Annotated in this window: 53 protein-coding genes and 1 pseudogene (2 of these 54 only partly in view); 30 read left to right on the top strand and 24 right to left on the bottom strand. The window is 64.6% G+C overall.

Translation table 11 applies throughout. The features are described 5' to 3' along the window. Nucleotides 1-514: the beginning of a tRNA 2-thiouridine(34) synthase MnmA gene (gene mnmA / locus FIU28_RS05685; protein WP_143576055.1), read on the bottom strand. The gene continues 689 nt to the left of window position 1, outside the view; 514 of the gene's 1,203 nt are visible here — the first part of the coding sequence; its start codon is at nt 512-514; its stop codon lies beyond the left edge, outside the window. A gap of 327 nt (nt 515-841) precedes the next feature. Between mnmA and FIU28_RS05680 the strand changes: the two genes are divergently transcribed. From FIU28_RS05680 to flbD, 8 genes are all read left to right on the top strand, one after another. After that, nucleotides 842-2,344, top strand: a complete 1,503-nt coding sequence (locus tag FIU28_RS05680; RefSeq protein ID WP_143572044.1) for a flagellar hook-length control protein FliK — start codon at nt 842-844, stop codon at nt 2,342-2,344. A 10-nt stretch (nt 2,345-2,354) separates the two neighbouring features. Beyond that, on the top strand, nt 2,355-3,080 hold the full coding sequence (locus tag FIU28_RS05675) for a flagellar hook assembly protein FlgD (RefSeq protein WP_143572043.1): 726 nt from the start codon (nt 2,355-2,357) through the stop codon (nt 3,078-3,080). A gap of 188 nt (nt 3,081-3,268) precedes the next feature. Then, entirely contained in the window at nt 3,269-3,544 is a 276-nt protein-coding gene (sciP, locus tag FIU28_RS05670) for a CtrA inhibitor SciP (RefSeq protein ID WP_002714638.1), read from the top strand. A 174-nt stretch (nt 3,545-3,718) separates the two neighbouring features. Further along, nucleotides 3,719-5,335, top strand: a complete 1,617-nt coding sequence (gene fliF, locus FIU28_RS05665) for a flagellar basal-body MS-ring/collar protein FliF (protein ID WP_143572042.1) — start codon at nt 3,719-3,721, stop codon at nt 5,333-5,335. A gap of 6 nt (nt 5,336-5,341) precedes the next feature. Further along, nucleotides 5,342-6,430 (top strand): flagellar motor switch protein FliG, encoded by a 1,089-nt coding sequence (fliG, locus tag FIU28_RS05660; protein WP_143572041.1) that lies wholly within the window; start codon nt 5,342-5,344, stop codon nt 6,428-6,430. Next, nucleotides 6,430-7,056 (top strand): FliH/SctL family protein, encoded by a 627-nt coding sequence (locus FIU28_RS05655; protein WP_143572040.1) that lies wholly within the window; start codon nt 6,430-6,432, stop codon nt 7,054-7,056. The genes fliG and FIU28_RS05655 overlap by 1 nt, the downstream gene beginning before the upstream one ends. 10 nt (nt 7,057-7,066) lie before the next feature. Then, nucleotides 7,067-7,414, top strand: coding sequence for a flagellar motor switch protein FliN (fliN, locus tag FIU28_RS05650; RefSeq protein WP_143572039.1), 348 nt, complete (start codon nt 7,067-7,069; stop codon nt 7,412-7,414). A 54-nt stretch (nt 7,415-7,468) separates the two neighbouring features. Then, entirely contained in the window at nt 7,469-8,848 is a 1,380-nt protein-coding gene (flbD, locus tag FIU28_RS05645) for a sigma-54-dependent transcriptional regulator FlbD (protein WP_143572038.1), read from the top strand. 134 nt (nt 8,849-8,982) lie between these two features. Here flbD and FIU28_RS26300 read toward each other — a convergent pair whose 3' ends face one another. Beyond that, entirely contained in the window at nt 8,983-9,150 is a 168-nt protein-coding gene (locus FIU28_RS26300; RefSeq protein WP_168202808.1) for a hypothetical protein, read from the bottom strand. Nucleotides 9,151-9,328: 178 nt separating this feature from the next. On the opposite strand from FIU28_RS26300, the gene FIU28_RS05640 reads away from it, so the two are divergent. The 6 genes from FIU28_RS05640 to FIU28_RS05615 all read left to right on the top strand — a co-directional run bounded on the left by FIU28_RS05640 (nt 9,329) and on the right by FIU28_RS05615 (nt 13,398). Continuing rightward, the gene (locus tag FIU28_RS05640) at nt 9,329-10,438 is read left to right on the top strand and encodes an ATP-dependent DNA helicase (protein ID WP_143572037.1); all 1,110 of its coding nucleotides are present in this window, start codon (nt 9,329-9,331) and stop codon (nt 10,436-10,438) included. Nucleotides 10,439-10,526: 88 nt separating this feature from the next. Beyond that, complete coding sequence (locus FIU28_RS05635; protein ID WP_143572036.1) at nt 10,527-10,946, top strand: BA14K family protein; 420 nt, start codon at nt 10,527-10,529, stop codon at nt 10,944-10,946. A gap of 209 nt (nt 10,947-11,155) precedes the next feature. Continuing rightward, nucleotides 11,156-11,872: a peptide-methionine (S)-S-oxide reductase MsrA gene (gene msrA, locus FIU28_RS05630; RefSeq protein WP_143572035.1), complete on the top strand. Its 717-nt coding sequence runs from the start codon at nt 11,156-11,158 to the stop codon at nt 11,870-11,872. A gap of 36 nt (nt 11,873-11,908) precedes the next feature. Further along, complete coding sequence (msrB, locus tag FIU28_RS05625; RefSeq protein WP_143572034.1) at nt 11,909-12,322, top strand: peptide-methionine (R)-S-oxide reductase MsrB; 414 nt, start codon at nt 11,909-11,911, stop codon at nt 12,320-12,322. A gap of 156 nt (nt 12,323-12,478) precedes the next feature. Then, the gene (locus FIU28_RS05620; protein WP_143572033.1) at nt 12,479-12,859 is read left to right on the top strand and encodes a hypothetical protein; all 381 of its coding nucleotides are present in this window, start codon (nt 12,479-12,481) and stop codon (nt 12,857-12,859) included. A gap of 248 nt (nt 12,860-13,107) precedes the next feature. Further along, nucleotides 13,108-13,398: a hypothetical protein gene (locus tag FIU28_RS05615; RefSeq protein ID WP_143572032.1), complete on the top strand. Its 291-nt coding sequence runs from the start codon at nt 13,108-13,110 to the stop codon at nt 13,396-13,398. Between the two features lies 1 nt (nt 13,399). On the opposite strand, the gene FIU28_RS05610 is transcribed toward FIU28_RS05615, so the two are convergent. The 3 genes from FIU28_RS05610 to FIU28_RS05600 all read right to left on the bottom strand — a co-directional run bounded on the left by FIU28_RS05610 (nt 13,400) and on the right by FIU28_RS05600 (nt 16,190). Then, nucleotides 13,400-13,918 (bottom strand): DUF4112 domain-containing protein, encoded by a 519-nt coding sequence (locus tag FIU28_RS05610; RefSeq protein ID WP_143572031.1) that lies wholly within the window; start codon nt 13,916-13,918, stop codon nt 13,400-13,402. 54 nt (nt 13,919-13,972) lie between these two features. Next, nucleotides 13,973-15,196 carry a GGDEF domain-containing protein gene (locus FIU28_RS05605; RefSeq protein WP_143572030.1) on the bottom strand — a complete coding sequence of 408 codons (1,224 nt, stop codon included), beginning with the start codon at nt 15,194-15,196 and terminating at the stop codon, nt 13,973-13,975. 175 nt (nt 15,197-15,371) lie between these two features. Further along, nucleotides 15,372-16,190, bottom strand: a complete 819-nt coding sequence (locus FIU28_RS05600) for a lytic murein transglycosylase (RefSeq protein WP_143572029.1) — start codon at nt 16,188-16,190, stop codon at nt 15,372-15,374. 693 nt (nt 16,191-16,883) lie between these two features. On the opposite strand from FIU28_RS05600, the pseudogene FIU28_RS27435 reads away from it, so the two are divergent. After that, nucleotides 16,884-17,009: pseudogene (locus FIU28_RS27435) on the top strand (RlpA-like double-psi beta-barrel domain-containing protein); the annotation flags it as partial. A 1,032-nt stretch (nt 17,010-18,041) separates the two neighbouring features. Here the strand turns inward: FIU28_RS27435 and FIU28_RS05590 are convergent. Continuing rightward, nucleotides 18,042-18,413, bottom strand: a complete 372-nt coding sequence (locus FIU28_RS05590) for a hypothetical protein (protein ID WP_143572027.1) — start codon at nt 18,411-18,413, stop codon at nt 18,042-18,044. Between the two features lie 414 nt (nt 18,414-18,827). On the opposite strand from FIU28_RS05590, the gene FIU28_RS05585 reads away from it, so the two are divergent. Then, nucleotides 18,828-19,100, top strand: a complete 273-nt coding sequence (locus FIU28_RS05585; RefSeq protein WP_143572026.1) for a DUF2798 domain-containing protein — start codon at nt 18,828-18,830, stop codon at nt 19,098-19,100. Nucleotides 19,101-19,282: 182 nt separating this feature from the next. On the opposite strand, the gene FIU28_RS05580 is transcribed toward FIU28_RS05585, so the two are convergent. Then, nucleotides 19,283-20,983, bottom strand: a complete 1,701-nt coding sequence (locus FIU28_RS05580; RefSeq protein ID WP_143572025.1) for a methyl-accepting chemotaxis protein — start codon at nt 20,981-20,983, stop codon at nt 19,283-19,285. 601 nt (nt 20,984-21,584) lie between these two features. Between FIU28_RS05580 and FIU28_RS05575 the strand changes: the two genes are divergently transcribed. After that, nucleotides 21,585-22,058, top strand: coding sequence for a hypothetical protein (locus tag FIU28_RS05575; RefSeq protein ID WP_143572024.1), 474 nt, complete (start codon nt 21,585-21,587; stop codon nt 22,056-22,058). 292 nt (nt 22,059-22,350) lie between these two features. On the opposite strand, the gene FIU28_RS05570 is transcribed toward FIU28_RS05575, so the two are convergent. The 3 genes from FIU28_RS05570 to dnaG form a co-directional block, all read right to left on the bottom strand. After that, complete coding sequence (locus tag FIU28_RS05570; protein WP_143572023.1) at nt 22,351-22,914, bottom strand: type 1 glutamine amidotransferase domain-containing protein; 564 nt, start codon at nt 22,912-22,914, stop codon at nt 22,351-22,353. A 219-nt stretch (nt 22,915-23,133) separates the two neighbouring features. Further along, nucleotides 23,134-25,224 carry an RNA polymerase sigma factor RpoD gene (gene rpoD, locus FIU28_RS05565; protein WP_143572022.1) on the bottom strand — a complete coding sequence of 697 codons (2,091 nt, stop codon included), beginning with the start codon at nt 25,222-25,224 and terminating at the stop codon, nt 23,134-23,136. Nucleotides 25,225-25,457: 233 nt separating this feature from the next. After that, the gene (gene dnaG, locus FIU28_RS05560) at nt 25,458-27,509 is read right to left on the bottom strand and encodes a DNA primase (RefSeq protein ID WP_143572021.1); all 2,052 of its coding nucleotides are present in this window, start codon (nt 27,507-27,509) and stop codon (nt 25,458-25,460) included. Nucleotides 27,510-27,612: 103 nt separating this feature from the next. Here dnaG and FIU28_RS05555 point away from each other — a divergent pair, with 103 nt between their 5' ends. After that, nucleotides 27,613-28,296, top strand: a complete 684-nt coding sequence (locus FIU28_RS05555; protein WP_143572020.1) for an MFS transporter — start codon at nt 27,613-27,615, stop codon at nt 28,294-28,296. Nucleotides 28,297-28,484: 188 nt separating this feature from the next. Here the strand turns inward: FIU28_RS05555 and FIU28_RS05550 are convergent, their stop codons facing one another. The 3 genes from FIU28_RS05550 to FIU28_RS05540 are packed head-to-tail and all read right to left on the bottom strand — an operon-like array spanning nt 28,485 to nt 30,609. Then, nucleotides 28,485-28,886, bottom strand: a complete 402-nt coding sequence (locus tag FIU28_RS05550) for a gamma-glutamylcyclotransferase family protein (RefSeq protein WP_143572019.1) — start codon at nt 28,884-28,886, stop codon at nt 28,485-28,487. A 7-nt stretch (nt 28,887-28,893) separates the two neighbouring features. After that, complete coding sequence (locus FIU28_RS05545) at nt 28,894-29,712, bottom strand: transglutaminase-like domain-containing protein (protein WP_143572018.1); 819 nt, start codon at nt 29,710-29,712, stop codon at nt 28,894-28,896. Between the two features lie 6 nt (nt 29,713-29,718). Beyond that, nucleotides 29,719-30,609 carry a transglutaminase family protein gene (locus tag FIU28_RS05540; RefSeq protein ID WP_143576054.1) on the bottom strand — a complete coding sequence of 297 codons (891 nt, stop codon included), beginning with the start codon at nt 30,607-30,609 and terminating at the stop codon, nt 29,719-29,721. 107 nt (nt 30,610-30,716) lie between these two features. On the opposite strand from FIU28_RS05540, the gene FIU28_RS05535 reads away from it, so the two are divergent. Beyond that, complete coding sequence (locus tag FIU28_RS05535; protein ID WP_143572017.1) at nt 30,717-31,514, top strand: N-formylglutamate amidohydrolase; 798 nt, start codon at nt 30,717-30,719, stop codon at nt 31,512-31,514. A gap of 72 nt (nt 31,515-31,586) precedes the next feature. On the opposite strand, the gene FIU28_RS05530 is transcribed toward FIU28_RS05535, so the two are convergent. After that, on the bottom strand, nt 31,587-32,414 hold the full coding sequence (locus FIU28_RS05530; RefSeq protein ID WP_143572016.1) for a DUF2189 domain-containing protein: 828 nt from the start codon (nt 32,412-32,414) through the stop codon (nt 31,587-31,589). 67 nt (nt 32,415-32,481) lie between these two features. Next, complete coding sequence (locus FIU28_RS05525; RefSeq protein WP_143572015.1) at nt 32,482-34,089, bottom strand: acyl-CoA synthetase; 1,608 nt, start codon at nt 34,087-34,089, stop codon at nt 32,482-32,484. Nucleotides 34,090-34,263: 174 nt separating this feature from the next. On the opposite strand from FIU28_RS05525, the gene FIU28_RS05520 reads away from it, so the two are divergent. Next, nucleotides 34,264-35,112 carry a DUF1499 domain-containing protein gene (locus tag FIU28_RS05520; protein ID WP_143572014.1) on the top strand — a complete coding sequence of 283 codons (849 nt, stop codon included), beginning with the start codon at nt 34,264-34,266 and terminating at the stop codon, nt 35,110-35,112. 143 nt (nt 35,113-35,255) lie between these two features. On the opposite strand, the gene FIU28_RS05515 is transcribed toward FIU28_RS05520, so the two are convergent. From FIU28_RS05515 to FIU28_RS05500, 4 genes are all read right to left on the bottom strand, one after another. Further along, nucleotides 35,256-36,176, bottom strand: coding sequence for an MBL fold metallo-hydrolase (locus FIU28_RS05515; protein ID WP_143572013.1), 921 nt, complete (start codon nt 36,174-36,176; stop codon nt 35,256-35,258). A gap of 195 nt (nt 36,177-36,371) precedes the next feature. After that, nucleotides 36,372-37,586: an acyl-CoA dehydrogenase gene (locus FIU28_RS05510; protein ID WP_143572012.1), complete on the bottom strand. Its 1,215-nt coding sequence runs from the start codon at nt 37,584-37,586 to the stop codon at nt 36,372-36,374. A 95-nt stretch (nt 37,587-37,681) separates the two neighbouring features. Beyond that, the gene (gene ribB, locus FIU28_RS05505; RefSeq protein ID WP_143572011.1) at nt 37,682-38,773 is read right to left on the bottom strand and encodes a 3,4-dihydroxy-2-butanone-4-phosphate synthase; all 1,092 of its coding nucleotides are present in this window, start codon (nt 38,771-38,773) and stop codon (nt 37,682-37,684) included. A gap of 148 nt (nt 38,774-38,921) precedes the next feature. After that, nucleotides 38,922-40,235 carry an MFS transporter gene (locus FIU28_RS05500; RefSeq protein WP_210245515.1) on the bottom strand — a complete coding sequence of 438 codons (1,314 nt, stop codon included), beginning with the start codon at nt 40,233-40,235 and terminating at the stop codon, nt 38,922-38,924. Nucleotides 40,236-40,400: 165 nt separating this feature from the next. On the opposite strand from FIU28_RS05500, the gene cyoA reads away from it, so the two are divergent. The 6 genes from cyoA to FIU28_RS05470 all read left to right on the top strand — a co-directional run bounded on the left by cyoA (nt 40,401) and on the right by FIU28_RS05470 (nt 46,876). Then, complete coding sequence (cyoA, locus tag FIU28_RS05495) at nt 40,401-41,594, top strand: ubiquinol oxidase subunit II (protein WP_143572009.1); 1,194 nt, start codon at nt 40,401-40,403, stop codon at nt 41,592-41,594. A gap of 22 nt (nt 41,595-41,616) precedes the next feature. After that, nucleotides 41,617-43,623, top strand: coding sequence for a cytochrome o ubiquinol oxidase subunit I (gene cyoB / locus FIU28_RS05490; RefSeq protein ID WP_143572008.1), 2,007 nt, complete (start codon nt 41,617-41,619; stop codon nt 43,621-43,623). Between the two features lie 3 nt (nt 43,624-43,626). Next, nucleotides 43,627-44,262: a cytochrome o ubiquinol oxidase subunit III gene (cyoC, locus tag FIU28_RS05485; protein ID WP_143572007.1), complete on the top strand. Its 636-nt coding sequence runs from the start codon at nt 43,627-43,629 to the stop codon at nt 44,260-44,262. Next, nucleotides 44,259-44,654: a cytochrome o ubiquinol oxidase subunit IV gene (cyoD, locus tag FIU28_RS05480; protein WP_143572006.1), complete on the top strand. Its 396-nt coding sequence runs from the start codon at nt 44,259-44,261 to the stop codon at nt 44,652-44,654. The genes cyoC and cyoD overlap by 4 nt, the downstream gene beginning before the upstream one ends. Next, nucleotides 44,651-45,370 carry an SURF1 family protein gene (locus FIU28_RS05475; RefSeq protein WP_143572005.1) on the top strand — a complete coding sequence of 240 codons (720 nt, stop codon included), beginning with the start codon at nt 44,651-44,653 and terminating at the stop codon, nt 45,368-45,370. Before cyoD ends, FIU28_RS05475 begins: the two co-directional genes overlap by 4 nt. A 288-nt stretch (nt 45,371-45,658) precedes the next feature. Then, nucleotides 45,659-46,876 (top strand): YeeE/YedE family protein, encoded by a 1,218-nt coding sequence (locus tag FIU28_RS05470; protein WP_143572004.1) that lies wholly within the window; start codon nt 45,659-45,661, stop codon nt 46,874-46,876. A gap of 195 nt (nt 46,877-47,071) precedes the next feature. Here the strand turns inward: FIU28_RS05470 and FIU28_RS05465 are convergent, their stop codons facing one another. Further along, on the bottom strand, nt 47,072-47,881 hold the full coding sequence (locus FIU28_RS05465) for a MetQ/NlpA family ABC transporter substrate-binding protein (protein ID WP_143572003.1): 810 nt from the start codon (nt 47,879-47,881) through the stop codon (nt 47,072-47,074). Between the two features lie 33 nt (nt 47,882-47,914). Next, nucleotides 47,915-48,838 carry an aliphatic sulfonate ABC transporter substrate-binding protein gene (locus tag FIU28_RS05460; protein ID WP_210245514.1) on the bottom strand — a complete coding sequence of 308 codons (924 nt, stop codon included), beginning with the start codon at nt 48,836-48,838 and terminating at the stop codon, nt 47,915-47,917. 469 nt (nt 48,839-49,307) lie between these two features. On the opposite strand from FIU28_RS05460, the gene FIU28_RS05455 reads away from it, so the two are divergent. From FIU28_RS05455 to FIU28_RS05440, 4 genes are all read left to right on the top strand, one after another. Continuing rightward, entirely contained in the window at nt 49,308-50,222 is a 915-nt protein-coding gene (locus FIU28_RS05455) for a sulfonate ABC transporter substrate-binding protein (RefSeq protein WP_246660881.1), read from the top strand. Nucleotides 50,223-50,650: 428 nt separating this feature from the next. After that, nucleotides 50,651-51,757, top strand: coding sequence for a methionine ABC transporter ATP-binding protein (locus FIU28_RS05450; RefSeq protein ID WP_143572000.1), 1,107 nt, complete (start codon nt 50,651-50,653; stop codon nt 51,755-51,757). Further along, a complete protein-coding gene (locus tag FIU28_RS05445; protein ID WP_143571999.1) occupies nt 51,747-52,412 on the top strand; it encodes a methionine ABC transporter permease in 666 nt (221 codons plus the stop codon). Before FIU28_RS05450 ends, FIU28_RS05445 begins: the two co-directional genes overlap by 11 nt. A 45-nt stretch (nt 52,413-52,457) precedes the next feature. Next, nucleotides 52,458-53,240: a MetQ/NlpA family ABC transporter substrate-binding protein gene (locus FIU28_RS05440; RefSeq protein WP_143571998.1), complete on the top strand. Its 783-nt coding sequence runs from the start codon at nt 52,458-52,460 to the stop codon at nt 53,238-53,240. Between the two features lie 423 nt (nt 53,241-53,663). Here FIU28_RS05440 and FIU28_RS05435 read toward each other — a convergent pair whose 3' ends face one another. From FIU28_RS05435 to gabT, 3 genes are all read right to left on the bottom strand, one after another. Further along, nucleotides 53,664-54,071 carry a hypothetical protein gene (locus FIU28_RS05435; RefSeq protein WP_143571997.1) on the bottom strand — a complete coding sequence of 136 codons (408 nt, stop codon included), beginning with the start codon at nt 54,069-54,071 and terminating at the stop codon, nt 53,664-53,666. Between the two features lie 164 nt (nt 54,072-54,235). Further along, on the bottom strand, nt 54,236-55,525 hold the full coding sequence (locus FIU28_RS05430; protein WP_143571996.1) for an ArgE/DapE family deacylase: 1,290 nt from the start codon (nt 55,523-55,525) through the stop codon (nt 54,236-54,238). A gap of 112 nt (nt 55,526-55,637) precedes the next feature. After that, on the bottom strand, nt 55,638-56,214 hold the 3' end of the coding sequence (gene gabT, locus FIU28_RS05425; RefSeq protein WP_143571995.1) for a 4-aminobutyrate--2-oxoglutarate transaminase. The gene runs 701 nt beyond the window's last position; only the last 577 of its 1,278 coding nucleotides appear in the window; its start codon lies beyond the right edge, outside the window; it ends in the stop codon at nt 55,638-55,640.

Genomic DNA, 56,214 nt, shown 5'->3' with positions numbered 1-56,214 from the left:
CCTGCGTGGTGGCGAACAGGAAGTAGCTCTGGTCGCGATCGGCATCCGCAGCGCAAACCAGCGCGCGCGAGCCATCGTCCAGACGGCGCGAGGCGACGTAATGGCCCGTGGCCAAGGCCTGCGCGCCGAGTTCGCGCGCGGTGGCCAGCAGGTCGCGAAACTTGACGGAGCGGTTGCATTCGATGCACGGCACCGGCGTTTCGCCGATGGCGTAGCTGGCGGCGAAATTGTCGATCACCGACTCGCGGAACTTACTCTCGTAATCCAGCACGTAATGCGGAATGCCGAGGCGTTCGGCGACGTCACGGGCGTCGTGGATATCGCGACCGGCACAGCAGGCGCCCTTGCGGTGGGTGGCGGCGCCATGGTCGTAGAGCTGCAGCGTGATGCCGACGACATCATAGCCCTGCGACTTCAGCAGCGCGGCCGTCACCGAGGAATCGACGCCACCGGACATGGCGACCACGACCCTGGTGTCCTGCGGATGGCCTTCGAGATCCAGACTGTTGCGCATGGGTTCGGTCATCGATGCGACCGGGCTGGCTGCGAGCCGCCGCGATCAGGAAAAGGGGAACGGATCGAGGAACGCGAGCGTGTTCCGGCGATGGCTGGGATGCTGCACTTTAATATAGGCCGACTTCCGCTCAGGCAATCACGCTGGCGGCCCCGCAACGGCAATTCTTGCCGACAGGCAGAAACAAAGTAGCGGAAACGCTCGCTAGCTCTTGGCACCGTTCCTATAACATATTGAAATGTATAGATTTATTTTTTCTGGACCGCGTGGCCCGGTCTTTGCTCAAGGAACACTGGAACTCATCTCGAAAGGCCGGCCGTGGTTAGCGTGACGTCAGATATCGCCTCAAACGTATCGTTTGCGCCTGCGCGATCGAAGTCGGTCCGCGACGACAAGCCGGTCGACGCCGGCAGCTTCAGCGCGATGGTCAACAACAATACCGCTAACAGCGCCAAAGACCGGCCGGATTCCACCCTGCCCGAGGCACCGTCGCCGTCTCGCGACGACCAGCGGCCGGCCAAGGCCGACGACCGCGCGCAGCGCAGGGACTCCCGCGCCGATGCTGCCGCCGCATCGGACGCCCGCAATCAGGACGCCCAGACCAAGGCCGCCAGCGACCGCGCCGACGCCACCGACAACAGCAAGGCCAATAGGCCGGTCCGCAGCGACAGCAAGCCGGACAACGGCAAACTCGAAAAGGATGCGGCCAAGGATACGAAAGACGCCCAGGACGGCAAGGACACGAAGGACGCCGCCCCGACGGACGCCGCCGCGGTTCCTGCCGAATCGGACAAAGCCGTGCCGGTGGCCGCGGTTGCCGTCGTCATGCCTGTGGTTACCGCCTCTGTAGACACTGCCTCGGCACCGGTCGACGCCTCAACCGGCGCAACCGCGCCGCTGGCGATTGCCGCCGCGGTGCTGAAGGCCCAGGCCGCCGCCGCGGAAGCCACGGCTACGACCGGCACCGAAGCTGCCGCAGAGACCGCGACGCCGCCAACCACCGATCCGGATTTTGCCGCCCTGATCGCCGCCGCCACGCCAGCCGCGGCCAAGACCGCCAGCAAGGAAGCCAAGCCGACGACCGAGAGCGACGCCAAGTCCGAAACGACGGGGACCGCGACGGGGATCGCGCCGCAGCCGACGCAGGCCACCGCATCGACTACGAAGGACGTCAAGAACGGTACCGGCGACGTTTCCGCCGATGGCGTCAAGCCGGACTCCGGCAATGCCGCGGCAAAGCACGCCGCGCATGCCGCGCATGAGCGCGCTACGCCAGATACCGTGCAGCCTGCATCGACCGATGCGCCCCAGCCGACCAACATGACGACGCAGCCGCCGCTGCCGACTACGGCCCCCATCGTCGCCACGGCGCCGCAGTTCACGGCCACGCTCGCCGCCAATACGCCGGTGCCGCTGAGCGGCGTCGCCGTCGAAATCGCGCAGTCGGCACAATCCGGCAAGAGCCGCTTCGACATCCGTCTCGACCCGGCCGAACTCGGCCGCATCGATGTCCGCCTCGACGTCGACCGCGACGGCAACGTCACCTCGCATCTGACGGTGGAGAAGCCGGAGACGCTGGCGATGCTGCGTCAGGACGCGCCGCAGCTGCAGCGCGCGCTGGAGCAGGCCGGCATGAAGACCAGCGACGGCGGGCTGCAGTTCAGCCTGCGCGACCAGTCGCAGGGACAGCAGCAGAACAACGGCGACAATTCCGGGCGTCAGTCACAGCGTCTGATCATCAGCGAAGACGACTCCATCCCGGCGGTTTCCGTCGGGCACAACTACGGCCGCATGCTGGGATCCAGCCGCGGCATCGATATCAGTATCTGAGGAGAGAGCCATGGCCGTTGATTCAATATCCAAGCCGGCGCCGGTCGTATCTGGAACAGTCGCCAGTACGTCGACGTCGACCGATACCAGTGCAACGACGACGACGGGCATTGCGGATAATTTCCAGACCTTCCTGAAGCTGCTGACGACGCAGCTGCAAAATCAGAACCCGCTCGATCCGCTGGACACGAACCAGTTCACCCAGCAGCTCGTGCAGTTCGCCGGCGTCGAGCAGCAGCTCAAGTCGAACGACCAGTTGAAGGCGCTGGTCGCAATGCAGAAGAGTGCCGCGGCCACCGAAGCGCTGGTCTATGTCGGCAAGACCGTCGCCGTCGATGGCGCCACCGCCAAGTTCGACACCTCGGCGACATGGAATTTGAACGCCGCCACAGACACGACGACCTCGACGATCAACATCACCAACTCGGCCGGCGCCACGGTCTACAACGGCACTTTCGCGCTGAAGAAGGGCGACTCCAGTTTCGTCTGGGACGGCAAGGGCAATGACGGTACGCAATACCCGGCGGGCTCCTACACGATCAGCGCAACCGGGAAGGATTCGAACGGCCAGACCGTGGCGATCTCGACCGAGGTGCAAGGCGTGGTCGACTCCGTCGATCTGACCGCCAGCCCGGCGCTGTTGTCGATCCAGGGCAACAATTACACGACCGACAAGATCAAGCGCGTGGTGCGCACCGTCGAGAACACGACCCCGGTGACGACGCCCGCGAGCTGATCAGGCTTGAATGACTTCCAGCTCCGCCCGGATCGTCGATCCGGGCGGAGCTCTTTCCGGCCCAAAGCGTCGCCTTCCCGACCCGCTCCAGATCGATTCACATTGAAGTTACAGGCTTAGGCAAATTTTAAGTCGCCGGGCGTAGGTTCTCATAGTGAGTTCAGTGGTTGAGAGTTTGTGAGTACGCCATGACAGAACCCCATCGCCCGAGGGTCAAATACGTCATCGGGCCTGACGGCAGTCCGTTAACAATTGCGGATCTGCCTGCACCCGGGACGAAACGGTGGGTCATCCGCCGCAAGGCCGAAGTGGTTGCCGCCGTCCGCGGGGGCCTGCTTTCCCTCGAGGAAGCCTGCAGCCGCTACACGCTGACAGTCGACGAATTCCTTTCGTGGCAATTCTCGATCGACCAGCACGGTCTCGCGGGCCTGCGGACGACCCGCATCCAGCAATACCGCCAATAAGCGAATCTTCCCGATATTTCCAATTTGACGAAAACCGGCTCCCTCACGGGAAGCCGGTTTTTGCCATTTCGTGCGGTATTTCCGACCTGTTAACCCGCGTTAACCATATCGAAACCATACCGTAGGCAAAATCTGCCCAGTCGGTCCCTCGGGCCGCGGTTCAGGGGCTGGTTCGTGCAGGGTCTGCTAAGTTTCCTCAAGGGGTTGGGCGCCGCGCGCCTGATGGCGATGGTTGCGGTAACGGCCGCGCTGATCGGCTTTTTTGCGTTTGTTATCATGCGGGTAACGATGCCGCAGATGACCACCCTATTCACCGACCTCAGCGTCGAGGACTCCTCGGCAATCATGAAAGACCTGGAGCGCCAGGCGATTCCCTACGAGCTCAAGAACGACGGCGCCGCCATCATGGTGCCGAAGGACAAGGTCACCAAGCTGCGCATGAAGCTGGCCGAAGGCGGCCTGCCCAAGGGCGGCGGCGTCGGCTACGAGATCTTCGACAAGTCGGACGCCCTCGGCACCACGTCTTTCGTCCAGAACATCAATCATTTGCGTGCCCTGGAAGGCGAATTGTCGCGCACCATCCGCGCCATCGACCGCGTCCAGGCTGCCCGCGTCCACCTCGTGCTGCCGGAGCGGCCGCTGTTTTCCCGCGAGACCCCGGAGCCATCGGCCTCGATTGTGGTTCGCGTCCGCGGCCAGCTCGATCCGCAGCAGGTCCGCGCCATCCGTCACGTCGTCGCCTCCGCCGTCAACGGATTGAAGCCGAACCGGGTGTCGATCGTCGACGAGGCCGGCATGTTGCTCGCCGACGGCGCCGAAGGCGATCCGGCCAATGGCGGCAATGGCGACGAACGCCGGATCGGCTTCGAGAAGCGGATGCGCAACCAGGTCGAGGCGATCGTCTCCTCGGTGGTCGGCTCCGGCCGTGCCCGCGTCCAGCTCACCGCCGACTTCGACTACAACAAGGTCACCCAGACCTCGGACAAGTTCGACCCCGAAGGCCGCGTGCTGCGCTCCAGCCAGACCCGCGAAGAATCCGCGGCCACCGCCGCCGCTGACGGTCAGGTCACTGTCGCCAACGAGCTGCCGGGTGCCCAGGGCCAGGGCGGCGCGACGGCGCGGGACCAGAGCAAGAAGTCGGAAGAAACCAACAATTACGAGATTTCCCGCACCACCAAGACCGAAGTCACCGAGGCCGGCCGCGTCAACCGGATCTCGGTCGCGGTGCTGGTCGACGGCGCCTACACCAAAGGCGAAAAGGGCGATCTGATCTATCAGGAGCGCAGCAAGGAAGAGCTCGACCGCATCGGCCAGCTGGTCCGCTCGGCGATCGGCTTCGACCAGAAGCGCGGCGACCAGGTCGAGATCGTCAATCTGAAATTCGCCGAGGCCCCGACGGTGGTGCCGAACGCGGAGCCGACCGGCCTGCTCGGCGCGCTGCAATTCACCAAGGACGATGTGATGTACGTCATCGAGCTGGCCGTGATGATGCTGCTCGGCCTGGTGGTGATGTTCATGGTGATCCGCCCGCTGGTCCGCCGCATCCTCGCCAGCGACCCGGTCGCCGCGCTGACCGGCCCCGGCGGCGCGCATGCCGCGCTGACCGACGGCACCGCAGTCGGCGCCGACGGCCAGGCGCTGATCCCCGCCGGTGGCGCCAGCGCGATCGACATCGCCACCGTGCAGGGCCAAGTCTACGCCCAATCCGTTCACCGCGTCGGCGAACTCGCCGACCGCAATCCCAACGAAACCGTAGCCATTGTCCGTCAATGGCTCACCGAACCGGCGTAATCTGAAATGGCCGTCCCCGCGACCCAGACCGACAATACCAGCGACATCTCCAGCGTCATCGCATCGCTGGCGCAGCGCCAGGGTGGCCGCCCCGCCACCAAGCCGCTGAGCGGCCCCAAGCGCGCGGCGATCCTGATGCTGGCGCTCGGCGAACAATATGGCGGCAAGATCTGGGCATTGCTCGATGACGATGAGGTACGCCAGCTGTCCGGCGTGATGTCGACGCTCGGCACGGTCGAGCCGGAAACGGTCGAAGACCTGATGCTGGAATTCGTTTCGCGAATGTCGGCGTCGGGTGCCCTGATGGGCACCTTCGACGCGACCGAACGGCTGCTGACCCAGTACCTGCCCTCCGAGCGCGTCAACGGCATCATGGAAGAAATCCGCGGCCCCGCCGGCCGCAACATGTGGGAGAAGCTCTCCAACGTGCAGGAAGAAGTGCTCGCCAATTACCTCAAGAACGAATACCCGCAGACCATCGCCGTGGTGCTGTCGAAGCTGAAGCCGGAGCATGCTGCGCGGGTGCTGGCGATCCTGCCCGAAGACCTGGCGCTCGACGTCGTCGGCCGGATGCTGAAGATGGAGACGGTGCAGAAGGAGATCATCGAGCGTGTCGAGTCGACGCTGCGCACCGAGTTCATGTCGAATCTGTCGCAGACCCGCCGCCGCGATGCCCATGAGGTGATGGCAGAAATCTTCAACAATTTCGATCGCCAGACCGAGACCCGTTTCATCACCTCGCTGGAAGAAGACAACCGCGAAGCCGCCGAGCGCATCAAGGCGCTGATGTTCACCTTCGACGACCTCGTCAAGCTCGACGCCGGCTCGGCGCAGACCCTGATGCGCAACATCGACAAGGACAAGCTCGGCATCGCGCTGAAGAGCGCCAACGAGGATGTCCGCAGCTTCTTCATGGGCAACATGTCGTCGCGCGCCGCCAAGATGTTGCTCGACGACATGGCCGCGCTCGGGCCGGTGCGCTTGCGCGACGTCGACGAGGCGCAGGCGCTGCTCGTCAACCTCGCCAAGGACCTCGCTGCCAAGGGCGAGATCGTCCTGACCAAGAACCGTGCCGACGACGAACTGGTGTATTGATGGCAGCTCCGGCAAAATTCCTGTTCGACGTCGATTTCGCCGCGCCCGACAAGGCGCGCGCGCCCGTGGCCACGCCCGCGGAGATCGCGGAGCAGATCGCCAACGCCGAAGCCCACGCCTACCGCGCCGGTTTCGACGCCGCGCAGCGCGAAGCCAAGGCCGCGAGCGACCGCCGCGCCGCGCTGGCGCTTGAGGAAATCGGCGTCGCCATCTCCTCGATCTCGATGCGGTTTTCGGCGATCGAGATGCGGATGGAAACAGAGGCCGTCGAGGTTGCGGTCTCGGTAGCGCGCAAACTGTGCAGCGAGCTGATCGCCACCGAGCCGCTCACTGAGATGATGGCGCTGGTGCACGATTGCTTCAAGCATCTGGTGGCGACGCCGCACATCGTCGTTCGCATCAACGACCAGCTCTATGACGAAGCCCGCGAGCGGATCGAGAAACTGGCCAAGCAGAGCGGTTTCCAGGGCAAGCTGGTGATCCTCGCCGAGCCGGAAATCGAGAGCGGCGACTGCAAAATCGAATGGGCGGACGGCGGCGTGCTGCTGGAACGCGCGGCCATCGAGACCAAGATCAACGAACTCGTGGGGCGCTATATGGCGGCCCGCAACCAGGCACGGCCATGAGGACGAAACGATGAGCAATGACACCCACATGCCGCTTCCCGACCTCAATGCGGCCGAACCGATCGCGATGGGCGACGTCGGCTACAGCGAGGACGAACAGGTCACGCGGATCGCCGCCGACCTCGAAGCGGTATTCGACGTGCCGGTGCAGGTCTCGGCCGTGCTCGGACGTTCCAAGATGGATGTCGGCGAACTTCTCAAGCTCGGACCTGGCACCGTGCTGGAGCTCGACCGCAAGGTCGGCGAGGCCATCGACATCTACGTCAACAACCGGCTGGTTGCGCGCGGCGAAGTGGTGCTTGTCGAAGACAAGCTCGGCGTCACCATGACGGAAATCATCAAGGCAGAACGCTCGTAACGCGAACGACGCAGCGCCCGGACGGGCGCGACCAAGAGATCACAGGAGACCACCATGCGGCTTCTCATCGTCGGCACCCTCAAGGGCCAGCTCACCACCGCCACCAAGATCGCGATGGACAACGGCGCCTCCGTCGTCCACGCCGAGGATCTCGATCAGGCGATGCGGGTCCTGCGCGGCGGCAAGGGCGCCGACCTGCTGCTGGTCGACGTCGCGCTCGACATCCGCGATCTCGTGATGCGGCTTGAAGCCGAGCACATCCACGTGCCGATCGTCGCCTGCGGCATCACCAATGACGCCCGGGCCGCGGTCGCAGCCATCCATGCCGGCGCCAAGGAATACATCCCGCTGCCGCCGGATCCCGAGCTGATCGCCGCCGTGCTGGCGGCGGTCGCCAACGATTCCCGCGACCTGATCTACCGCGACGAGGCGATGGCCAAGGTGGTCAGACTGGCGCAGCAGATCGCCGGCTCCGACGCCTCGGTGATGATCACCGGCGAGTCCGGCACCGGCAAGGAAGTGCTGGCACGCCACGTCCATGCGCGCTCGCACCGCGCCAAGAAGCCGTTCATCAGCATCAACTGCGCGGCGATCCCCGAGCATCTCCTGGAATCCGAACTGTTCGGCCACGAGAAGGGCGCCTTCACCGGCGCCATCGCGCGCCGCATCGGCAAGTTCGAGGAAGCCACCGGCGGCACGCTGCTGCTCGACGAAATCTCCGAGATGGACGTGCGCCTGCAGTCGAAACTGCTGCGCGCGATCCAGGAACGCGTGATCGACCGCGTCGGCGGCACCCGCCCGGTGCCGATCGACATCCGCATCATCGCGACCTCGAACCGCAACCTGTCGGACGCGGTGCGCGAAGGAACCTTCCGCGAGGATCTCTTGTTCCGGCTCAACGTCGTCAATCTCAAGATCCCTCCCTTGCGCGAACGCCCGCTCGACATTCTCGAACTGGCGCAGCACTTCGCCAAGAAATACGCCGACGCCAACGGCGTGCCGGTGCGGCCGATTTCCGCCGAGGCGCGGCGCGTGCTCACCGTCAATCGCTGGCAGGGCAACGTCCGCGAGCTGGAAAACACCATTCACCGCTCGGTGCTCATGGCCAATGGGGACGAGATCGGCGCCGATGCGATCCTGACACCGGACGGCGACCGCCTCGACCTCGCCAAGACGGCGCCGGCGGTGGCGCATGCCACCTTCGCCGCCGAGCAGGTGACGCGGGCGCTGGTCGGCCGCACGGTCGCCGATGTCGAACGCGACCTGATCCTGGAGACGCTGAAGCACTGCCTCGGCAACCGCACGCACGCGGCGAACATCCTCGGCATCTCGATCCGCACGCTACGCAACAAGCTGAATGAATACGCCGACGGCGGCCTGCCGATCACGCCGGCCGGTTCGGGCGACTATCGCGCGATGGTGGCGACGGGTTAACGGAAATCGAAGGCCTCTCAGCCGTCATTGCGAGGAGCGAAGCGACGCGGCAATCCCGAAGGCCACCAAATCGGCAAGAACTGTATTGCTTCGTCGCAAGGGCTCCTCGCAATGACGAGGAGAGGTCGGAGTCCTCACGAATACTTCGGCGCGTCCGGCTTGCGGAAGATCTGGATCGGCTCGCCGGGCACCAATTGCGGCCGGGTGAACATCACATAGGCATATAGCGCGAGGTAGCCGATCGCGATGGCTCCGACCACGTAGATCACAATGGTCCCCGCGCGCTTCAATCTGCTACCCACCGGGATCTCCTGTCCGCGACCGGCGTTTTCGCCGGTGCCTGCGCGCTCTTACCTGCGCCATAAGGCGATTTTGGGCAACCGTCCCCGCCGGGGCGCGCTTGCACCAATCGCGCGAATGGTTAGCTTGCCCCTGTGAGTCGCGGCCGCATCGGGCGGGCCGGGCTTTTCCCGAGACGCCATGCCGACCTTTACCCCGCATCAGGATGCCGCGCTGAAAGCCGTCGATGACTGGCTCAAGGCCAAGCCCGGCAAGAACGGCACGCCGCCGGTGTTCCGGCTGTTCGGCTATGCCGGCACCGGCAAGACCACGCTGGCGCGGCACATCGCCGACAATGTCGACGGCGAGGTAAAATACGCCGCCTTCACCGGCAAGGCCGCGCTGGTGATGCGCAACAAAGGCTGCGACGGCGCCTCGACCATCCATTCGCTGATCTACCGCGCCCGGGAATCCGGCGAGGAGCAGCCGAATTTCGAACTGTGGGACGACGCGCCAGCCTCCAAGGCCAAGCTGATCGTGATCGACGAATGCTCGATGGTCGACGCCGATCTCGGCCGCGACTTGATGTCGTTCGACTGCCCGCTCTTGGTGCTCGGCGATCCCGCGCAGTTGCCGCCGATCCAGGGCGGCGGTTTCTTCACCGACTGCGAACCCGACATCATGCTGACCGAGGTGCATCGCCAGGCCGAGCACGATCCGATCGTGCGGATGTCGATGGACGTGCGCCTCGGCCGCGAGCTCGATATCGGCCGCTACGGCGACAGCGAAGTCGTCTCGCGCAAGGAGCTCGATCCCGAGCGCGTGATGGCCGCCGACCAGGTGCTGGTCGGCCGCAACAACACGAGGCGGTCGTACAATATGCGGGTCCGGCAGAAGCTCGGCATCGAGGACCCGCTCCCGGTCGCCAATGACAAGCTGGTCTGCCTGCGCAACAACCGCAAGAAGGTGCTGTTCAACGGCGGACTGTGGCGCGTCAAGGCGCGCGCGGCGTCAAAATCGGCGATTATCACCATGCGGCTGGCGCCCGACGAGGATTTCGGCGGCAAGGTGACGAAAGTCTCGGTGCGCGCCGACTGTTTCAGCGGCGGCGTCGAGGCACTCACCTGGGACCAGCGCAAGCCCTATGACGAGTTCGACTACGGCTACGTACTGACCGTGCACAAGAGCCAGGGCTCGCAGTGGGACGACGTGGTGCTGTTCGACGAAAGCTTCGCCTTCCAGGAAAGCCGGGCGCGCTGGCTCTATACCGGCATCACGCGGGCGGCCAAGCGCCTCAGCATCGTGGTGTGACATCGAATCTGTCGAAGATATATCCGGACGCTAATTGGAACGTTGCAGCGCGGCATCCGTTGACCCTGATCGAACATCAGGAGAGTTCATGTCCAAATTAAAGACTTTGACATCCGTTGCGCTGATCGGCGCCACTGCGCTGTCTTTTTCGGTCCCGGCGATCTCGGCGCCCATCATGGTGCAGCCACGGCTAATTCAGTCCAGCGCCTCGCTGCCGACTGAAAACGTGCAGTATTACCGTGGCGGCGGCTATGGCCGTGGCTACGGTTACGGCGGCGGTTATCGTGGACGCGGTTATGGTTATGGTCACCGCGGCGGCGGCAACGGCGCGCTGATCGGCGGCCTCGCGGCCGGCGCGATCATCGGCGGCGCAATTGCAGCCGGCGCGGCCCAGCAGAATGCGCAGTCCCAGCAGAATGCCAATTACTGCGCGCAGCGTTACCGATCGTATGACCCGCAGTCGGGCACCTACCTTAACAATGACGGCAATCGTTACCCCTGCCCGTAGTACAAGGCGCAGACGAAACAAGCCGCGGGACGCAAGTCCCGCGGCTTTTGCGTGGGGGGTTAACAACACTCACGAAGTCGTGTCCGCTGGCCTGTAACGCTTCGCGTCGGGCTGCGTACCTTGGAGTATCGGACCAGTCGCGCCGATTGCGAACCACGCGCCACGGTCTAGAATGCCGCTCATCCGGCTCTCACCCAAGAGGACATGCCATGCGCTCCACCCTCAGCCGCTTCACGCTTTGCGCCGCCGCGATCGGCGCGCTGGCTATTTCCGCCGTCTATGTCGCGCCCTCCTTCGCCGCCGAGGAGGCCGTCATCATTCCGGCGCCGGCTATGGACGCCAAGGCGACCACCGGCCTGCAGACCGCGGTGATCGCGGGCGGCTGTTTCTGGGGGGTGCAGGGCGTGTTCCAGCACACCAAGGGCGTCGTCAATGCGGTGTCCGGCTATTCTGGCGGCGCCAAGTCGACCGCGAATTACAGCGCGATCGGCTCTGGCACGACCGGCCATGCGGAAGCCGTCGAGATCAAATACGACCCGCAGAAGATCAGTTACGGCAAGATCCTGCAGATCTACTTCTCCGTGGTGCACGACCCGACGCAGTTGAACCGTCAGGGACCGGACAGCGGCACGCAGTATCGCTCGGAAATATTCACCACCACCGCCGAGCAGAAGCAGGTCGCGGACGCCTATATCACGCAGCTCAATGCCGCAAAGGTCTGGAATAAGCCGATCGTCACCAAGGTGAATGCGTTGCAGGCGTTCTATCCCGCCGAGGCCTATCACCAGGACTACCTGACGCTGCACCCCAATCAGCCCTATATAGCGATCAACGATATTCCCAAGGTCGAGAACCTGAAGAAGATCTTCGCCGAGCACTACAGCGAGAAGCCGACCCTGGTGAGCAGCGTAAAGGTCACGAACTGACCGAGCTCATCCAGTACGGCGCGTGAGGGAGAAACCATGAGCGATACGAAAACGGCCACGGGTAAGATCGAAAAGTCAGAGGCCGAATGGCGCAGCGAACTGACTCCGATGCAATATGCCGTGCTGCGCGAGAAGGCGACCGAACGGCCAGGCACCGGCGAATACGAGCATAGTCACACGCCCGGCACGTTCGTTTGCGCCGGCTGCGGCCAAACGCTGTTCGAGTCCGACGCCAAGTTCGACTCCGGCTGCGGCTGGCCGAGCTTCACGCAGCCGGCCCAGGACGGTTTTGTCGATGAGGTGCGCGACGTCAGTCACGGCATGGTGCGAACCGAGGTGCTGTGCTCGAAATGCAATGGCCACCTCGGCCACGTCTTTCCCGACGGGCCTGGACCGACCGGATTGCGCTATTGCATCAACTCGGCGGCCTTGAAACTACAAGCGAAGTAATTAGCTGGTTCCTACCGAGCTTGTTAACCGCCCTGTGTGACCAAGCCTGTATCAGGGCAGTCGCCGGGGCGTTTTGGCCTCCCGATGAGGGGCTGCCTCAATTAACGACATGCCTCATCCGCATGCATACCGTCCAAAGCACTGAAGGCTACCGTTATGTCGACCCATTCCAACCGCTGGCTGCTGGGCATTGGCCTAGCCGGCCTGCTGCTTGAGACCATCGTCTCCCACCCGGCGCTGGCCACCGACAAGGTGTCACTGTTCAAGGTGATCTCCGCCCGCGACGAGATCGTGATCGGCATGACCGACGATCAAATGTCGAAGCTGGACGCGCGCAATGCCGGCGGCGTGGCCAAGCGGCTGGTATCCGAGGGCACCATGACCGTCTGGCAATATGCGGTGCGCAAGGCCGAAGCCGGTGCGCTGGAGCAGGCGCCGTTGCGCCAGGTCGGGCTGCTGTCCAATGACGCGCTGCGCGTCGAGCCCTTCACCACGCCCTTGAAGATCGTGCCGATCCCGGATTCCAGCGGCCAATAGCCGACAAATCGCGCCGCACGCCGGCGAGGAACCCCGCATCTTCCGCCAGGTACCTGCAAAAACACGATTTATGAACGCTTGGCGGAGCTGGCGCAGCCATTCATCATGCTGCATCGGTGCTGTCGCAATCGGGCAAAACGTGCTTATATCAGGGTCTGTCCAGAAATGATGTTCCGCGGGCCGCCAGCCGGCTGCTGTCGCGAAGGAAGCGTCGTTTCGTTGCGTACAATCATTTGAGGTCCCGGACCATGGCAGCTTTCAGCTACAACACCGCCGCAGAATTGTTCCCCGCCGCGATCCGCAAGAAGAAGCGGGCCGGCTTCGCCTATCGCCGTTTCGACACCGCTGCCGCCGCGGTGCAGTTCGCGATCGAACAACTGCCGGCGGATTCGCTTAACGGCGCCTATTTGCAGGTCGACGAGGCCCGCTTCGACCAGTCCGGCATTCGCACCTTGTATGAGAGCGAAGACTTCCCGCTGGAGCGCCGGGCGCCGGAGCCGGCCGCGGAGGCCGCCACCGACGACGCGGACGCTGCCTAAGCTAAAGCCTCGGCTGCTTGTCCAGCCATTTGCGCAGCATCCGCATGTTGCGGACGTTGGCGCGAAACATGACGTCGAAGGCATCGCCGACAAACGGCACGATGCCGACGACGCCGTCCAGCGCCACATTGCCGAGCATCCGCGACGTGATGTGCCAGGGCGCGCCGAGCGCGCGGGCCTCGCGCACCAGCCACAGCGAAATCGCGGTCGTGATGATGTCGCCGACCACCGGCACCAGGCCGATCAGCCCGTCGATGCCGTAGCGGATGTTGGTGCCCGGCACCACGAAAGCGACATCCAGCAATTTCGCCAGCGCCTCCAGCCGCGCCACGCGCTCCTCGCGCGTGAGTGCCGCAAATGGATTGGCCTGGTGCGTGCTGAAATCGAAGCGAATGCCGGCGGCGTCCGGACGCAGGCTCTCGGGGCCGACCTCGCGGCCGTCCTGATCGATGATCGGGCCGCGCGCCGCATGGGGGCGGGCTGCGGTCGCGGTGCGGGAAAATGTTCGTTCGTTCGCCATACGCGTCACATGGGTAGCAGACGGCGCTTTCGCAAGCGGCATCGCGTCGCGTGCTCAGGCGCGCGTCGGGCGGTTCGGGTGCAGCGCGCCGGCGGTGTCCGGCACCAGCGACGGCGAGGTCAGCGGGCTCAGCGCATGGCGGTTCTTGCCGCCATGCTTGGCGGCGTAGAGGGCCCGATCGGCCGCGGCGATCAGATGTTCGGGGTGGGTGGCAATGGGCGGCTCCCATTGCGCGACGCCGATCGAGGCCGCGATCGGCAATTCGCCGGCGCTGCAGCCTTCGGCATCCAGCCGGCACGCCTCCAGGATCCGCGCAGCGATCGATGCGGCATCGTGCAGCCCGGTGCCCGGCAGCACGACGCAGAATTCGTCGCCGCCGGTGCGCGCCAGGAGATCGCCCGGCCGCAACATGCTCTGCGCCATCGTGGTGAAGTGGCGCAGACAATCGTCGCCGGCGGCGTGGCCATGGCTGTCATTGATCACCTTGAAGCCGTCAAGGTCGATCGCCAGCAACGCGAACGGCACATGGGAGCGCACCGCGCGGGCGCATTCCTCATCGAGCCGCTGCAGCAAATGCCGGCGGTTGGCGGCGCCGGTCAGGTCATCGACCAGGGCTAGCTCGGTCAGTTCGCCGCGCAGCGCATCGATCGCCATCAGCAGCGAGCCGAAATTCCACGCCATCGTCAGAAACACGATCAAGAGCAGCAGTATGGCCTGCAGCGCATTGAAATCGATCAGCGTCAGCGCGCCGCCGATCGACAGCAGTGCTGCGCCCGAGCGCAGCACATGGACGCCGACGAACAACACGCCGATCGTGCCGGCCAGCCTGGCGCCGGGATTGGCGCGGTCGCGCTGTGCCGTCAACATCGCCCGCGTTGCGATCAGCAGCGGCACCGACTGCCCAACCGAATAGATCACGATCCGCACCGCCATGTCGTCGCGCCACAGCGTGAACAGCGCCAGCGCCGCCACCGTCAGCGCGGTGGCCAGGACGGCGAGGCGCCACGACACCCGGCGATGATAGAACCGCAACACGCCATAGGCGTTGATGTAGCTGGAGAAGATCAGGATGCCGCCGCCGAGCAGGACCGGAATCAGCAGATCGACCTCGCCGCGCAGCATCGACACCGCGCTGCCCACCCCCGCGACGGCGGTCGAGGCCGCCCAATAGCGCGCCGGGGTGAATTTCGGATAGGCCCGCGCGACATAGGTCCAGACCAGGCCCAGCGCGACGAAATTGACCAGAAACACCGTCCACATGGTCGGCACGCTCAGCATCGCAACCGCCGATCCGCCCGTCCGCTGCCGTTCTCAGGTGATGAGCTCATGTCAAGGATCCGCCGCGCCGTTCCGCTGTCGCCGGCGGTACGATGCAGCCTGCCGCGTTAATGGAACCTGACCGCGGACCCGTAATTCACCGGCCAGGCGCGAATTTCTGACCGATGGTTACCTTCTAGCCGCGCAGCCGGTCGGCGAAGTAGCCGATCGTCTTCCGGTAGATCGTGGCCCGGTTCCACTCGCGCATCGCCTCGAAATTCGGCGTGCCCTCGCCGTAGGGCTGGCCGCCCTTGAAGCCGGCGGTCTTCAGCAGATTGGCGGTCGAGGCCAGCACGTCGGGCACCGAGTGGCGCAGGTCGACATGGCCGTTGCCGTCGAAATCGACGCCGTATTTGATGTAGGACGACGGCAAAAATTGCGTCTGGCCGAGCTCGCCTGCGAAGGCGCCGACCAGGTCCGACTTCGGCAGATCGCCGCGCTGCAGGATTTTCAGCGCCGCGAGCAGCTCGCCCTGGAACAGTTCGGTGCGGCGGCAATCATGCGCCATGGTGGCAAGCGTGCGGATCACCGGCATCTTGCCGATGTCGCCGCGGCCGAAATCCGACTCCAGCCCCCAGATCGCCACCACGATCTCCGGCGGCACGCCGAACCGCGCCTCGATCCGCGACAGCAAGGAGGCGTGCTTCAGCAGCATCTGCTTGCCGATCGAGATGCGGCCGGCGCCGACGCGGGTCGAGACATATTGCTCGAAGGTCTTGTTGAAGGTGCCGCGCTGGCGGCGATCGAACGACAACACCGCGGGGTCCTGCGTGACGCCGGCGAAGGCGCTCTGGATCACTGCCTGCGAGATGCCGGCGGCGGCTGCCTCCTGCTGCATCGAGGCGACGAAGGCGTTGAAATCGCCGCCGCAGCGCGCGGCCGAGGCGGGGGCTGCGAGCACGAACGGCGCCAGCAACAAGGCGCCTGCAGCGATCACCCAACGACGTCCCGACATTTGAAATTCCTTATGATTGAGCAGTCATCCTGCCATGCAGGGAGGTGCGACGTCAAAACGGCAACGGCAAGGCGGCGCGGCTTCCTTGAAAGCGGCTGGCCGCCGACGCGGGTTCGCGATCCCGCGACGCGCAGCGCGCCCGGGGGGTGGATCATTCCCCGCCCTCCCTTTCGAGAGAGCGTGCGGAACGCCGGGTGCCCGATGCACCCGTGGCTCCAGGCGCCGATGCCGTATTCGGCAAGGCAATGCGCCCGGTCGTCTCGGATTCACCGGGGCATCACCCGGCGTTCCGCACGCAGTGGGCTTCCGGCTTGCTTCGCGAGACCCCCGGTGAACGAGCCTTGTTGTTCGACCACCGCTGCAGGGGACTTAACGCGCTTTGGCCACCCTCGTTGAGAGGAGACAGCCGCAGGCGCCGCCCCATGGCGCAAGGCGATGCGCCGGGAAAACGCGACTTGGGCCGGCCGCGCGCAGCCTCGTCGTCCTCTCCGGCGGTGATCTCGGGGGCCACCGGCCCCCCTTTCAGTTGTCCGCCGGACGACACCACGCGCGTCCACCGCATCCCGCCCCGCAGACCGTGACGATCGCGAGCCGCCTCTCTCAGTGAGACGGGATGAGGAGGATTATAGTCGACTTAGGAAAATTGTCAAGGGCATCCAAATTGTTGTGACGTTGCTTCACCATGCCTGGGGCAGCGTCAAGGTGCGGATCAACGATCGGGGCCCGTTCATCGCTGGAAGCTGCATTGACCTGTCGCGCGCTGCGGCGAACGCGATCGGTATGGGTGGAACCGCGCGGGTGTCGGTCGATCGCCATTAGCCGAATGTCGTTAGCGCAAAGTCGCGATCCGGGCCGACAGTATCGACAATGAATGCTCCAAAGCCCCGATCATAAAGGCCACGCCATCGCAAAGCACCGGTGCAAAGCTATTTGTGTTTCAGGCGTCGCGCGCGCTGGGGGTTGATAATCGTCCAGGATAAGCTGCGCCTTGCAGTGGCGATCGGCCTCAGTTCTTGTTCCGACAGGGTCGTAGGTTCCTACCCGGTCGGATGCGGCCGTTGGCCCAGCGCGACAACCTGGAGGGGGCGCGCCGGGCCGGGCCAAAGCAGGTGGGGTCGACCCACAAGGCCGATCGAATAGAGCATCCGCGAATTGCCCTCGCGGTCAACCTCTAGACGAGAAATTCTTCTAGCCAATGTCAGTCAAGCGCATGTGACAGTTACATGATCCTGCCTGTGGCAGTTCATCGCACTTGAGAAGATGCGTCAGTACGATGCATCGACATGGTGTGTCATGCGTAACGCCTTCTCCCGCTCTTTGCGTTCTTCCTTCCGAAACTCGGCTTCCCGTCGTTCGAACTCTGACATCTGCTCCTGGGCTAGCTGCATGAATCGCCCTCGAGGCGTCATCATGAGTTTTGTTCGATCTGACATAGCCAACTCCCACTGCCTGTCGCTGAGTATACAGTACAAGGTATTCGGATGGGTGCACTGCGGCTGATCAAAAAAGATCATTATTCGGTTCCGAGCAGGCAAAGCCCGCACGAGCGTCGCGGGATGCGGGGTAGTGCGGGCGCAGGCGGTCCCGCATGTCGCTTCGCTCATGCGGGCTACCGGGTTGCTATCGGCGGCGGCGCGCGCGGCACCCCCCTCCCCGGCCCTCCCCGCAAGGGGGGAGGGAGCATGACCGCCGGTGCAGGGTTCCCGCACGGTGCCTGACATTGCGTGGCGAGCGTAGGGCGCAATAGCGCAGCGTATTGCGCCGTCAGCCGGTCCGGCGCTGTCGATGGGCAGCGGATAACGCCTTTTCCACAGCTGCAATCTGCGGCGATAACTGATCCGCCCTACGCGCCTATCCGGCCAGACTGACGGCCAGCATCAGCCACACGATCGCGATCATCAGCGGGTAGAGGCCGAACAGTTTCAAACGCAGCGGGATCGGCGTATTCCTGTTGTCGTTATCGTAGTTGAAAGGCAGTTCGGAGAATTCGATCCCGAAGCGGCGCGGGTTTTCGCGCGACAGATAGGCCAGCGCGTCATTGGCGAGGAAATAGAACTCGGCCAGGATGATTGCCCCGAACAGATACAGCGCATCGTTCGCAGCGAATTTCTGCGGCACGGCGGCAAGGCCGATACCCAGCAGGCCGCAGGTCAGCGCGAGCAACGTCGCCGTAGCCGCCGCCGCGCCGCCCAACAGCACTCCGAACTTGACGAACTTCCTCATGCCGGCATCCTTCCATAGTGCCGAGACGGGTCGCACGCATAGGGCGCAATAGCGCAGCGTATTGCGCCGCCTCTCGTCGTATCGGCGGATTACGCTTCGCTGGTCCGCCATACGAGTTAGAATCCTGAGATGCATTGAACATCTCGGGATTCCGGGCCTTCACCAGCCGGCTGCGCCGTCTGGCGCATCCCGGAATGACGGAGGGGCCGCCTTCACGGACACCCCGCCACGTCGCTCTCCGCCACCCTGCAATTTCCGCTGGCGCCGCGGCGCGGGCGGCGCTATGAGGTTCGCGCTGCGCTCCTGCGCACCGTAAGCGTCTCACGTCAGGCAACGCATTCAACCCGGTCGGATCGAGCCGGAGAATGCTGCTGCGGACCTGATCGATCGACCGACCTATCCACGAGTGACCTGATGAACATGCTTCGCAAGCTGCAATCGCGCGGCAAACTGCCGGCGCGCTACGCATCCGTCGTGATGCCGCTGGTGTTGTCGCTGCTGATGACCTTCGTGGTCTCGGCGATTTCGACCCTGAAGAGCCTGGGGCCGACACAAGCCTTCCTCACCACCTGGCCGGTGGCCTGGGGTCTGTCGTGGCTGGTGTCGTTTCCCACCCTGCTCGCGCTGCTGCCCATGGTCCGGCGCCTCGTCGCGCTCGTCGTGGCGCCGCCACGGCCTGAGGGCTGACCGGCACCGCCAGACGAAGGGCGGCAGAGCTGCCGCCCTTCGTGGATCAGCAAGCGTAGGGCGCAATAGCGCAGTGTTTTGCGCCGCCCATCGTCATGCGCCATCGACGGGAGGCGGATTACGCCTTCACCGAAGCTCTGCGAGCTACGGCGAACGCTAATCCGTCCTACGCGCTGGCCGCCTTAAGCGGCGCGCACGGAGTCGAGGAACTTGCCGACTTCCTGCTTGAGGCGGTCGCTGTCGCGCGACAGCAACTGCGCCGCCGACAGGATCTGCGAGGACGCCGTCCCGGTCTCGCTGGCGCCGCGCTGCACCTCGACGATGTTGGAACTGACATGCCGGGTGCCCTCGGCCGCGCGTTCGACGTTGCGGGAAATTTCCTGCGTGGCCGCGCCCTGCTGTTCGACCGCGGCGGCAATCGTCGAGGAGATGTCGGACAATTTCTCGATGGTCCCGCTGATTTCCAGGATCGCATCGACCGATTCCTGCGTCGCCGCCTGGATGCCGGCGATCTGCTGCCCGATCTCGCCGGTGGCCTTGGCCGTCTGCTCGGCCAGCGCTTTCACTTCGCTCGCCACCACCGCGAAGCCGCGGCCAGCGTCGCCGGCACGCGCCGCCTCGATGGTGGCATTGAGCGCCAGCAGATTGGTCTGGCCGGCGATGGTGTTGATCAGTTCGACGACATCGCCGATGCGGGCGGCGGCCTTCGACAGCGCACCGACCCGGTCGTTGGTCTTGCGCGCCTGCGCCACCGCGTCGGCGGATATGCGCGCCGAATCCTGCACCTGTCGGCTGATCTCGTTGACCGAAGACGCCATCTCGCCGGTCGCCGACGCCACCGACCGCACATTGCTGGATGCCGCGTCCGAGGCCTCGGCCACCGTTGCCGCGATTTTCTGGGCCTTGTCGGCGGTCTTGTTCAGCGTGCCGGCCGACTGAGCCAGCCCGCCGGACGCCGTGGTGACGGTCTCGATGATTTCGCCGACCGCGCCTTCGAAGCCATCGGCGAGCTTGATCATGTCGGCGCGGCGCTTTGCGGCGCCGCGCTGTTCGGTTTGCAACTGGTCGGCCTTCAAGCGCTCGACCTCGATGGCGCTGCTCTTGAACACCCCCACGGCGCGGATGATTTCGCTGACCTCGTCATCGGCGGTCGCCTGCGGAATTTCCACGGTCAGATCGCCGGCAGCCAGGCTGCGCATCTTGGTGGTCAGGCTGCGCAGCGGCCGCACCGAGCTGATGCTCCACCAAGCGAAACCGCAGCCGACGATCAGCGCCAGTCCGCACAGCACTTCCATCTGCGTCTCGAAGCTCTGGGTGACCTCGCTGACGCTGGCAGCGACCTCCTTGTTCTTGCGTTCCTGAAGATCGATGAACTTGTTGATGACGGCGAGCCACGTCACGAAGGCCGGCCGTGCCTCGTTCATCAGCGTCAGACGCGCCGTCTTGGCGTCGCCCTTCTTCTGCTGCTCGACCACCAGCTTCAGCGCGGCGTTGGCACGGCTCCGGGCGGCCTTGATCTCGGCGTTGATGCTGCGCTCATCGGCGGTCATGTCCGGCCGGGTCGCGAACATCTTTTCCATCGCGGCCTCGGAGTCGGCGTAGAACGCCTCCAGCCGGCTGATGTCATTGAGCACGTTGGCCTGCTCGCCCGGCTCGACGAGGGTCATGTCGCGCACCAGGATCGCACGATCGTGCACGCTGCCGCGGAAATTGATCGCATAGCGCTGCTTGACGCTGTTGAAGTCGTTGATCAAGGAGAGATTGGTGCTGACGCTGTTGACCCGGTAGATGCTGATCACCGTGAGCGACACCATGAGCAGAAGGACGGTGGCAAAGCCGGTGGCAACCCGCGTGGAAATTCTGGTATTGCTAACAAAGCTCATGCGGTTCCATCCTGCTCCGGCCATTCGCCAGGGATTCCGACCGTCATCGGTGGAATCATGACGTGATGCGCCACCATGCGGACGCCCGCCTAAGCAACTCTTAATCATGCGGAGATTCACAAATTGAAGCGGGACTGAGCGCGGTGTCGTACAGAGGCGACCGAGTTCCACCGAGTTTAGTCAGGGCTTCGGCGCGATGTAACGCTCAAGCAGATGGCGGACCTTGCGGCGCGCGGTTCCTCGTCTGCTAGCGCCGGAGCAGTTGCGCCGCGCTGCGCCGATGCTTGCCGTTCTTGAGTTCCCCGGTGATCTTTTGCGAGAACGCATCTCGGCGACGTTGAGCAACAGATAGCCAAGCATCCGGGCCAGCGGCAAACTCCCTTGCGGATAAAGTCGATACTCTGACATTGGTGGAACTACACTGCGGGCGGCGGCAGGCGATGTTCCATTTGCCATCGGCGGCGGAACCCTTGGCACCCCTCCCCGGCCCACCCCGCAAGGGGGGAGCGAGCATGGACAGTGGCGCAGGGTGCAAGATGCCGCGCTTGCAGGGCGCATCGGGCCGGCTACGATGGGGCACGCTCACGGCGCGGACGGCAACATGCGACGGCTGCTGAAATTCCTGCACACCATCGGCGCGATCGGGATGATGGGCGCGATGACCTGCCTGCTGGTGCTGCTTGCGCTGGCGCCTGCGCCGTCGCAGGCCGCCGAATATTCCGCGCTGTACGGCGCGATGGGCAGGATCGCGGGCTGGGTGCTGTTTCCGTCGCTGGGGCTGACGCTGGTGTCGGGCCTCTTGGCGATGGCCGCCAACCGCGCCTACCAGAACGCCGGCTGGGCGCTGGTCAAGCTCGCCACCGGCGTGCTGGTGTTCGAGGCCGGCTTTGCCGGCGTGGTCGGCCCCTTGCAGGACGAGGCCGAGCGCAGCGCGCAGGCGCTGGCGAGTGGTGCGGCGCTGGTGGAGACCTCGGGCGCCATCACCGGCACGATCTGGGTGCTGATCGCGCTCTCCGTGCTCAATGTCGCGTTCGGCGTGTGGCGGCCGAGGCTGAGACGGCGGGTGAAAGCGTAGGGTGGGCAAAGCCGCGACGCGCTGTTCTTACCCTCCCCCTTGCGGGGAGGGTGGCCGCGCGCAGCGCGGTCGGGTGGGGGTGCCACAGGCGACAGCGTCTGCGGCACCCCCACCCGTCACGTTTGTTCGCTGCGCTCTCAAACGCGCCACCCTCCCCGCAAGGGGGAGGGGAAGAACGTCGGCGCTGTTGGTAACAAAGCACGTTAGCCGCAAACGATGCGTTTGATAGTTTGTAAAGAAGACGCGCCGCAGCGAGGCTGCGACGCGTTGATACTTACTCCGAGTACGCTCCTTACGCGGCAGCGCGCTGGTGCTTGCTGGACTTGATCTCGGCGATGATCTGCTTGGAGAACGCTTCGAGATCGCCGGGATTCCGTGAGGTGATGATGCCGCCATCGCTTACGACGGCCTTGTCTTCCCACTTGCCGCCGGCATTGATGACGTCGGTCTTGATCGAGTGATACGACGTCATCTTCAAATTCTTGACGATGCCGGCCTCGATCAGCAGCCACGGCGCGTGGCACACTGCGGCTATCGGCTTGCCGCCGGCATAGAACGCCTTGATCAGCGCCAGCGCATCCTCGTTGACGCGCAAGAGGTCGGGGTTGATCTGGCCGCCCGGCAGCACCAGCGCGTCGTAGTCGTCGGCCTTCGCAGTGGCCAGCGTGGCGTCGACCTTGACCGACTGGCCCCAGTCGTCGCCGTCCCAGCCGCGGATCACGCCGACTTCCGGCGAGACGACATGGACTTCGGCGCCGGCCTCGGTGAGGCGATCGCGCGGAACTTCGAGTTCCGACTGTTCGAAGCCGTTGGTGGCGAGAATGAGGACGCGCTTGCCGGTCAGTTGAGCGGACATGATGTTCTCCATCGTTGAATTGATGTGAGGACAATGGCTGGCGCCAATGATCGTTCCGTGTGCTGCGCGCCGCTGCGATCACGTTGAATTGGCTGGCGGGGTGGCAAAACAAAGAAATGCCCGGCGCGAGCCGGGCATTTCAACGGATGGCGGATTAGCGTAGCGTAATCCGCCATCCGTTCGGCGGCGGGTTACGCCTTCGGCTAACCCGCCCTACTTTTAGTTATCCAGGAACGACCTGAGCTTGCGGCTCCTTGACGGGTGCTTCAGCTTGCGCAGCGCCTTGGCTTCGATCTGGCGGATGCGCTCGCGGGTCACCGAGAACTGCTGGCCGACTTCTTCCAGCGTGTGGTCGGTGTTCATGCCGATGCCGAAGCGCATGCGCAGCACGCGCTCTTCGCGCGGGGTGAGCGAGGCCAGCACGCGGGTCGTGGTCTCGCGCAAATTGGACTGGATCGCGGCGTCGATCGGCAGGATCGCGTTCTTGTCCTCGATGAAGTCGCCGAGATGCGAATCTTCCTCGTCGCCCACCGGCGTCTCAAGCGACAGCGGCTCCTTGGCGATCTTCAGGACCTTGCGCACCTTCTCCAGAGGCATGCCCAGCTTCTCAGCCAGTTCCTCGGGAGTGGGCTCGCGGCCGATCTCGTTGAGCATCTGGCGCGACGTGCGCACGATCTTGTTGATGGTCTCGATCATGTGCACGGGAATGCGGATGGTGCGGGCCTGGTCGGCGATCGAGCGCGTGATCGCCTGTCGGATCCACCAGGTCGCATAGGTCGAGAACTTGTAGCCGCGGCGGTATTCGAATTTATCCACCGCCTTCATCAGGCCGATGTTGCCTTCCTGGATCAGATCGAGGAACTGCAGGCCGCGGTTGGTGTATTTCTTGGCGATCGAGATCACGAGACGGAGGTTGGCTTCCACCATCTCCTTCTTGGCCTGACGGGCTTCGCGCTCGCCCTTCTGCACGCCGTGCACGATCTTGCGGAATTCGCCGATCTCGAGCCCGGTGAGGCCGGCGAGCTGCTGGATCTCGCTGCGCAACTCCTTGATGCGGTCCTTCTCGACCGCGACGAAGTTCTTCCAGCCTTTTGCGGAGAGCTTCGAGACGCGATTCAGCCACTTCGGATCGAGCTCCGATCCGACGTAGTTGCGCAGGAAGTCTTCGCGGGCGACGCCGTGGCTGTCGCCGAGCCGCAGCAGGCGGCCTTCGAAGGAGACGAGGCGCTTGTTGATGTCGTAGAGCTGCTCGACCAGCGAATCGATACGCGCCTGGTTGAGGCGGAGCGACTTCACCTCGACGATGATGTCGTCCTTGAGCTTCTTGTACTTGCGCTCCTGGGCCGGCGACAGCGTCTCGCTCTGCAACTGGTTGGCGATGTCCTGCTCCTGCAGGCGGCGCAGCTTCTTGTAGTTGTCGGCGATCTTGTCGAAGGTCTCGACGACCTTCGGCTTCAGCTCGGCCTCGATGGCGGCGAGCGACATCTGGTTTTCGAATTCGTCGTCGTCGCCGTCGTCACCTTCGGCAGCGGCCGGCTCCGGTGCCGGAGCGGAGCGCGGCGGCGCGGCGCGGAACGGGGTCGGCGCCGGCGGCGCAGCCGGCGGGGCTGTGACCGCATCGGCGTCGCCATCGGCGGCGACCGGCGGCGCAATCAGCGCCGGGTTCATGTTGTTCTTGGAATCCGGGCCGGCATAGGTGGCCTCGAGATCGATGATGTCGCGAAGGAAGATCTTGCCTTCGTTCAATTCGTCGCGCCAGATGATGATGGCCTGGAACGTCAACGGACTTTCACACAGACCTGCGATCATCGCCTCGCGGCCGGCCTCGATGCGCTTGGCGATGGCGATTTCGCCCTCGCGCGACAGCAGCTCGACCGTGCCCATCTCGCGCAGATACATGCGGACGGGATCGTCGGTGCGCTCGCCGGGCTCGGATTTCTTGGTCTCGGTAACGGCCTTCTGGGTGACCTCGACGAGTTCGTTGTCGGTCTCTTCCTCGGCCTCTTCCTTGGTCTCTTCCTCGTCCGAGTCAGCGTCGTCGGATTCCGACACGTTGATGCCCATATCGGAGAGCATCGACATGATGTCTTCGATCTGTTCGGGAGAGGTGGTGTCCGAAGGCAGGACGTCGTTGAGCTGATCGAAGGTCACGAAGCCGCGCTTCTTGGCCTGCTTGATCATCTTCTTGACGGCGGCATCCGAAAGGTCGAGCAACGGCGACGGCGCATCGGGAGCATCCTTCTCCGGCGCGTCGGCCTTGTCGTCTTTTTCCTTGTCTTTCGCCTGCAGCGTCTTTGCCTTGGTGGCCATTCAATGCTCCTGAAACGCGATCACGCGGGCGGCGTTGCCGCCGCTTTCAATCATTCATCCGCTGGACGCGGAAAGGGTGGCGCTCGACTTCGCCACCCTTGAACTGGTCTTTACGGTTGCCGCACTTAAGCCAAAGAGCGTTAAGCTCCGATTAACCGTGTTTTTGCAGCCAAACCACGGGTTTGGCGAGTCTTTTCGCGATTTCGCCGTAGGCTGTCCGCAGCAAATTTGCATCAAGAACTGCGCTGAAACCGGCCAGACGACTCACCGAACCCCTCGATCAGAGCCTCGATCCCGTCCACCTCGGCCAGCCGCGCCTTGACGTCGCGCAACCAGCCATAATTCGTCTCGCTGGCCTCTTCGCCAAGCGCCAGCTCGGCATCTTTCAGTTCTCTAAGTAAGGAGTGCCACTGGCGATGCAAGGCAACCAGTTGAATCCATGTCGAAAGAACGTCCTCGCGCGCCGCGCCGGGCTGCGCCGCCCACACGTCCTTGGTGGTAATGGCTCGCTCAACATGTTGCAATTGTTCGCTAAATCCAGCCTTAACGAGGTCTGAACGCATTTGCTCGCTTTGTTGGGCTTCGTCGCCATGGTGATGGTCATGGGCAAAGCAGGCAATGATCCCGGCGCGCAGCCGGTGCATCTCGGGATGCGCCAGTTCCAAAGCGGCGACCTCCTCGAGCTTGTCGTGCAGCAGCCAGGGGTGGTTGATCAGGGATTGCACGATCAGTGCCTCGCGGCGCGAAATCGCGCTGCGCTGGCCGCGCATGATCGAGGAATTGGCGAGCTGCGGGCTTACCACCTGGTAGGGCGAGCGGTTGATGGTCTGGCTGCCGGCCGAGGCCGAGGACCTGCCGCGCGGCTCGATCCGGCCGGCCGCGCCCGGCGTGAAAGTGCGCGCCGCCCCCGGACGGCCGTAGCCGCCGCCGGCCTTGTTGCCGAAACCGCCGAAGCCACCGCCACCCGCCCCGGCCCCGCGGAACCCGCCGCCGGCGCCAAAACCGCGGCCGGCATTGGGGTTGAAGGTCGCGCGCAGCCGCTCGGCGAGGTCCTGGCGGTAGTATTTCTTCACGACGTCGTCGCGGATGCCGTTGGCGAGTTCGTTGATGCGGGCCTCGAGGGCTGCGCGGCGTTCCGGCGTGGCGAAGTCGCCGCCCAAAGTCGCCTGCGCCCAGATCAGGTCGGACAGCGATTTGGCAGCCGCAATGACCTCCTCGACCGCGATCCGGCCGCCGGAGCGGGCGAGATCGTCGGGGTCCTGGCCCTCCGGCAACAGGGCAAATCGGAGACTCTTGCCGGGCTTGAGGTGCGGCAGCGCCAGCTCGGCGGCGCGCCACGCCGCTTTCTGGCCGGCCTTGTCGCCGTCGAAGCACAGGATCGGCTCGTCGGCCATCTTCCAGATCAGCTGCAGCTGGTTCTCGGTCAGCGCCGTGCCGAGCGGCGCCACGGTGGCGTGGAAACCGACGCCGACCATCGCGATGACGTCGACATAGCCCTCGACCACCACCAGGGCCGCGCCATTATGCGCGGCGGTGCGGGCCATCGGAAAATTGTACAGATTGTCGCCCTTGTGGAAGAGCGGCGTCTCCGGCGAATTCAGGTACTTGGCCGGGACGTCCTTTTCCAGTGCGCGGCCGCCGAAGGCGATCACCCGGCCGCGCAAATCGGTGATCGGGAACATGACGCGGTCGCGGAACCGGTCATAGGGCACCGGAATGTCCTCGCCGCCGATCAGCAGGCCGGATTCGACCATGTCGGGGACGGGAATGCCGGCGGCGCCGAGATATTCCTTCAGCGCGTAACGCTCGGCCGGGGCATAGCCCATCTTGAACTGCAGCTGCACGGTCGGCGAGATCTGGCGGTCGGCGAGATAGCCGCGCGCCTTGGCACCCACCCGCGAGGTCAGTTGCTCGGCGAAGAACTTCGCGGCGAGGTCCATGACGTCGTACAGCGTCTTGCGGCGCTCGGCGTGGCGGGCGGCGTCCGGCGTCGCCGCCGGCAGCGCCACGCCGGCCATCTGCGCCAGGCGCTCGACGGCCTCCGGGAAGCTGCAGCCGTCGGTCTCCATCAGGAAGGAGATGATGTCGCCGTGCTTGCCGGAGGAGAAGTCGTGGTAAAAGCCCTTCTCGTCATTGACGAAGAAGGACGGCGACTTCTCCTGCTGGAACGGCGACAGCCCCTTCCATTCCCTTCCCGCCTTCTTCAACTTGACGCGCTTGCTCACGACCTCCGAGACGGGAAGCCGGGCGCGCAAATCGTCGAGGAACTGGGGCGTGAAGCGCATGGGTGCTTATGCGGTGAGTCGGGGCTGCGAGTCTTGGTGAACGGGATGTGACCAGCCGACCATCGATATAGGGTTTGCGGCGGGAAAAACGAGAGACACAAGGTTGCGCCCGCTATTCACAGGGGGCGTGATCGCGCTGATGGCCGTCGCGCTGCCGCGACGGCTGCCGGAGCACAGCCTGACTTATGGCCGGCTGCTGGGCTCGCTGTGGCAATTGATGCGCGACACCCGCGTGCTGCAGCGCCGCTCGGCCTATCAGTGCCTGTTGTACGGCGCCTTCAGCCTGTTCTGGACGGCGATGCCGATCGTGCTGGAAGCGCCGCCCTTTGCCTTTGGCCACGTCGCACTGTCGGCGTTCCTGTTGTCCGGCGCAGGCGGCGCGCTGCTGGCGCCGCTGGCCGGGCGGATGGCCGATCGCGGCGGCGGCGGCACCGTCACGCTGGTGGCGATGCTCGCGGTGCTGGTGAGTTTCGTGCTGATCCGCACCGAGGGCAACGGCCCTGCCAGCATCGCGCTGTTCGTGATCGCCGGCATCCTGATCGACGCAGGCACCCAGGGCAATGTGGTGGCCGGCCAGCGCGCGATCGATGCCCTGCCGGCCGACATCCGCAGCCGTCTCAACGCGCTGTATCTCGGCTCGGCGTTCTTCGGCGGCGCGCTGGGTTCGGCGATCTCGGGCTTTGCTGCGTCGCATGGCGGCACCACGTCGATCAGCAATATCGGAATCGGGTTCGCGCTGCTGGCGCCGGGGATCTTTGCGACGGAGTTTGTGGGGAAGAAGGCGTAGGGCTTTCTTGCTTCCCTCTCCCCCGCGCGAAGCTTCGCTTCGCTAGGTGGGAGAGGGTGGATCGCACCGCGAAGCGGTTCGAGACGGGTGAGGGGGCGCCACAGACTCCAAGCCTAGTGCCCCCTCATCCGTCACGGCCTCCGGCCGTGCCACCTTCTGCCACAAGGGGAGAAGGAAGAAGCGTCCGACTACTTCTCCAAAAATTTTCCCGACACGATCCGCTTCGCTTCGTCCACCGGGCGGTTGTAGATATAGGTCCAGGCCTGTTGCACGCGGCCGTCCGCGAGCGTCACCGGAACCACCTCGCGCAGATACAGCGTCGGCGGCTCAAAGCCCGGACCGATGCTTTCATAGTCGTCGAGTGCGGCCATCAATTCCGCGACGTTGCGCAGCCGATACAGTTCGCCATGCACCACGTCAGCCGCATCATCGGAATGCAGCAGCCCCGGATAATGCGCGACCCTATACAGCCGGCCCCGGCACGAAGCCGGCCCGACAAGATCTGCACCCGCCGCAAGCCGCCTCGACATCGGATGGTCGAAGCCGCTCATCAGCGTGCCGTAGACGAAGACGCAATCGAGTTCGCTCATCCCACCCCTACGCCGGCTGGTGCTTGATCTCGTCGGAGATGACGAAGAACTTGACGAGGTCCATGCGGCCGAAGCTGGTGGTCAGCGCCACGTCGGCGGCGTCGCGGCCCGTGCCCATCAGGATGCGGCCGATCCGCGGCTTGTTGTGGCGGGCGTCGCAGGTGTACCAGCGGCCCGAGAGATAAACTTCGAACCAGCCGGAGAAATCCATCACCGAGCCGTCATAGGGAATCCCGATGTCGCCCATGTAGCCGGTGCAGTAGCGCGCCGGGATGCCCATGCAGCGGCAGAAGGTCAGCGCCAGATGCGCGTAGTCGCGGCACACGCCGTTGCCCTGCTCGTAGACGTCATGCGCCGACTTCATGTGATGCGCGTGCTCGTAGCCGAACTTCACATGATTATGTACGAACGCGATGATGGTCTGCACGCGCGCCCAGCCGGGCTCGGTGTTGCCGAACAATGACCACGCCACGTCGGTCAGCTTATCGGTCTCGCAATAGCGGCTCGCCATCAGATACAGCAGGCATTCGTCGGGCAGCTGGTCGATCGGCAATTGCTGCGCCGAGGGCACGACCTGATCGGGCTTGCCGGAATCGCGCACCAGCGTGTTGCCGTGAAAGGTGATGCCGCCGGCCGGCGCGACCAGGCGACCGCAGACATTGCCGAAACTGTCGCGATAATAGGTGATCGGCACGTCCGGCGTGGTGGTGATGCTCTCGGTGCCATCGATGTCGCCATAGCGCGACGGGTGGATGCTGAGCATCGTCACCATCGGCGTCGGGTTGATCGCAAAATAGGTGATCTCGAAGCCGACCCTGATTTCCATAATATCCTATACCTTTGCATCTTCGCCGGCGGAGACGACATTGATACTGACATCCATGCCGAGGAAGGCATCAGCCGAACCGAGATAGGTGCCGTGCAGCGAAATGGCCTGGCGCGGATCGCGCGCCACCGCGACGCGAATGAGATCGCGGCTGCCGACGATGCCGTTGGTCGGATCGAATTCGATCCAGCCCGCGGCGGGAAGATAGACCTGCACCCAGGCATGCGTGGAGCCGCCGCCGACATAGCCGTGCTGGCGATCGCCATGGATGAACAGATAGCCCGAGACGAAGCGCGCGGCGATGCCGAGCCTTCGGCACGCCTCGATCATGAATAGCGCGAAATCGCGGCAGGTGCCGGACTTCGTCTGCAGCGTATCGAGCGGGTGCTGGGTGCCGTGTTCGTAGCGCTTGCGGTATTTGAACTGCGCGCGGATGCCGTGGGTCATGCCGCTGAGGATGTGGAAGGTCGGCGTCGGGCCCTGGGGATCGAGGAACTCGCGCGCCCAGTAGGACAGCTCGCCATCGGGATCGCCATATTGCGGGCGGATGAATTCCTGCAAATCGGGCAATTCGTCGGAATTGTATTTGAAGGGATAGAAGTACGCCTCGTCATCGGACGTCAGCGCGAATTCGTCGGCCGGCATGTGCTCAATGGTCGCCGTCGAGGTGAAGGTCAGTTTTCGGGCCCGCTCGTCAAAGGTAGCGATGGCGACGGAATTGCCGAACACGTCATGGATGTAGCGCAGCGTCATCGGCTCCGGCGTGATCTCGAGCTTGCCGGTCAACATGCGCAGATCGTGGCCGTCGCGCGGGCGCAGCATGATGCGATGCTCGCCGAACGCCACCGGATGTGAATAGCGGTATTCGGTCTTGTGGTGGATGGTCAGCAGCGGCATCGTTGAATCATTCATGTCGTGACTTTGTACAGGCAAATCTATACCGGTCGCTGCTGATTGACAGGCCAGATTGCTGCCTCAATAGGCAATGATGAGGGAAAACCGCTTTGAACCGCGCAAGCGACACATCACTACGTTTCGGAACCCATGATGTTCCACCGGTTTGGGAACAAAACGCCGCGGGACGATCGCCCTTCCTGCTGACCTGCGATCACTATGGCCGGCTGATCCCGCAGATGCTCGGCGACCTCGGCCTCTCCGATGCCGAGCGCCAGCGCCACATCGGCTGGGATATCGGCATCGCCGGCGTCGCGGAGCGGATGTCGTCTGCGCTGGACGCCCATCTGGTGGCGCAGCGCTATTCGCGGCTGGTGATCGACTGCAACCGGCCGCCAGAGGCGGCATCGTCGATCCCGCTGATTTCCGAAGCCACGACGGTGCCCGGCAATGAGGGTCTCGACGCGGCCGCCGCGCAGAGTCGGCGCCGGCTGATCTTCGATCCTTACCATCAGCGCATCGACGCGGTGATCGACGCGCGGCTGCAGGCGGGCCAGCCGACGGTGCTGGTGTCGCTGCACAGCTTCACGCCTTCCTATGCCGGGATCGCCCGGCCATGGCACATCGGCACGCTGTATCAACACGACCGGGTGCTGCCGCCGCTGGTGCTGCAGGGCTTACGCGCCGAGCCGGGGCTGGTGGTCGGCGACAACCAGCCCTATGCCGTGAGCGACGACACCGACTATACGATCCCGGTGCACGGCGAACGGCGCGGGCTGCTGAACACCGGCATCGAAATCCGGCAGGATCTGATCTCCGATGCCGCCGGCGAGACGCAATGGGCGGAGCGACTGGCGCGGGTGTTCTCCGAGATCGAGGTGACGCTGAAGCAACGCGGGCTGATCTAGCAGAGCTGCTCTTTCTTTCCGCTCTCCCGCCAACGCCGCTGCGCGGCGCCGGGGGAAAGGGGAAGTAACGATCTAGCCCGGCGCCGGCCATCGCAAGGTCGGCAGCGGCGCCGCATCCTCGCCGGGCCCGAGCGGCACGACGATGCGTCGGAACAGATGCCAGGTGGCATGGCCGAGCACCGGCAGGGTCACCAGTAGCCCTAGAAAATACGGCAGAGACGACACCGCCAGCAGCACCACGATGACGGCCGCCCAGCCGATCATCGGCAGCGGGCTCATCACCACCGCCCGCACGCTGGTGATCATCGCGGTCACCGCGTCGACGTCGCGGTCCAGCAGCAGCGGGAACGACACCACCGTCAGCGAGAACAGAACCAGCGACAAGGCTGCACCGATCAAATTGCCGAGCGCGAGAAATACCAGGCCTTCATTGGTGGTCAGCACCACCGTGATGAATTCGGGCAGGCTGGAGAACGAGGCATGCAGACCGAGCAGCACCGCGATCAGCAGGCGGACTTGATACATCCACACCAGAAAGACGAACAGCGTGACGAAGGCCATCCAGCCGATTTCCCGGCGGGCCCGGATGGTAGCCCAGATGCCGCGCATCGACGGCGCCTCTCCGGCCTCGCGCTGCCGGCTCACTTCGTACAGGCCGACCGCGACGAACGGCCCGAGCAGCGCGAAGCCCGCCGCCAGCGGATAGGCCAGGTACACCATGCCGAACGCGGTCAGGCTGAGCAGGATCAGGATGCCGCCGGCGACGTAAAGCCCGGCGAAGGCCAGACCGAACAACGGCGCGGCCTGGAAATCGCGCAGCCCCTGGCCGAGCGACTCCGCAATATCGGCGACGCTGACGCGCCGCACCACAGGATCGATTTTTCCCGAGATGGATGTCATGGTCCGTCCTCCCGCGTTGTTCGCAGTTCACGCCAGACGTCGCCACCGCGTCATGATCTAAATCAAATCAGCCGAGCGCCCGCAGCTCGCGGCGCAGCACTTTGCCGGTCGCGGTCATCGGCAGGCTGTCGGCGAACTGAACGTGGCGCGGATATTCGTGGGCGGCGAGCTGCACTTTCACGAAATCCTGGATCTGGCGCGCCAGCTCGTCGCCGGCCGCAAAGCCGGGGCGCAGCACGATCCAGGCCTTGATGGCCTCGGTGCGGATCGGATCGGGCACGCCGACCACCGCGGCATTGGCGACCGCGGGATGCTTCAGCAGCGTGTGCTCGATCTCGGAAGGACCGATGCGATAGCCGGCCGAGGTAATGACATCGTCCTCGCGGCTGACGTACCAGAAGTAACCGTCGTCATCCTGCACGCCGAGATCGCCGGTCAGCAGGAATTCGCCGGCAAATTTCTTCGCGGTGCCCTCCTCGTTCTGCCAGTAGCCGAGCATGGTGCAGGGATTGGGCTGGCGCACGCCGATGATGCCGCGGTTGCCGCGCGGCAGCTCTTCGCCGGTTTCGCTGACGATGCGCACGTCGAAGCCCGGCGTCGCCTTGCCCATCGATCCCGGGCGGATCGGAAACAGCTTTGCATTGTTGCCGACCACCAGATTGCATTCGGTCTGGCCGTAGATCTCGTGGGCATCGATGCCGAAGGTGGCGCGCACCCAGCCGAGCAATTCGGCACCGAGCGACTCGCCGCCGGTCAGCATGCTGCGCAACCGCACGCCCGGATGCTTGACGTCGGCCTGCCGCATCAGCTTCAGCGCGGTCGGCGGCAGGAACACGTTGCGCACGCCGTGGTCCGCCATCAACTGCATCGCGGCCTGCGGCTCGAACTTCTTCGCGCGGTGCCCGACAACCGGCACGCCGTGGTACCAGGCCGGAAACAGCGCATCGAACAGCCCGCCGATCCACGCCCAGTCCGCCGGCGTCCAGTAGACGTCGCCGGGTTTCGGGAAGAAGCCGTGCACCATCTCGACATTGGGCAAATGGCCGAGCAGTACGCGGTGCGCATGCAGCGCGCCCTTCGGATTGCCTGTCGTGCCGGAGGTGTAGATGATGATGGCGGGATCGTCGCAGGACGTGTCGATGGTGGCGAAATCCTCCGACGCCACATCGATCGACGCCCAGAACGATTTTGTGCCGGCCGGCGCGTCGCCGATCACATAGACCTGTTCGAGCAGCCGCAGCCGATCACGTATCTTCGCCAGTTTCTCCCAGCCCGCGGCATCGGTGACCACCGCGCGGGCGCCGGAATTGGCGAGCCGGAATTCGAGCGCGTCCTCGCCGAACAATGTGAACAGCGGCACCGACACCAGGCCGGAGCGGAACGCAGCGAGATGCACGATCGGCAGTTCCACCGACTGCGACAGGAACACCGCAACGCGGTCGCCGCGGGTGAGACCGTCCGCCTTCAGCACGTTGGCGAAGCGGCGCGAGAAGGATTGCATCTGGTCGAAGGAGTAACGCGACGGAGTGCCGTGCTCATCGACAAAGATCAGCGCGAGGCGGCTCGAGCCGTCGGCATGGCGGTCGCAGGCGGCACTGGCGATGTTGAAGCGCTCCGGCACGGCCCATCGGAAATCGCGGCACAGCGCGGCGTAGTCGGCGGTTTCCACCAGCATGGACACTCCCTGCGGCGCTCCTCGTCTCGGTTACGTTCGGAGAGGTGACAGGCCGCCTGTGGTGTTTAGCCGATCGCGGCGGCGCGCCAAAGTCCCTTGAATTTCATGGCCCGTCATGGTCTCAAGCGGGCTGATGCCGCCCGCCCCGGGCGCCCCTTTTCGGCAGAGTTCGCGATGGCCCGCAGGTTTTCCGCCGCCTACCAGTCGGAACCGGTGTCCGCCCTAGCGGCATGGGCGCGGCGGCTGGCGGTTTTTTCCGCGGTTGCCGCTTTGTGCTCGATCCTCATCGTGCGGTTCGGCTTCCTCGACGTGAAGCCGGCGCTGGCGACGTTTCTGGGCTCATTGGGCTTTGCCGCGCTGTCGATCCTGGTGGCGCTGGCCGGCTTCGTCGCGATCTGGATCAACGGCTCGCGCGGCATGAGCCGGATCCTGTTCGCGCTGGCGCTCGACGTGGTGATCCTCGCCTACCCCGCCTATCTCGGCTGGCAATACCGCAAGCTGCCGGCGATCCACGACATCACCACCGATCCGATCGATCCGCCGCGCTTCGAGGCGCTGGCGCGGCTGCGCACCGGCGACGGCGCCAATACCGCGGTCTATGCCGGGCTGTATTCCGCCGAATTGCAGCGCGCCACCTGGCCCGGGATCGAGCCGGTCGATCTCGATATCAACGTGCAGCGCGCCTATGACGTCACCCATGCGCTCGTCACCAAGCGCAAATGGCTGATCATCGACGAGCGCCCGCCGCAGCCGCCGCGCCGCATCGGCCGCATCGAGGCGGTGGCACGCACGCCGATCATGGGCTTTCGCGAGGACGTCACGATCCGCGTCACGCCCGACGGCGAAGGCTCGCGCGTCGATATCCGCTCCTCGTCGCGCTATTTCGAAGGCGACCTCGGCAGCAACGCCTCGCGGGTAGCCAAGCTGATCGAGGACATCAACACCGCGGCGGAAAACACGCCGGCGCCGAAGAAGGCCGCGGCACCCGCGAAGGCGGCACCGAAGGGCGCGGTGAAGAAGTAGCGCCTCCACACACTGTCATTCCGGGATCCGTCAGACGGCGAAGCCGGCTGACGGAGACCCGGAACCTCGGAATGTTTTGCGCTGAACATGTCGGGATTCCGGGCTCGCTCGCGCTGGTGCGCTCGCGCCCCGGAATGACAGTTTCAGGTCGCCATCCGGTAGCTGCCTGATATCACCGCGTCGCCATCGGTCGCCACGATGCCGCGTGCGACCAAATCTTCCAGATGCGCCAGCACGGAATAGCCCGCCGCCCCCGTCAGCCGCGGGTCGATGCCGATGTAGATCGCGCGGACCAAAGTGGGGATGTCGGCCTCGCCTTTCGCCAGGCGATGCAGGATCGAGGCTTCGCGGGCGCGGCGATGGCGGATCAGGAAGCGGACGAAGCGGGGCGCGTCGGGAATTTCTGGGCCGTGGCCGGAGAAGTACAGCTGTTCCGGGCGCGCCGCGAGCCGGTCGAGCGAGGCCATGTAATCGACCATCGAGCCGTCCGGCGGCGCCACGATCGAGGTCGACCAGCCCATCACGTGATCGGCGACGAACAGGTAGCCGCGCTCGCGCCAGGAAAAGGCCATGTGATTGGCGGTGTGGCCCGGCGTCGCCACCGCCTCGAGCGCCCAGCCATCGCCCTCGACGACGTCGCCGTCCGACAATTGCACGTCGGGCATGAAGTCGCGGTCGGCGCCGGATTCCGGCGAATGCTGCTCGCTCTCGTGGCGCGGCCGTGACGCGCGGTGTGGGCCTTCGGCATAGACCGTGGCCCCGGTCGCGGCCTTGAGGGCCGCGGTGTTCGGCGAATGGTCATTGTGGGTGTGGGTGACGAAGATGTGGGTGACGGTCTCGCCGCGCACCGCATCGAGCAACGCCTGCAGATGCGCCTCGTTGCGCGGGCCGGGATCGATGATCGCGACGTTGCCTTCGCCCACGATGTAGCTGTTGGTGCCGGAGAAGGTGAATGGCGACGGATTGTTGCACAGGATGCGACGCACGCCGGGGCGGACATGATCGACGACGCCGGGGACCAGCGGATAATCGCGGTTAAACGGGACGTCGTCGTTGTCGCTCATGTTGTTTGCGCCGTAGGTGAGGCTCCCCTCCCCCTTGCGGGGAGGGTCGGCCGATAGGCCGGGGTGGGGGTGCCCCACGCGCTGTCGGAGTGTGGGGCACCCCCCACCCGGCTCTTCGTTCGCTTCGCTCACGATGAGCCACCCTCCCCGCCTAGCGAAGCTTCGCTTCGCACGGCGGGAGGGTTAGCAAGAGCGCTAGCCGAACGCCTGGATGCCGGTGATGGCGCGGCCGAGGATCAGCGCGTGGACGTCATGCGTGCCCTCGTAAGTGTTCACCGTCTCGAGGTTCTGGGCGTGGCGCATGACATGGTATTCGACCTGGATGCCGTTGCCGCCGTGCATGTCGCGGGCCATCCGCGCGATGTCCAGCGACTTGCCGCAGTTGTTGCGCTTCACCACCGAGATCATGTCGGGGTGGAAGTTGCCCTCGTCCATCAGCCGGCCGACGCGTAACGAACCCTGCAGGCCGAGCGAGATTTCGGTCAGCATGTCGGCGAGCTTCTTCTGCACCAATTGCGTGGCAGCGAGCGGGCGATTGAACTGCTTGCGGTCCAGCGTGTACTGGCGGGCACGCGCCATGCAGTCCTCGGCGGCGCCGAGCACGCCCCAGGAGATGCCGTAGCGGGCACGGTTGAGGCAGCCGAACGGGCCCTTCAGGCCGGAGACGTTGGGCAGCAGCGCTTCCTCGCCGACCACCACGCCGTCCATCACGATCTCGCCGGTGATCGAGGCGCGCAAGGAGAGCTTGCCGCCGATCTTCGGCGCGGTGAGGCCCTTCATGCCCTTCTCGAGGATGAAGCCGCGGATCTGGTTGTTGTGTTCGGCCGACTTCGCCCACACCACGAACACGTCGGCGATCGGCGCGTTCGAGATCCACATCTTGGAGCCGGTGATGCGGTAGCCATCTGCGCACTTCTCGGCGCGGGTCTTCATGCCGCCGGGATCCGAGCCGGCATCGGGCTCGGTCAGGCCGAAGCAGCCGACCCACTCGCCGGAGGCGAGCTTGGGCAGGTACTTCTTGCGCTGGGCTTCGTCGCCATAGGCGTAGATCGGGTACATCACCAGCGACGACTGCACCGAGTTCATCGAGCGGTAGCCGGAATCGACGCGCTCGATCTCGCGGGCGACGAGGCCGTAGGCGACGTAAGAGGCATTGGCGCAGCCATAATCTTCCGGCAACGTGATGCCGATCAGGCCGAGTTCGCCCATCTCGTTGAAGATCTCGCGGTCGGTGTGCTCATTCAAATAGGCGTCCGAGACGCGCGGCAGCAGCTTGTCCTGGGCGTAAGCGCGCGCGGTGTCGCGGATCATGCGCTCGTCTTCGGTGAGCTGGTCGTCGAGCAGGAACGCGTCGTCCCACTGGAAATGCGTCGGGGCCGGTCTGTCCTTGGTCTGGGGGCGCACGCTCATCGAAATCCCTTTCAGATCGTTATTTTCTGGCTATTGAAGTGGCGCGTCCTGCTGTCGCAAACCGGAATACGGAACCCGCGCGCAAGACGTCAAGTTTAGGTCTTTGGCGTATCGCCATCAAGCTGTTCGTTGCAGACGATCTCGATACCGAAACCGGACAGGCCCATATATTCGTGGCTCGATGAGCTCAGGTTGCGGATCGAGGTGACGCCGAGATCGCGCAGGATCTGGGCGCCGACGCCGATCTCGCGCCACTGCTTGTTACGGTCGGCCTCCGCCGAGGACGGGGCATCGATCGGCGTCACCGGCACGCCGGCAGCGCCATCGCGCAGATAGACCAGCACGCCGCTGCCGGCCTTCTTGAAGTGCTCCAGCACACTCTGCAGATGCTTCGGGCCGAAGAATATGTCCTTGACGATGTTGGGCTTGTGAAACCGGGTCAGCACGTTCTTGCCTGCGCCGACATGGCCGTAGACGAAGGCGACGTGATGGATCGGGTCGAACGGCGAGCGGTAGGAATAGCCCTGCAGCGGTCCGATCGGGCTGTCGGTGATAAAGCTGGAGACGCGCTCGATGAGTTTCTCACGGGCCTGGCGATAGGCGATCATGTCGGCGATGGTGACGTGCTTGAGGCCATGCTTCGCCGCGAAATCGACGACCTGCTGACCCTTCATCACGGTGCCGTCATCGTTCATCAGCTCGCTGATGACGCCGACCGGCGCCAGATTGGCAAGCTTGCACAGATCGACCGCGGCCTCGGTATGGCCGGAGCGCATCAACACGCCACCTTCCCGCGCGATCAGCGGAAAGATGTGGCCGGGGCGCGAGAAATCATTGGCGCCGGCATTGGGATTGGCCAGCGCGCGGCAGCAGGAGGCGCGCTCGTCGGCGGAGATCCCGGTGCCGTTGTCGGGCTTGTAGTCGATCGAAACGGTAAAGGCGGTGGTGTGGTTCGAGTCGTTGTTCATCACCATCGGATCGAGCCGCAGGCGGCGGGCGTCCTCGGTGGTGATCGGCGCGCACACGATGCCGGAGGTATGGCGGATGATGAAGGCCATCTTCTCCGCGGTGCAGAATGCGGCTGCGACGATCAGGTCGCCTTCGCCCTCGCGGTCGTCATCGTCGGTGACCACGACCATTTCGCCCAGGGCAAAGGCTTGCAGGACTTCGGGAATCGGATGGGCCATGGCGCGCACTCTGTGACAGATAAGGACCATATGGCGCACAGCGGGGAACGGCGCAACCCGCAGCCGCGCGTAGGGCCATGCGGGTTCGCTGTGCGGAATGGCCGTGGGAAGCTCGGCGCGTCGTCGATCCTCTACCAGGGGACAGCGCTCAGTTCTTCTGAGCGAGCTCCTTGTTGATCCCGAGCGCGATCAGCGTGGCCAGCGCGCCCGACAGCAGATAGGCGCCGGCGGCCAGCAGCCCGAAATGGTTGGCCAGATACAGCGCGACGAACGGCGCGAAGCCGGCGCCGACCAGCCAGGCAAGATCCGACGTCAGGGCCGAGCCGGTGTAGCGGTACGTCGTGCCGAAATTCGACGACACCACGCCGGACGACTGGCCGAACGAGAAGCCGAGCAGGATGAAGCCGGTGACCATGAAGACCACTTCGCCGACGGTGCCGCCGTCGAGCAATTGCGGGGCAAAACCGCTGAACACGGCGATCGCCACCGCGCAGCTGCCAAGCAGCGAACGGCGGCCGATGCGGTCGGCAATATAGCCGGACGCAAACATCGCCAGGATGCCGAATACGGCGCCGACGATCTCGATCATCAGGAAGCGTACCGGGTCTTCCTTGGTATAGAGGAACACCCAGGACAGCGGGAACACCGTGACCATGTGGAACAGCGCAAAGCTCGCCAGCGGCGCAAAAGCGCCGATCAGCACATTGCGGCCCTGGTGGCGCACGGTCTCGATCACCGGCGAGGGCTGCAATTCGCGGCTCTCGAACAGGTTGGTGTATTCCGTGGTCGATACGATGCGCAGCCGGGCGAACAGCGCGACCACGTTGATCGCGAAGGCCACGAAAAACGGATAACGCCAGCCCCAGTCGAGGAAATCGGCCGCCGACAGGCTGGTGAGGAAGAAGGCGAACAGCGCGCTGGCGATCATCAGGCCGATCGGCGCGCCGAGCTGCGGGATCATCGCATACCAGCCGCGCTTGCCTTCCGGCGCGTTCAGCGCCAGCAGCGAGGCCAGGCCGTCCCAGGCGCCGCCCAACGCCACGCCCTGACCGATCCGGAACAGCGCCAGCATGATGCCCGACCAGGCGCCGATCTGGGCGTGTCCGGGCAGGAAGGCGACGGCGGCGGTGGAGCCGCCGAGCAGGAATATGGCGATCGTCAGCTTCATGCCGCGGCCGTACTCACGGTCGACCCAGATGAAGATCAGCGAACCGATCGGGCGGGCGATGAAGGCCAGCGCGAAGATGGCAAAGGAATACAGCGTCCCCATCAGGGGATCGGTATTCGGAAACACCAGTTTCGGAAACACCAGCACCGAGGCGATCGCATAGACGAAGAAGTCGAAGAACTCCGAGGTTCGGCCGATGATCACGCCAATGGCGATTTCGCCCGGCGCAACCACGCCGTGCGTCGCGTTGATGCCCCTGGCATCGCGTTCCATCGTCGTCACTTCGGTGGGCATAGTGCTCATGACGTCGGTCATTCCCTGCGTAAAATTCTCATGAAGCCGGCGAGCATTGGTGACTGCGAGCATTCTTGTGCAGGATCGCTACGCGATTTGAGCGCCCACAGTGATTGGACAAAATGTCCAATGTGCGCTCCGCGAAGCCGCGTGTAACGAAATTCCATGCGCATTTCACTATACAGCCGGCTCAGCCGCACCTCGATCCTTCGCGTCGCAGCGGCCCTGCCGCTGGTGGCATTGTTGTCCGGCTGCAACGCGGTCGTGCTTCGTCCGGCCGGCGACATCGCCGCGCAACAGCGCGACCTGCTGCTGATTTCCACCGGGCTGATGCTTCTTATCATCATTCCGGTGATCGCGCTCACTGTGCTGTTTGCCTGGCGGTATCGCGCGGCGAACACCGAGGCGCGCTACGAGCCGGACTGGGACCACTCGACCCAGCTCGAGCTGGTGATCTGGGCAGCACCCTTGCTGATCATCATCTGCCTCGGCGCCATCACCTGGACCGGCACCCATCTGCTCGATCCCTATCGCCAACTCGACCGGGTGTCGTCCGGCAACCCTGTGAAGCCCGGCACGGAGCCGCTGCAGGTGCAGGTCGTCGCGCTCGACTGGAAGTGGGTGTTCATCTACCCGCAGCTCGGCATCGCCACCGTCAACGAACTCGCCGCCCCGGTGAACCGGCCGATCAATTTCCAGATCACCTCGGGTACGGTGATGAACTCGTTCTACGTGCCGGCGCTGGCAGGCCAGATCTACGCGATGCCGGCGATGCAGACCAAGCTGCACGCCGTCATCAACAAGCCCGGCGACTATGACGGCTTCTCCGCCAATTACAGCGGCGCCGGCTTCTCGGGCATGAAGTTCCGCTTTTACGGCCAGAGCGTCGAAAACTTCGACAAGTGGGTCGCCAAGGTCAAGAAGGACGGCACCGCGCTCGATCGTGCCGGCTATCTGAAGCTGGAGGAGCCCTCCGAGAACGAGCCGCCGCGCTATTTCAGCTCGGTGCCCCCCGACCTTTACCATGCCGCGCTCAACATGTGCGTCCAGCCCGGCAAGATGTGCCAGGACGAAATGATGCGGATCGACGTCCGGGGCGGCGGCGGCATGGCCAGCATCAACAACACGCTGCCGCTGGCCAAGGACAAATATGCCCGCCGCGATGCGCCGCTGGCCGCCGCACCGTCCTTCGTGACTACGCTGTGCACCGTCGAAGAGCCGATGGGCACCACCCATGCCCAGGCGTCACCGGTGATCAACCCGCGCGATCCTGCGGCCATGGTCGGCGTCGGTCTGCCAAAACCCGGCCTGCCGCGTCTGCGTCCCTTCAGCATCGCCCGTCTCGGCGAGCCCAGTTAACACCTCCTGCGAAACGGTTTTCATGATGTCTACCCCCGCTCTCGCGATCAGCCCGATCTTCGGCCGCCTCACGCTGGAATCCTTCCCGCTGCATGATCCGATCCTGCTCGTCACTTTCATCGGTGTCATGGTGGGCGGCATCGTTCTGCTCGGCGCGCTGACCTACTTCAAGCTATGGGGTTACCTCTGGAGGGAGTGGTTCACGTCCGTCGATCACAAGAAGATCGGCATCATGTACTGCATTCTCGCGCTGGTCATGCTGGTGCGCGGTTTTTCCGATGCTCTCTTGATGCGCGCCCAGCAGGCGATGGCCTTCGGCGCCAATGACGGCTTCCTGCCCGCGCACCATTACGACCAGGTGTTCACCGCTCATGGCGTGATCATGATCTTCTTCGTGGCGATGCCGTTCGTCACCGGCCTGATGAACTTCGCCGTGCCGCTGCAGATCGGCGCCCGCGACGTGTCGTTCCCGTTCCTGAACAACTTCTCGTTCTGGATGACGGTCGCCGGCGCGCTGATCGTGATGATGTCACTGTTCGTCGGCGAATTTGCCCGCACCGGCTGGCTGGCCTATCCGCCGTTGTCGGGGGTCGGCTACAGCCCGGACGTCGGCGTCGACTATTACATATGGGCGCTGCAGGTCGCGGGCGTGGGCACGACATTGTCCGGCGTCAACCTGATCGCCACCATCGTCAAGATGCGCGCACCCAGCATGAGCATGATGAAGATGCCGATCTTCGTCTGGACCTCGCTGTGCACCAACATCCTGATCGTGGCGTCCTTCCCGGTGCTGACCGCGGTGCTCGCGCTGCTGTCGCTGGATCGCTACGTCGGCACCAACTTCTTCACCAACGATCTCGGCGGCAACCCGATGATGTATGTGAACCTGATCTGGATCTGGGGCCATCCGGAGGTTTACATCCTGATTTTGCCGGCGTTCGGCATCTTCTCGGAAGTGGTTTCGACCTTCTCCGGCAAGCGCCTGTTCGGCTATACCTCGATGGTCTACGCCACCGCCGTCATCACCATCCTGTCGTATCTGGTCTGGCTGCACCACTTCTTCACCATGGGCTCGGGGGCGAGCGTCAACTCGTTCTTCGGCATCACGACGATGGTGATCTCGATCCCGACCGGCGCGAAGATCTTCAACTGGCTGTTCACGATGTATCGCGGCCGGATCCGCTTCGAACTGCCGATGATGTGGACAATCGCGTTCATGATCACCTTCGTGATCGGCGGCATGACCGGCGTTCTGCTCGCGGTGCCGCCGGCCGACTTCGTGCTGCACAACTCGCTGTTCCTGATCGCGCATTTCCACAACGTGATCATCGGCGGCGTGCTGTTCGGCCTGTTCGCCGGCGTCAACTACTGGTTCCCGAAGGCGTTCGGCTTCAAGCTCGATCCGTTCTGGGGCAAGATCTCGTTCTGGTTCTGGGTGCCGGGCTTCTACGTCGCCTTCATGCCGCTCTACGTGCTCGGCCTGATGGGCGTGACGCGCCGCCTGCGCCACTTCGACGATCCGTCGTACCAGATCTTCTTCATCGTCGCCGCCATCGGCGCCGTGATGATCGCGATCGGTATCGGCGCCATGCTGATGCAGTTCGCCGTCTCGATCTGGAATCGCGAAAAGCTGCGCGACACCACGGGCGATCCCTGGAACGGCCGCACGCTGGAATGGGCAACCTCGTCACCGCCGCCGGACTATAACTTCGCGTTCACCCCGGTGATCTACGACGGCGACAGCTACGCCGACATGAAGAAGCGCGGCTACGTTCGTCCGACCAGCGGGTTCAAGCCGATACACATGCCGAAGAGAACCGCCACCGGGGTCTATCTGGCGGGGCTGAGCATGGTGATGGCGGTCGGCCTGATCTGGTACATCTGGTGGCTGGCAGCCTTAAGCTTCGTCGCTCTGCTGGCGGTCGCCATCCACCACACCTTCAACTATCATCGCGATTACCACATCCCCGTCGAGGAAGTGATCGCGACCGAAGATGCGCGCACGCGTCTGCTGACGGCCGGAGTCTGATCGATGTCGACAGCCAACATTCTTCCCGAGGCCGAAACCACGGTGCCGTCGTTCTACCTGAGCGACGACGCGGACCACTCCGAGGGCGGCAGCACGATGCTGGGGTTCTGGCTCTATCTGATGAGCGATTGCCTGCTGTTCGCGATGCTGTTTGCGATCTACGGCGTGGTCGGCGCCAACTATGCCGCAGGTCCTTCGCCGAAGGACCTGTTCGAACTGCCACTGGTGGCGCTCAATACCGCGATGCTGCTGTTCTCGTCGATCACCTACGGCTTTGCGATGCTGTCGGTGCAGGAGAACGACAAGCGGTCGTCGCTGATCTGGCTGGGATTGACCGGCCTGTTCGGCCTCGCCTTCCTCGGCATCGAACTGCATGAGTTCCACAGCCTGATCCACGAGGGCGCCACGCCGCAGCGCAGCGCTTTCCTGTCGGCGTTCTTCACGCTGGTCGGTACCCACGGCCTGCACGTCACCTTCGGCCTGATCTGGCTGGGCACGCTGATGGCGCAGGTCGGCAAGCATGGCCTGATCCCGGCCAACAAGCGTCGCCTGATGTGCCTCAGCCTGTTCTGGCATTTCCTCGACGTGATCTGGATCGGCGTCTTCACCTTCGTCTATTTGCTGGGAATGCTGCGATGACCGCTCACGACACGCCTAACGCGGCAGCCCACGGCGATACGCATCACGACGACGGCGCCGCGCATGGCTCGCGCCGCGACTATATCGTCGGCTTCGTGCTGTCGGTGATCCTGACGGCGATTCCGTTCTGGCTGGTGATGTCCGGCACGATCGAGAACAAGCAGGTCACGGCTTTCATCGTAATGGCCTTCGCGCTGGTGCAGATTGTCGTGCACATGGTGTACTTCCTGCACATGAACTCGAAGTCCGAGGGCGGCTGGACCGTGATGGCGATGATCTTCACGGTGATCGTGATCGTCATCGCGCTGTCCGGTTCGTTGTGGGTCATGTACCACCTCAACACCAACATGATGCCGACGATGTCGCCGGAAGCCATGAAGAACATGCCGTGAGCCGCGCGGGCGACGGCGTCTCTCCTTCGCCACGCCCGCTGCGATTCCATCTGCTGTTCGGCACCGTGGTGCTGGCCGCCGCCTTGCTGCTGGGGCTCGGCATCTGGCAGGTCGAGCGCCGCGCCTGGAAGCTCGATCTGATCGCGCAGATCGACGCGCGCGTCGATGCGCCCCTGGTCGATGCGCCCGCTCCCGCCGCCTGGCCCTCGATCTCCGCCGCCACCGACGCCTACCGCCATGTCCGCGCTTCGGGCGAGTGGCTGCGCGACAGGGATACGCGGGTGCAGGCCGTCACCGCGCAGGGGGCTGGAAACTGGCTGCTGACGCCGCTGCGCACCGACGCCGGCTTCATTGTCCTGATCAACCGCGGTTTCGTGCCCACCGACAACAAGGCGGCGCTGCCGGCGCTGCCGCCGCGCGCCGAAATCACCGGCCTGCTGCGCATCACCGAGCCGAAAGGCGGCTTCCTGCGCGCCAACGACCCCGCAGCCGACCGCTGGTTCTCGCGCGACACAGCCGCGATCGCGCAAGCGCGGGGGCTCGGTGAGGTTGCGCCGTATTTCATCGATGCCGCGGAGGATCCGTCGCAGCCGGTGCCGGTCGGCGGGCTGACCGTGATCCGCCTGCCCAACAACCATCTGGTCTATGCCGCGACGTGGTTCGTGCTGGCCGGCATGGTCGGCGCGTTTGCCGTCAGGCTGTGGCGGCGGGATTGAATTACGGTACCCGCCGCCGTCATTGCGAGCTCAGGGAATGCCTCTGGCTTTCCCCTTAGCAAAGCGACGCGGCAATCCAGAAAGCCGCACGCGCGGAAAAAACTGGATTGCTTCGTCGCAAGGGCTCCTCGCAATGACGGGGAGAGGCCTGCGGTTCCTTCTTGCCTCGGCCCCGCGTGAGCGAAGCTTCGCTAGGGGGCGGAGGTGGAACGACCAGCCTCTCCGCGCTTGATCGCAGGCCGCAATCGTATATCTATCGATCATACTAATCACTGCAAGGCCTGCCCCATGACCGACATGTCCGTCGATGCCCCGCTGTTGTCCGGCCGGCCCGTTGGCCTCGGCATCAACGGAAAGGTCACCGCCATCGCGCTGGCGCTGCTGGCCGGCGGCGCGGTGGCGCTGGCTTATGTGTTCGCGTGGCGGCAGGGCGCGCTGTACCTGCTCGGCGGCGCGCTCGGTCTGACGTTGTATCACGCGCTGTTCGGCTTCACCTCGGCCTGGCGCGTCTTCATCTCCGACCGCCGCGGCACCGGGCTGCGCGCGCAGATGATCATGCTGGCGATCGCCGTGCTGCTGTTCTTCCCCGCGCTCGACCACGGCACGCTGTTCGGCCAGCCGGTGCGCGGCGAATATGGCGCGGTCGGCGTCGGCATGCTGACCGGCGCGTTCCTGTTTGGCCTCGGCATGCAGCTCGGCGGCGGCTGCGCCTCCGGCACGCTGTATACCGCCGGCGGCGGCAACACCCGGATGTTCGTCACGCTGGCGATGTTCATCGCCGGCTCGACGATCGGCGCCAGGCACCTGCCATGGTGGACCGCGCAGCCGAACATCGGGCCGCAGCCGCTGATCGAGAAGCTCGGCATGGTGCCGGCGCTGGCGCTCAGCCTGCTCGCGATGGCCGGCATCTACGCGCTCACCGTATTCCTGGAAAAGCGCCGCCACGGCGAATTGCGCGGCGGCGCGCCGTCGAAGGTGCATGGCTGGCGCCGCTTCCTGCAGGGGCCGTGGCCGCTGGTGGCCGGCGCTATAGCACTTGCGATCGGCAATTTCGCCACGCTGTACCTCGCCGGCCGGCCGTGGGGCATAACTTCGGCTTTCGCGCTGTGGGGCTCCAAGATCGCCGCGTTCTCCGGCGTCGATGTCGCGTCGTGGCCGTACTGGCAGGGCGCGCGTGCCGCGTCGCTGAAGGACAGCGTGTTCGCCGACATCACCTCGGTGATGGATTTCGGCATCGTGGTCGGCGCGTTGCTCGCCGCTGCCCTGGCCGGCAAGTTCAGTCCGCAATGGAAGATTGCACCGCGTTCGCTGCTGGCTGCGATCCTCGGCGGGCTGCTGCTCGGCTACGGCGCGCGGCTCGCCTATGGCTGCAACATCGGCGCGTATTTCTCCGGTATTGCCTCCGGCAGCCTGCACGGCTGGTTCTGGCTGGTCGCAGCGTTCCTCGGGAATATCCTGGGCACGCAATTGCGACCGCTGTTCGGCCTCAGCGTCGAGCGGAGCTGAGCTATCTTCCTTCCCTCTCCCCTTGTGGGAGAGGGTGGATCGACCGCGAAGCGGTCGAGACGGGTGAGGGGACGCCACAAATGCCGTCGCCCAGTAACCCCTCATCCGTCACGGCCTTCGGCCGTGCCACCTTCTCCCACAAGCGGAGAAGGAAGAGGCAGAGTATGCAGCGCCTTCAACGTCGAACAGAGCGTCCTAGTTGAAATAATCCGGCAGCACGAAGCCGGCGTAGAACTTGTCGCTGCGGATCGCGTTCTTGAACGTGTCGGACTTGTAGGCCTCGACGATACCCTTCGCCCACGGCGCGTCGACATTGCCGCGTTTCACGGCGACGACGTTGCTGTACGGCATCGTCATCTTCTCCAGCGCAAAAGCCTCCGTCAGCTTCAGCCCGGAGTAGATCGCGAAATTGCCCTGCACGGCGGCGAAGTCGGCGTCGTCCAGCGCGCGCGGCGCCTGGGCGTTTTCCAGCGGCACGATCTTGATGCCGGCAGGGTTCTTGATGACGTCGAGCTCGGTGACGTCGACCGGGTTGTTGTCCTTGATCTCGATCCAGCCGAGATCGCGCAGGATCCACAGCGCGCGTTGCAAATTGACCGGATCGTTCGGCACCACCACGGTCATGCCCTTCTTCACCGCATCGGCCTTGGCGTACTTCTTCGAATACAACCCCATCGGCGGGGTCGGCACCGTGATGATGCCGGCGAGGTCGGTCTTCTGGCGCTGGTTGTAGGCGTTCAGAAACACGGTGTGCTGCATCACATTCGCGTCGATGTCGTTGCCGAACACCGCGGTGTTGGCCTCGAGCCCGGTCGAGAACTCGAAGTATTTGATCGAGTAACCCTTTTTCTTCAGCTCCGGCTCGACGCCCTTCTTGAAGCCGTCGATATAGGGGCCAGGCACGAAGCCGATCTTGATTTCGGTCTTGGGCGCGGTCTGCGCAGTAGCAAGGCCGGCCGCGAACATGGCGAGGAGCGCCGCGGCGATGACGGAGGCGATCTTCATGATGGGTCTTTCAGGGAGAGGTTGTTCGTTGAATTACTTTGGCGACCAGAGTTTCGCGGCGGCGGCGTCGACCTTCACCGGGATCAAGCCTTCGGCGAAGAAGGCGTCAGCGATCTTCTGCTGCTCGGAAAGGCCCGGCAGCGTGACCGCGCCGACCTGGTAGGAGCGGTGACTGTTGGCCTCCTCGACGGTCGCGGCATCGATGCCCCACAGGCTGGCGAGCAGGGATGCGGCGTCCTTCGGCTGCGCCTTGACCCATGTGCCGGTCTCATCGAGCTTTTTATAGATCACACCCAGCACGTCGCTGCGCCGCTCGGCATAGGCGGCCGACGACAGGTAGTAGCGCTTGTAGCTCGCGAGCCCGTTGCCGCCATCGGCCAGCACGCGGGCGCCGGACTGCTTCAGCGCGCTGGTGAGGAACGGATCCCACGCCACCCAGGCCTGCACGTTGCCGCCGACAAAGGCGATGCGGCCGTCGGCCGGCGGCAGATAGGCCGGCGAGATGTCCTTGAAATTCAGCCCGGCCTTGCCGAGCGCGGCGAGCAGCAGATAGTGGCTGCCGGCGCCCTTGGTCACCGCAATCTTGCGCCCCTTGAGGTCGGCCAGCGACTTGATCGGCGATTCCGCCGGCACCAGGATCGCCTGCGCGGCCGGCGAGGCCGCTTCCTCGGCGATGTAGGCGAGTTTCGCGCCAGCCGCTTGAGCGAACAGCGGCACGGTGTCGGCGACGTCGGCGCCGAAATCAACATTGCCGGTATTGATCGCCTCGAGCAGCGGCAGGCCGCTGGAGAATTCGTGCCAGCTGATCTTCACGCCGAGCGGCGCCAGCGCCTTCTCCAGCTCGCCATTGGTCTTCAGGATCGCCGTCAGTGTCGATGACTTCTGATAGCCGATCCGGACCGTATCGCTTGCTGGCGTCTGCGCGCAGGCGAACGAGACCGACAGGATCGAGGCCATCGCGGCGAGCGGCAGGGCTTTCAGGCGCGTGAAAACATGCGGCAGGGAAAGCATGGGAAAATCCGGATCTGACGAACTACAGTTCAGTGGAAAATCCCGCCCGGCCCCGCAAGATGCAGCGCCCTCGCTAGGCTATCTGGCGGCCTCTGGCAGTCAATGGAACGGCTGACCGTAGTTGCCGGGCGCGCGATGCAGGCGTTCTGCGCGAGGCAAGCTACGCAGCGGAAACATTCTCCAACCCGTTTCGATACTACGTAAGGCTCGTCCAATGCAGCACGTCGCCGTAAGCACAAAGCTGCTGTCGCGTCGCGCCGGTCAAACAAAACCTTGCCGGCCGGGCGCTACCTTTGAAAGCACAATCCCGAGCGTCCGGCGTAGCGTTGACGTCCCGCAGCGAACGGCTGCAACGATCATCACGGAGTCTATGATGTCCCCGAGCAGACGAACGATCCTTTCCGGTCTGTCAGCCATGTTGCTGTCGGCCGCGCTGGCCGCACCCGCAACCGCCGAACCGCTGAAGGAAGTCCGCATCGGCTTCCAGAAGGCCGGCATCTTTCCGGTCGTGAAGCAGCGCGGCACGCTGGATGCCGCACTGAAGCAGCGCGGCATCACGGTCAAGTGGGTAGAGTTCCAGTTCGGCCCGCCGATCCTGGAGGCGATCAACACCGGCAATGTCGATTTCGGCTATACCGGCGACGCGCCGCCGATCTTCGCGCAGGCCGCGCGCGCCAATTTGCTCTACGTCGCGGCGACCCCGTCGGAAGGCAACAATCAGGGCATCGTCGTGCCCGCGGATTCGCCGATCAGGACGCTGGCCGATCTCAAGGGCAGGAAGGTCGGCTTCGCCAAGGGATCGAGCGCGCACAACACCCTCGTCGCGGCGCTGGAGAAAGCGGGCCTCGCTTACACCGATATCACGCCGGTGACGCTCGGGCCGGCCGATGCGGTCGCCGCCTTCGCCGGCGGCAACATCGATGCCTGGTCGATCTGGGATCCCTATCTGGCGCTGGCGGAGAACGGCAAGGTGCGCGTGCTTGCGTTCTCGAGTGACGTGCAGGAGAGCAACTCGTTCTTCCTCGCCAACAAGGATTTCACCACCAATCATGCCGACATCGTGGCGCTGCTGAACCAGACCTTTGCGGAAGAAGGCAAATGGGCCGCCGACCATCGCGCGGAAGTGGCCACCTCCCTGCGCGAGGCCACCGGCGTCGACAAGGATGCCACCATCCGCGCCGTCAATCGCTCGCAATACGGCGTGACCCCGATCACCGACAAGGTCATCGCCACCCAGCAGGAGACGGCCGACCGCTTCTTCAAGCTCGGCCTGATCCCCAAGGCGGTGAACGTGAAGGAGATCGTCTGGAAGTGGACGCCGGGGTCGTAGCTCTTTCTGTCCCTCCCCCTTGCGGGGTCTGGCGGACGAATTCGTCCGCCATGGGTGGCGCGTTTGAGAGCGAAGCGAACAAACCTGACGGGTGGGGGTAGCCACAGACGCCGTCGCCCGTGGCACCCCCACCCCGACCTCCACTCCCGACGATGCTCTCGCATCGTCGGGAGTTCGGTCGACCCTCCCCGCAAGGGGGAGGGATACCACTGGCGCATGCGCCAAACAGCCAAACACCAAACAGCCGATTAACCCTGCAAATGCTGCGCTTGCGGTATCTCTGTCCCCTCCATCACCCCCACGGCATATAAATCTCGTCTTTTGTGCGCTGCGGTTGAAATCTGCGGCGAAAACAGTAGGTTACCCCCGCGGACAGGCGCCGGCGCAGACCGGCCCTTTCGTTTTCCAGATCAGCAGAAACAGCATCCATGAACGCGCCAGTGCCGCAGCCCGTCGGGGCACCCGTCCCCCTCATCGAACCGCCGGCGCGCGCGATCATCTCGTTCGCGGGCGTCAGCAAGCATTTTCCGGCGCGATCGGGATCCGCGGAAGTGCGCGCGGTCGATAATATCGACCTCAATGTCCCCGAAGGCGCCATCGTCGGCGTCATCGGGCGCAGCGGCGCCGGCAAATCGACGCTGATCCGGCTGATCAACGGCCTCGAACTGCCGAGCTCGGGCCACGTCACCGTCGACGGCCTCGACATCGGTTCGCTCGACGAGCGCGCCTTGCGACAGGCGCGGCGCTCGATCGGGATGATCTTCCAGCACTTCAACCTTTTGTCGTCGCGCACCGCCTTCGACAACATCGCGCTGCCGCTAGAGATCGCCGGCACGCCGCGGCGCGATATTCCGGGCATCGTCAACCCGCTGCTCGACATGGTCGGCCTTGCCGACAAGCGCGACCGCTATCCGGCCGAACTGTCCGGCGGCCAGAAGCAGCGCGTCGGCATTGCGCGGGCACTGGCGACCAGGCCGAAGGTGCTGCTGTCGGACGAGGCGACCTCCGCGCTCGATCCCGAGACCACCGGCCAGATCCTGGCGCTGCTGAAAAAGATCAACGCCGAGCTCAACCTCACCATTCTTTTCATCACCCACGAAATGGCGGTGGTGAAGAAACTCGCCGACCATGTCGCGGTGATGGAAAGCGGTCGCATCGTCGAGCAGGGCTCGACCTACGAGATCTTCGCCAACCCGCATCACGAGACCACCCAGCGCTTCGTCGGCGAAGTCACCGGCGGCAATGTGCCGGAGTGGCTGCAGCAGCAATTGCTGCCGGATTACGCAGCGGGCCGCCAGGCTGTGATCCGCATCTCCTTCACCGGCGCCGATGCCGACGAGCCGGTGCTGTCGCGCCTGACACGGGCCTACAATGTCGATTTCAACATCATGCACGGCCAGATCGAATATATCGCCGGCCAGCCGTTCGGCACGCTGATCACGTCGGTGCCCGCCGAACCGGCGTTGCTGACCCGGCTGATTACCGAGCTGACCAGCACCCGCAACCATGTGGAGCACCTTGGCTATGTCGCCTGAACTGTTGTCGCTGATCGCCTGGTCGACGCTGGACACGCTGACGATGGTGGCGCTGGCCGGCTCGTTCGGCACGCTGCTCGGCCTGCCGCTCGGCGTGTTCCTCGCCACCTCGCGCGCCGGTGAGTTGTTTCCCGCGCCAAACGTCAACCGCATCGTCGGCCTCGTCGTCAACGCCACGCGCTCGACGCCGTTCATCATTCTCGTGGTCGCCATCGTGCCGCTGACCCGCGCCATCGCCGGCACCTCGATCGGCACCCGCGCCGCGGTGGTGCCCCTGACCATCGCCGCGATCCCGTTCATCGCGCGCGTCATCGAAGGCGCGATCCGCGAAGTCGATCAGGGCCTGGTGGAAGCCGCGCGCGCCTTTGGCGCGAGCCCCTTGCAGATCGTGCAGAAGGTGCTGCTGCCGGAAGCGCTGCCCGCGGTGACGCTGGCCTTGACGCTCGCGATCGTCAGCCTGATCGGCTATTCCGCGATGGTCGGCGCGGTCGGCGGCGGCGGGCTCGGCGATCTCGGCATCCGCTACGGCTACCAGCGCTTCATGCCGGAAGTGATGCTCACCGTGGTGCTGGTGCTGATCTGCCTCGTGCAGGGCGTCCAGACCATCGGCGACCGGCTGTCGCGCCGCCTCGACAAGCGCAACCGCAATTCGTGAGCGCCCGCTCGCGCTGTTAGACGTCACCCACCGCAGGAAAAGAATATGTCGCTACGCTCGCTCGCCCTCTCCGCCGTCGCCGCTTTGGCGCTGACCGGTCTCGCTCACGCCGAAACCATCAAGGTCGGGGTCACCGCCGGGCCGCACGCGCAGGTGCTGGAAGCCGCCAAGGCAGTCGCCGCCAAGAAGGGTCTCGACATCCAGATCGTCGAATTTTCCGACTACGTCGTGCCCAACACGGCGCTCGACACCGGCGACCTGCAGGCCAATTCGTTCCAGCACCAGCCCTATCTCGACAACCAGATCGCCGACCGCAAGTTCAAGCTGGAGTCAGTCGCCACCACCATCAACTTCCCGATGGGCGTCTATTCGGCGAAGTACAAGACCTGGGACTCGGTGCCATCCGGCGCGTCGATCGCGATTCCGAACGATCCCACCAATGGCGGTCGCGTGCTGCTGCTGCTGCGCGACAAGGGCATCATCAAGCTGAAGGATGGCACAGGCTTCAAGCCGACCCTGCTCGACATCACCGAAAATCCGAAGAAGCTGAAGGTGATCGAGGTCGATGCCGCGCAGCTGCCGCGCACGCTGCCCGACGTCGACGTCGCCGGCATCAACACCAATTACGCCACCCAGGCCGGCCTCGATCCGGTGAAGGATGCCATTTTGCGTGAAGACCCCAAGGGCCCCTACGCCAACGTCATCGCGGTGCGCGTCGTCGACAAGGACAAGCCCTGGGTGAAGATTCTGGTCGAGAGCTACCAGTCGCCGGAAGTGAAGGAATTCATCGCCACGAAGTTCAAGGGCGCGGTGCTGGCGACCTGGTAGGCCGCGTACTTCATGAGTAGCTGCGAGCGCTCAGAATGATGGGCGCTCGCATTCTCCGCATGTCGTCCCCGCGAAAGCGGGGACCCATAGCCTCCGACTTCAAAGTGAAAACGCCACGACCCCCTGCGCGCCACGGCGCAGACAGCGTGTATGGGTCCCCGCTTTCGCGGGGACGACACAAGAGGCCGGAGCGCCATCTATATGCTTGAGAAAAAGTGGGACCGCCGACGCGGGTAATAACGGCGGTCCCGTGCCGTGCACTCGAAATCCCGGGCAGGAAAGCGACTTCGATGCCCGTTTTGCATCAGCGTAATCGACGCTATCTCAGTGGCGCTGCGCTGCAACGCTAACCCTTTGTTAACCTAACCGATCAACCTTACCCGGGCCGCTTTTCCGGCAATCGGCGGGCGGGCGGAGAATAATCTACTGCGCGGCGGCCTTCATCGCTTTGATGGCTTCGGCGTTGGCGCAATAATGTTGATAGTTCTGCGCGGCGGTTTCGGCCGAGATGTCGTTGCGGCAGGTATGCTTGTGTTCGCATTCGCCGCAGCAGGTCTGCATGTCTTGGAACTCGCGCGGATTGATGGCGTCGATGGTCTGCTGGCTGAAGCCGAGCGCCTTCATCATCAGCGGCAGTTCGGCGGCGTCCGGCGGCCCCTGCTGCACCAGCATGTCGAGGTATCCCGGTGCCAGGCCGAGCTCATGCGCCATGCGCTGAAACTCACCGGCGTCGAGGTCGCGCAATTCGGCGATCTCGCGGCGGTGCTGCACCCAGGCATGGATGCGATCGATGACGGCGCCGGCGATCGAGGTTTGGGTCGGGGTTGTCACGGCGTCCTCCGTTGCTGGTTGGCTGCAGCAATGTTCGGCCCATGACGTCCCCCTCGCATTGCGGTGGATCAATCGGCGTCAATTTTGGGCCGCGGGGAGCGATTGTTGCCCGGATATCTGGATCCCAGATCGCTCGCCAAAACGCCGCCTCGTGGTTTCAGCCGCTACGCGTCCAGCTTCTCCACGCCGCACCACTCCGCGATGAACAGCGCCAGCGCCGTGGTGGTCTTCTTCAGCGACGGCAGATTGACGCCTTCGTCGAAGCCGTGGACGCCGCGCGAGATACAGCCGTAATTCAGCGTCGGCACGCGATCGAACAGCGCATAGACGCGGCTGTCGAGATAGGCCAGCGACGTGACGGTTTCCGGCTTCTGGCCGAACACCGCCTGATGCGCCGCGGCCAGCGTGGCTTCGGCATCGGAGCCGGGGTTAAGCTCATAGCCTTCGGCCTGGAAGCCGTTGAAGGTGATGGTCGGCGGGATGTTCGACAGGAACGCGTCGCCCCGCGTGAAGACGGCGACGCAATCGACGATTTCCTTCTTCGCGGCTTCGGCTGTCTTGCCAGGCAGCAGCGAGATCCGCATGTCGACCTTGCACCACGCCGGCACCGAGGACGCCCAGTCGCCGCCGGCGATCTTGCCTATATTGAGATTGACCGGCTTCTCGATGTGGCGAAAATGCGCGTGCTCGTCCTTGGTCGCGTTCCATTTGGCTTCCAGCTTGCGCAGCTCGCCGATCACGCGGTAGGCGGCGTCGATCGCGTTGGCGCCGGTGCCCATCCGCTGCACATGCACCGGGACGCCGCGGACCTCGAGCTGGAACCAGACCACGCCGACATTGGCGCGCGTGATGGTCTCGTGCGACGGCTCGGAGATCACCACGGCATCGGCCTTGTAGCCGCGCAGATGCGTCATCAGCGCGCCGTCGCCGGTGGATTCCTCCTCCACCACGGACTGCAGATACACCGTCGCCGCCGGCTGCAGGCCCAGGCTCTTCAGCGCATCGAGCGCAAAGATATTGGCGGCGCAGCCGGCCTTCATGTCGCCGGCGCCGCGGCCCTGCATCCAGTCGCCCTGGATCACCGGATCGAAAGGCGCGGTGGCCCACATGTCGTGCGGGCCTTCCGGCACAACGTCGACATGGCCCTGCATGATCAGCGAGCGGCCGGTCTCCTCGCGCGGGTGATGCGTGCCGACCACGATCGGCGCGGTCGAGTGCAGATCATCCCAGGCGCCGGCGCCGGGATGCGCGGCCAGCGCTGCGCGGTCCATCGCAAAGCGCTCCATCTTGTAGCCGCGCTCCCGGATGGCGCGGAACATGAAGTCCTGCATGGTGTGTTCATTGCCGCGCGTCGAGACGTGGCGCACCATGGCCTGCGTGAACTTGACCTGGGCATCGAAGCCCTTGTCGACCGCAGCGATGATGTCGTCGCGAAGTTTCGGATCGAGAGTCATGAGGGATACCTTTGATCTTGGATGGCGGGTCGATCGTTTGGTCGTTTCAACAAGGAAGATGCAGCGGCGGCACTCAACACCTCTCCCCGGCGGGGAGAGGTAAAGGAACAGCTTACGCCGACAATGCGAGTTCGAGCTTGTCGAGGCCTTCGTTGATGATCTCGTCCTGCGCGGTGAGCGGGACAAGGATGCGAATGGTATTGAAGCTGGTGCCGCAGGACAGCAGGATCAGGCCGTGCTCGGCGGCGCGCTGCGTCACGCGCTTCGTCATCTCGGCATCCGGCGCCTCGCCGCCGCGCTCTTTCACGATGTCGAATGCGATCATCGCGCCGACCGCGCGCACGCCGGCCATCGGCAACAGGTCGTTGCGCTGCTGCATCTTCTTCAGGCGCGAGACGATGTGCTCGCCGATCACATTGGCGCGGTCGACGAGTCTGTCCTTCTCGAACACGTCGAGCACCGCGTTGGCCGCAGCGACCGCGAGCGGGTTGCCGGCATAGGTGCCGCCGAGGCCGCCGGGATCGGCGGCGTCCATGATCTCCTGCTTGCCGATCACGCCCGACAACGGGAAGCCGCCAGCGAGGCTCTTGGCCACGGTGATGAGATCGGGCCTGACGTCATAGTGCTCCATCGCGAACATCTTGCCGGTGCGGCCATAGCCGGTCTGTACTTCGTCGGCGATCAGCACG

It is taken from the genome of Tardiphaga sp. vice154, from assembly GCF_007018645.1.
Classification (GTDB): domain Bacteria; phylum Pseudomonadota; class Alphaproteobacteria; order Rhizobiales; family Xanthobacteraceae; genus Tardiphaga.
This window is presented reverse-complemented; position numbering and strand designations above follow the sequence as displayed.

What these genes read in the sequence shown, in the direction of transcription:
- FIU28_RS05675 (WP_143572043.1), top strand. Translation starts at nt 2,355, where the DNA reads ATGGCCGTTGATTCAATATCCAAGCCGGCGCCGGTCGTATCTGGAACA.
- sciP (WP_002714638.1), top strand. Translation starts at nt 3,269, where the DNA reads ATGACAGAACCCCATCGCCCGAGGGTCAAATACGTCATCGGGCCTGAC.
- fliG (WP_143572041.1), top strand. Translation starts at nt 5,342, where the DNA reads ATGGCCGTCCCCGCGACCCAGACCGACAATACCAGCGACATCTCCAGC.
- FIU28_RS05655 (WP_143572040.1), top strand. Translation starts at nt 6,430, where the DNA reads ATGGCAGCTCCGGCAAAATTCCTGTTCGACGTCGATTTCGCCGCGCCC.
- fliN (WP_143572039.1), top strand. Translation starts at nt 7,067, where the DNA reads ATGAGCAATGACACCCACATGCCGCTTCCCGACCTCAATGCGGCCGAA.
- flbD (WP_143572038.1), top strand. Translation starts at nt 7,469, where the DNA reads ATGCGGCTTCTCATCGTCGGCACCCTCAAGGGCCAGCTCACCACCGCC.
- FIU28_RS05640 (WP_143572037.1), top strand. Translation starts at nt 9,329, where the DNA reads ATGCCGACCTTTACCCCGCATCAGGATGCCGCGCTGAAAGCCGTCGAT.
- FIU28_RS05635 (WP_143572036.1), top strand. Translation starts at nt 10,527, where the DNA reads ATGTCCAAATTAAAGACTTTGACATCCGTTGCGCTGATCGGCGCCACT.
- msrA (WP_143572035.1), top strand. Translation starts at nt 11,156, where the DNA reads ATGCGCTCCACCCTCAGCCGCTTCACGCTTTGCGCCGCCGCGATCGGC.
- msrB (WP_143572034.1), top strand. Translation starts at nt 11,909, where the DNA reads ATGAGCGATACGAAAACGGCCACGGGTAAGATCGAAAAGTCAGAGGCC.
- FIU28_RS05620 (WP_143572033.1), top strand. Translation starts at nt 12,479, where the DNA reads ATGTCGACCCATTCCAACCGCTGGCTGCTGGGCATTGGCCTAGCCGGC.
- FIU28_RS05615 (WP_143572032.1), top strand. Translation starts at nt 13,108, where the DNA reads ATGGCAGCTTTCAGCTACAACACCGCCGCAGAATTGTTCCCCGCCGCG.
- FIU28_RS05610 (WP_143572031.1), bottom strand. Translation starts at nt 13,918, where the DNA reads ATGGCGAACGAACGAACATTTTCCCGCACCGCGACCGCAGCCCGCCCC.
- FIU28_RS05605 (WP_143572030.1), bottom strand. Translation starts at nt 15,196, where the DNA reads ATGCTGAGCGTGCCGACCATGTGGACGGTGTTTCTGGTCAATTTCGTC.
- FIU28_RS05600 (WP_143572029.1), bottom strand. Translation starts at nt 16,190, where the DNA reads ATGTCGGGACGTCGTTGGGTGATCGCTGCAGGCGCCTTGTTGCTGGCG.
- FIU28_RS05590 (WP_143572027.1), bottom strand. Translation starts at nt 18,413, where the DNA reads ATGAGGAAGTTCGTCAAGTTCGGAGTGCTGTTGGGCGGCGCGGCGGCG.
- FIU28_RS05585 (WP_143572026.1), top strand. Translation starts at nt 18,828, where the DNA reads ATGAACATGCTTCGCAAGCTGCAATCGCGCGGCAAACTGCCGGCGCGC.
- FIU28_RS05580 (WP_143572025.1), bottom strand. Translation starts at nt 20,983, where the DNA reads ATGAGCTTTGTTAGCAATACCAGAATTTCCACGCGGGTTGCCACCGGC.
- FIU28_RS05575 (WP_143572024.1), top strand. Translation starts at nt 21,585, where the DNA reads ATGCGACGGCTGCTGAAATTCCTGCACACCATCGGCGCGATCGGGATG.
- FIU28_RS05570 (WP_143572023.1), bottom strand. Translation starts at nt 22,914, where the DNA reads ATGTCCGCTCAACTGACCGGCAAGCGCGTCCTCATTCTCGCCACCAAC.
- rpoD (WP_143572022.1), bottom strand. Translation starts at nt 25,224, where the DNA reads ATGGCCACCAAGGCAAAGACGCTGCAGGCGAAAGACAAGGAAAAAGAC.
- dnaG (WP_143572021.1), bottom strand. Translation starts at nt 27,509, where the DNA reads ATGCGCTTCACGCCCCAGTTCCTCGACGATTTGCGCGCCCGGCTTCCC.
- FIU28_RS05550 (WP_143572019.1), bottom strand. Translation starts at nt 28,886, where the DNA reads ATGAGCGAACTCGATTGCGTCTTCGTCTACGGCACGCTGATGAGCGGC.
- FIU28_RS05545 (WP_143572018.1), bottom strand. Translation starts at nt 29,712, where the DNA reads ATGGAAATCAGGGTCGGCTTCGAGATCACCTATTTTGCGATCAACCCG.
- FIU28_RS05540 (WP_143576054.1), bottom strand. Translation starts at nt 30,609, where the DNA reads ATGCCGCTGCTGACCATCCACCACAAGACCGAATACCGCTATTCACAT.
- FIU28_RS05530 (WP_143572016.1), bottom strand. Translation starts at nt 32,414, where the DNA reads ATGACATCCATCTCGGGAAAAATCGATCCTGTGGTGCGGCGCGTCAGC.
- FIU28_RS05525 (WP_143572015.1), bottom strand. Translation starts at nt 34,089, where the DNA reads ATGCTGGTGGAAACCGCCGACTACGCCGCGCTGTGCCGCGATTTCCGA.
- FIU28_RS05520 (WP_143572014.1), top strand. Translation starts at nt 34,264, where the DNA reads ATGGCCCGCAGGTTTTCCGCCGCCTACCAGTCGGAACCGGTGTCCGCC.
- FIU28_RS05515 (WP_143572013.1), bottom strand. Translation starts at nt 36,176, where the DNA reads ATGAGCGACAACGACGACGTCCCGTTTAACCGCGATTATCCGCTGGTC.
- FIU28_RS05510 (WP_143572012.1), bottom strand. Translation starts at nt 37,586, where the DNA reads ATGAGCGTGCGCCCCCAGACCAAGGACAGACCGGCCCCGACGCATTTC.
- ribB (WP_143572011.1), bottom strand. Translation starts at nt 38,773, where the DNA reads ATGGCCCATCCGATTCCCGAAGTCCTGCAAGCCTTTGCCCTGGGCGAA.
- FIU28_RS05500 (WP_210245515.1), bottom strand. Translation starts at nt 40,235, where the DNA reads ATGCCCACCGAAGTGACGACGATGGAACGCGATGCCAGGGGCATCAAC.
- cyoA (WP_143572009.1), top strand. Translation starts at nt 40,401, where the DNA reads ATGCGCATTTCACTATACAGCCGGCTCAGCCGCACCTCGATCCTTCGC.
- cyoB (WP_143572008.1), top strand. Translation starts at nt 41,617, where the DNA reads ATGATGTCTACCCCCGCTCTCGCGATCAGCCCGATCTTCGGCCGCCTC.
- cyoC (WP_143572007.1), top strand. Translation starts at nt 43,627, where the DNA reads ATGTCGACAGCCAACATTCTTCCCGAGGCCGAAACCACGGTGCCGTCG.
- cyoD (WP_143572006.1), top strand. Translation starts at nt 44,259, where the DNA reads ATGACCGCTCACGACACGCCTAACGCGGCAGCCCACGGCGATACGCAT.
- FIU28_RS05470 (WP_143572004.1), top strand. Translation starts at nt 45,659, where the DNA reads ATGACCGACATGTCCGTCGATGCCCCGCTGTTGTCCGGCCGGCCCGTT.
- FIU28_RS05465 (WP_143572003.1), bottom strand. Translation starts at nt 47,881, where the DNA reads ATGAAGATCGCCTCCGTCATCGCCGCGGCGCTCCTCGCCATGTTCGCG.
- FIU28_RS05460 (WP_210245514.1), bottom strand. Translation starts at nt 48,838, where the DNA reads ATGGCCTCGATCCTGTCGGTCTCGTTCGCCTGCGCGCAGACGCCAGCA.
- FIU28_RS05455 (WP_246660881.1), top strand. Translation starts at nt 49,308, where the DNA reads ATGTTGCTGTCGGCCGCGCTGGCCGCACCCGCAACCGCCGAACCGCTG.
- FIU28_RS05450 (WP_143572000.1), top strand. Translation starts at nt 50,651, where the DNA reads ATGAACGCGCCAGTGCCGCAGCCCGTCGGGGCACCCGTCCCCCTCATC.
- FIU28_RS05445 (WP_143571999.1), top strand. Translation starts at nt 51,747, where the DNA reads ATGTCGCCTGAACTGTTGTCGCTGATCGCCTGGTCGACGCTGGACACG.
- FIU28_RS05440 (WP_143571998.1), top strand. Translation starts at nt 52,458, where the DNA reads ATGTCGCTACGCTCGCTCGCCCTCTCCGCCGTCGCCGCTTTGGCGCTG.
- FIU28_RS05430 (WP_143571996.1), bottom strand. Translation starts at nt 55,525, where the DNA reads ATGACTCTCGATCCGAAACTTCGCGACGACATCATCGCTGCGGTCGAC.